Raw genomic sequence first — 57,671 nt, forward strand, 5'->3', positions numbered from 1 at the left:
AGGGCACCACGGACACCGACTACTACAGCGGCGACGTGCTGGGCCCGACGGCGGCGCAGGTCGACTGGGTCCGCGAGCACCGGCCGGACGACGAGACGCTGGACGCCGCGGACGCCGCGGCGTCGGGCAAGGCGCCCGCGCCCACCCAGCGGCAGCACGAGCTGCGGCCGGAGGAGGGCCCCGGTGCCGCCGAGCGGTCCGCGGGCGCGGCCTCGGTCGGCTCGGTGCGGGTCCTGGCGAGCGACGCGGCCGGCTCCGGCCGTCCGGGGGTGACGGCATGACCCCCGCCGTCCTGGAGATCTCGACCGGCGAGACCGTCCTGTTCTGGGTGGTCGCGCCGCTCATGGTGCTCGCCGCGCTGGGCCTGCTGTTCGTCAAGCGGGCCGTGCACGCGGCGATGTGCCTCGTGTTCGTCATGGTCAGCATGGCGATCCTGTACATCGCGCAGGAGGCGCCGTTCCTCGGCGTCGTGCAGGTGGTCGTGTACACGGGCGCCGTGATGATGCTGTTCCTGTTCGTGCTGATGCTCGTCGGCGTGGACGCGTCCGACTCGCTCACGGAGACCATCCGCGGGCAGCGCTGGATGGGCCTGCTCATCGGGATCGGCCTCGCGGTGATCCTGGGCGGCGTCGTGGCGCGCGCCGCGTTCCCGCCCGCCGTCGGGCTGGCCGGGGGAGACCCGGGCGGTGTCGCCAACCCGCAGGCCCTGGCCCGCGTGCTGTTCGGCGACTACGTGCTGGCCATGGAGGCCGTGGGCGTCCTGCTGGTCACGGCGGCCGTCGGCGCGCTCGTGCTCACGCACCGCCGTCGGCTCACCCCCAAGCAGGACCAGCGGGCGGTCGCGGACGCACGCATCCGGGCGCTGCCCGAGGGCGTCGTGCTCACGCCGCTGCCGTCGCCGGGCGTCTACGCCACCTCCAACGCCATGGACACGCCGGCGCTCGGGCCCGACGGCGAGCAGGTGCCGCAGTCGGTCTCGCGGGTGCTGCGCATCCGCGGCCAGGAGAAGGCGGCCCCGCACGCGCCGGGCACCGAGCTGGTCGACGTCCGTACCCGTGACGCCGGCACGTCCGAGGCCCGGACCACCGAGGGAGAGGCCTGATGGACATCACCAACTACGTGGTCCTGGCCGCCGTGCTCTTCGCCGTCGGGGCCACGACCGTGCTGCTGCGCCGCAACGCGATCGTCGTGTTCATGGGCGTCGAGCTCATGCTCAACGCGACCAACCTCGCCTTCGTCACCTTCGCGAGGATGCACGGTGACCTGACCGGCCAGGTGCTCGCCTTCTTCGTCATGGTCGTCGCCGCCGCCGAGGTCGTCGTCGGCCTCGCCATCATCGTGACGATCTTCCGCACCCGCCGCTCGGCCTCGGTCGACGACGTCAACCTGCTCCGGGGGTAGAGAGTGAACGACGTGATCGGGCTTGCCCCCTGGCTGATCGGCTCCCCGCTGATCGGCGCGGCGATCCTGCTGCTGTGGCCCGTGGTGCTGGGCAGGAGGTCCATCGACCGCTGGGGCCACTGGCTCGGGGTCGCGGCCTCGGCCGCCTCCGGGGTCGTGGCCTTCATCCTGATGTTCCGCATGATCGGCACCCCCGCCGAGGGTCGCTCCGTGGACCACCACCTGTGGACCTGGCTGTCCGCGGGCGGGCTGGACGTGGACCTCGGCCTCCGGCTGGACCCCCTGTCCCTGACCTTCGTGATGCTCGTGACCTTCGTGGGCACGCTCATCCACGTGTACTCCGTGGCCTACATGGACCACGACCCGCACCGGCGCCGGTTCTTCGCGTACCTGAACCTGTTCGTGGCGGCGATGCTCACGCTCGTCCTGGCCGACTCCTACCTCCTGCTCTTCGTGGGCTGGGAGGGCGTGGGTCTCGCGTCCTACCTGCTCATCGGGTTCTGGGACACAGGGCGGCCCTCCGCCCGCGAGAACGCGGTGGCGGCCAAGAAGGCGTTCGTCATGAACCGCATCGGCGACATGGGGCTCATCGCGGCGATGGCGCTGCTGTTCGCCCACGCGGGCGCCCTGGACTTCGGCACCGCGCTGTCCGACGACTCCGTCGGCTCGATGTCCCAGGCCACGGCCACCGCGATCGGGCTCTGCCTGCTCCTGGCGGCGTGCGGCAAGTCGGCGCAGTTCCCGCTGCAGGCCTGGCTGGGTGACGCCATGGCCGGCCCGACGCCGGTCTCCGCGCTCATCCACGCCGCCACGATGGTTACCGCCGGCGTCTACCTCATGGTGCGCTCCGGCGCGATCCTCGAGGCGGCCCCGACGGCGCAGCTCGTCGTGGTGCTGGTCGGCGCGGTGACCCTCCTGTTCGGGGCGGTCGTCGGCTGCGCCAAGGACGACATCAAGAAGGCGCTGGCCGCCTCCACGATGTCGCAGATCGGCTACATGATGCTCGCCGCGGGCCTCGGCCCGGCCGGGTACGCGTTCGCGATCTTCCACCTGCTCACGCACGGCTTCTTCAAGGCGGGGCTGTTCCTCGGCGCCGGCTCCGTGATGCACGCGATGGGCGACCAGACCGACATGCGGCGCTTCGGCGGGCTGTCGCGGTTCCTGCCCATCACCTGGATCACGATGGGCCTGGGCTGGCTGGCGATCCTCGGGATCCCGCCGTTCTCCGGCTTCTGGAGCAAGGACGGCATCATCGAGGCCGCGTTCATCCCGGTCGAGGGGCAGCCGTGGCGGGCCTGGGTGTTCGGCACGGTCGCGGTGCTCGGCGCGGCGATCACCGCCTTCTACATGACGCGCCTGTTCTTCATGACGTTCGGCGGACGCCGTCCGCGCTGGACCGAGGGCCAGCACCCGCACGAGGGCTCGCCGCTCATGTGGTGGCCCCTGGTGTTCCTCGGCGTCGGCTCCGCCGCGCTGGGCCTCGTGCTCGGCATCGGCGGCACGTTCACCACCTGGCTGGAGCCCGTGGTCGGGCACGCCGAGCACCACGAGCCCGTGCTGCCGGTCTGGCTCATCATCACCGCCACCCTCGTGGTCGTGGTGCTCGGGGCGCTGCTCGCGTTCCGGATGTACGCGGTCCAGCTCGTCCCCGAGGAGGCGCCGCGCGGCTCCGCGCTGACGCGGGCCGCCCGCAAGGACCTGTACCAGGACGCCGCCAACGAGACGCTCGTCGTGCGGCCCGCCTACGGCCTGGCCCGCGTGGTCCAGGTGGGCGACCGCGACGTCGTCGACCGGGGCTGGGGCGTGCTGCCGCAGGCGGTGTCGTGGTTCGGCGGCGTGTTCCGCAAGGCGCAGACCGGGTACGTCCGCTCGTACGCGGCGGGCATGGCGGGCGGCGTCCTCGTGATCGCCGTCGTCGCCTGGCTCGTCGTGGGCCTCGGTGGTGCCCAGTGATCGGAGGAGAGATGTTTCCCTGGCTGACCGCCCTCATCGCCTGGCCGCTGGTCGGCGCGGCCGTGGTGGGGCTGGGCGCGCTCGGTCGCTCCCGGACCGGCTCCGCGAACGCCCGCACGGGCTTCGCCCGGCCGGCGGCGCTCGCGTTCTCGCTGGTGGAGGTGGCCCTGCTCGTCGGCGCGTTCCTCGCCTTCGACACGGGCGCCGCCGGCGAGCACCAGCTCGCCGAGACCCACGCGTGGATCCCGCAGATCGGCACCTCGTACGCCGTGGCCGTCGACGGCGTCGGCCTGCTCCTGGTGGCGCTGGCCGTGGTGCTGGTGCCGCTGGTGCTGCTGGCCGCCTGGAACGAGCAGGGCCGCGACGAGGTGCGCCTGCGCCGGTTCGTCGGGCTGGTGCTGCTGCTCCAGGCGTTCATGGTGGCCGTGTTCGCCGCCCGCGACGTCTTCCTGTTCTACGTGCTGTTCGAGGCCATGCTGATCCCCGCGTACTTCCTCATCGGTGGGTTCGGGCAGGGTGCCGGACGCCGCCAGGCGGCCGTGAAGTTCCTGATGTTCAGCCTGGGCGGCGGGCTGATCATGCTCGCCGCGGTGATCGCCCTGTACTTCCTCGCGGTCGGCGCGGGCGTCGACCCGAGCAAGGCGTTCCTCGTGGACGAGCTGGTCGGCGTGAACCTCGGCACCATCGCCGAGCGCCTCATGTTCATCGGGTTCTTCATCGCCTTCGCGATCAAGGCCCCGATGGTCCCGGTGCACAGCTGGCTGCCCGACGTCGCGGGGAACGCCACCCCCGGCACGTCCACCCTGCTGATCTGCGTGCTGGACAAGGTCGGCACCTTCGGGATGCTGACGCTCTGCCTGCCGCTCTTCCCGGAGGCGTCCCGCTGGGCGGCGCCGTTCGTGATCGCGCTCGCCGTGATCTCGGTGCTGTACGGCGCGATCATGGCGATCATGCAGACCGACCTGCTGCGGCTCGTCGGCTGGACCTCGGTGAGCCACTTCGGCTTCATCATCCTGGGCATCTTCACCTTCACGCCGCTGGGCACCGCCGGGTCGAGCTTCATGATGCTCAACCACGGCCTCGCCACCGGCGCGCTGTTCCTGGTGGCCGGGTTCCTCGTGTCCCGGCACCCGGAGCGGTCGCAGCGCATCACGGACTACCGCGGCCTGCGGTCGGTCACGCCGGTGCTCGCCGGCACGTTCCTCGTGGCGGGCCTGGCGACGCTGTCGCTGCCCGGCCTGGCCACGTTCGTCAGCGAGATCATGGTGCTGATCGGGGCGTTCTCCGGGGCTCCCGCCGGCTCGGCCGCCTGGACCGTCGCGGCGATCCCGGGCGTGGTGCTCGCCGCGGTCTACGTGCTGCTGACCTACCAGAAGATCTTCACCGGGGCGCCGGCCGAGGGCCTGGAGGCCCTGCCCGACCTCAAGGCGCGTGAGCGCATCGTCGCGGCCCCGCTGGTGGCCGGACTCCTGGTGCTCGGCCTGGTGCCGGGCCTCGCCCTGACCTATGTGGACGCGCCGGCCCAGCAGTCGGCCGCCCTGACAGCGGTGGATGAGCCGGCGGATGCCGCGCAGATGGGGAGCGACAAGTGAACGAGTTCGTGGCACCCGAGATCGACTGGCTCGCCCTCGCCCCGCTGATCGTGGTGCTGGGCGCGGGTGTGGTCGGCGTGCTCCTCGAGGCCTTCGTCCCGGCCCGGGCGCGCCGCGTGACCCAGATCGTGCTCACCCTGGCCGCCCTGGCCGGCAGCCTCGCGTTCGTGGCGGTGCTGTGGCCGCAGATCGTGGCGCAGCCCGTCCAGGTGGTCGGCGGCACCGTGACGCTGACGCCGTTCGCGCTGGGCGCGCAGGGCATCATCGCGGTGCTCGCGTTCCTGGGCGTGCTCGTGGTGGCCGACCGCACCGCCACCGGCCAGGACGCCTTCGCGCCCACGGCCGCGGCGGTGCCCGGCACCTCGTACGAGGACCTGGCGCGGCGGTCCGGCCTGGAGCAGACCGAGATCTACCCGCTGCTGCTGTTCGCGGCGGGCGGCATGATGCTCTTCGCCGCCACCGACGACCTGATCGTCATGTTCATCGCGCTGGAGGTGCTGTCGCTCCCGCTGTACGTGCTGTGCGCCACGGCCCGTCGGCGCCGGCTGCTCTCGCAGGAGGCCGCGGCGAAGTACTTCCTGCTCGGTGCGTTCGCCTCGGCGCTGTTCATCTTCGGCGTGGCGCTGATCTACGGGTTCGCGGGCACGGTGCGGCTCCTGGAGATCGCCCAGGCGGTGCAGCAGGGCGGCCTGCCCCTGGAGGGCATGACCGGGCTGCTCGTGGCCGGCGTGCTGCTGGTGACGGTCGGCCTGCTGTTCAAGGTGGGCGCCGTGCCGTTCCACGCCTGGACGCCCGACGTCTACACCGGCGCGCCCACGCCCATCACCGGGTTCATGGCCGCCTGCACCAAGGCGGCGGCCGTCGCGGCGCTGGTCGAGGTGCTGTACCGCATCTCGATCGGCGTGCAGGCCGTCAGCCCGGAGACGATGCGGCAGCTCCAGGTGGTCATCGTGGTGGTGGCCGTCCTCACCATGGCCGTCGGCACGGTGGTCGGGTCCGTGCAGACCGACGTGAAGCGCCTGCTGGCGTACTCGTCGATCGCCCACGCGGGCTTCCTGCTGGTGGGCATCGCGGGCTTCAGCTCGCAGGTCCAGTCCTCCACGCTCTTCTACCTGCTGGCCTACGGCATCGCCACGATCGGCGCGTTCGCGGTGGTCACGCTGGTCCGGGAGCGCCGGGTCACGGCCGGGGGCGGCGAGGACAACGGTCCGGTCGAGGACGACGGCGTCGTGCTCGGCGAGGCCACGGAGATCGCGCAGTGGGCCGGCCTGGGGCGCAAGGCCCCGTGGCTCACCGCCGCGTTCGCCCTGTTCCTGCTGTCGATGGCGGGCATCCCGCTCACCGCCGGCTTCATCGCCAAGTTCGGCGCGTTCTCCGGGGCGACGTCGGGCGGCCTGTGGTGGCTCGCGGTCCTCGGCGTCATCGCGTCGGTGGTCGCCGTCGCGTTCTACCTGCGGCTGCTGGTGGTCATGGTGTTCCAGCCCGCCCCGATCACGCCGGGGGTCGAGCCCGCCGAGGGCGAGGTCCTGACGGGCGCGGCTGGTGCGGGCGAGGGCAGCGAGGGCGCGTCCGGCGGCGTCGCCACCGCGACCAGGGCGCAGGTCACAGCCGCGCAGCGGGTCGTGGTGACGGTGGTGCGGTCCCGGGGTCCGGCCGCCGTGGCGATCGCCGTCTGCGCGCTCGCGACGGTGATTCTCGGCGTTTTCCCCTCTCTGGTTCTTAATCTGGCGGCAGAGGCAAGTAAGTTCGTGCCGTGACCTCCGTACCGCTGCCGCCCCAGACGACGACGGGTACGTCGGCGTCCGCACTGCCGGCCGCTCCGACTGACCTGCCCGACCCGACCGCGCTCGGCCTGCCGATCACGGACCCGGAGCTGGCGTCCCGTCTCGCGGATCGCCTGACGGTGGTCGACGACGTGCTGTCGGACGCCGTCTCCAGCGCCGACAAGCTGGCGGACGGCGCCTCGCGGCACCTCGTCGACGCGGGCGGCAAGCGGTTCCGGCCGCTGCTCACACTGCTCACGGGTGAGCTCGGCGACGGCGCGGCCCCCGGCGTCGTCGACGCCGCCGTGGTGGTCGAGCTGACGCAGGTCGCCTCGCTGTACCACGACGACGTCATGGACTCGGCGCCGATGCGCCGGGGCGCGCCGGCGGCGCACATGGTGTGGGGCAACTCGGTCGCGATCCTCGTGGGCGACATGCTCTTCGCCCGGGCCTCGGCCCGGGTGGCGGAGCTGGGTCCCGAGGCCGTGATCCTGCAGTCCCGCACGTTCGAGCGGATGTGCATGGGGCAGCTGCACGAGACCATGGGCCCGGACGACGGCGAGGACGAGGTGGCCCACTACCTCCAGGTGCTGTCGGACAAGACGGCGTCGCTGCTGTCGACGTCGGCCCGCCTGGGGGCCATGCTCTCCGGCGCGCCGAAGGAGCAGGTCGAGGCCGTGGGCGCGTTCGGCGAGAAGGTCGGCGTCGCGTTCCAGCTCGCCGACGACGTGCTCGACGTCGCGTCGTCGGGGGAGACCTCGGGCAAGACGCCCGGCACCGACCTGCGGGAGCACGTCCCGACCATGCCTGTGCTGCTGCTGCGCCGGCACGTCGCGTCGGGCTCCGCCACCGACGACGACAAGGACCTGCTCGCGACGCTCGACGGCGACCTGTCGTCCGACGAGGTGCTGACGGCCGCCCTGCAGCGCCTGCGGGCGCACACCGTGCTCGCCGACACCCGGGAGCTGGCCGTGCGCTGGGCGCGCGAGGCGGCCGCGGAGCTCGCGCCGCTGCCGGACGGGCCGGTCAAGGAGTCGCTGGAGCAGTTCGCGCAGGCCTTGGCGGACCGGGCGGTCTGAGCCGCCACTCGAATCTACTCTAACAATGTTAGAGTAGATTCATGTACGCGGCAGAGGTGGACCACACGCTGACCCTCCCGTTGGAGGACGCGCTGGACGGCCTTGCCCGATTGCCCGAAGGTCAGTGGTTCGAGCGCAAGTCCGGTCGTGTCGACCCGAGAGATCTGGCTGTACCGCTCGTCGCCCTGGCGAACGCCGAGGGTGGTTGTGTAGTCGTCGGCTTCCACGGTGGTGTGGTTGATGGCGTGCCGCGCGCGCGGGTCAACGCCCTTCGCCAGGCGGCTCAGGACTTCACCCGGCCGGTCGTCCGCGCGCGCATCGAGGAGATCGAGCTGGCGAGTGGCGGCTGCGTCCTGATCCTGCGAGTCGATCCGGGAGAGGCGGTCCACGAGACCGTCAAGGGGGACGTGTACCTGCGCGTGGGCGACGAGTCGCGGCGGCTGGGCTTCGCGCAACGTCAGGAGCTCGAGTTCGACCGGGGTTCGGCGCCGTTCGACGGGACGCGAGCGCATGTGGGGATCGGGGACCTCGACCCTGAACAGGTGGAGGCGTACCAGCTCGCCATCGGGTCGGCGACCCCGAACGGCATGTTGCGTGCGCGGGGTCTGCTGACCGGGGACGGCGATCCGACGGTCGCTGCCTATCTCCTGTTCGCGGAATCGCCTCAGGCGCTTTACCCCAATGCGCACGTTCGCGTGCTGCGATACACCGACGTGGAGCGGGGCTCGGGGTCGAGGCTCACGCTCGACGATGACGCGGACGTGCGGTGCGAGGGGTCCATCCCGCAGCAGATCGATCGGGCCGCTCATGAGATTGAGCGGTTGCTTCCTCGCCGAAGGGCGCTGGCCAGCTCCGGCCGGTTCGCGGCGTCGGGGATCGTCCCGCGCGATGCCTGGCTCGAAGGACTGGTCAATGCGGTGCTGCACCGGTCGTACAGCATGATCGGCGACCACGTGCGCGTCGAGATCTTCCCCGACCGTGTGGAGATCTCAAGTCCTGGGCGTTTTCCCGGGATCGTCAACCCGGATCAGCCGCTCGACATCAGCCGGTACGCCCGCAACCCCCGCATCGCGCGGGTGTGCTCGGACCTCGGCATCGCTCAGGAGCTCGGCGAGGGGATCCGGCGGATGTTCGACGAGATGCGCAGTCGTGGCCTGACCGATCCGATGTACACGCAGACGCAGGGCGGAGTGCGGTTGATCCTCTCGGCGCTCGACATGTTGCCCCCGGAGATCTCTGATCAGCTCTCCCGGGGGGCGCGGCGCGTGCTCGAGGTGCTCCGCACGGCCGGGCGTCCTTTGGGCACAGGACAGGTCGCGGAGGTCGCGGAACTTGCCCGCCCGACCACCATTCGCCATCTGCAGAAGCTGCAGGAGCTTGGAGCTGTCGTGTGGGAGGGGCAGTCGTCCAAGGACCCACGAGCCGTGTGGCGCGTCCGCTGAAGATTCACCCGCACCGGGAGACCTCCTCACGTTCCGGTTGTCGGGGGCAACGGCTAGGCTGCCGCCACCGCCGTTGATCAAGACTTGAGGAAGACCTGTGCCCGGATTGAAGGTGCCGACGCGCTCGGCCGTCTCCGGCGGCGTCGTCGCCGTCTTCGCAGGGGCGCTGATCCTGCTCTCCGTGCTGCAGCAGGGCGAGTCCACCGCCGAGGTCAACCTCGACGACTCCGGCGTCTGGGTCACCAAGACGTCAGCGGGGCTGCTCGGACGGTTCAACGACGAGGCGCAGGCGTTGGACGGCACGCTGCTGTCCGGCTCCTCGACGTTCGACGTGCAGCAGGCCGAGTACCGGGTGCTGATGACGGACGCCGGCACCGCCACGGCAAGCCCCGTCGACCCGGCGCAGCTCGTCCTGGGCGGCACCATGACCGCGCCCGCCGGCGCGGTCATCGCGTCCGGCGGGCACACCGCGGCGGTGCTGGACCCGGAGGACGGCCGGCTGTGGGTGCTCCCGTTCGAGGCCGCCGTCCAGTTCAGCGCGACCGACCTGGAGCCGACGGCGGTGCTCGGGCCGGGCGCCCGGATCGCCGTCGCGACGGACGGCACGGTCTTCGGCGCCGCACCCGCCAAGGGCCGGCTCGCCACCGTGCTGACGACCGGCTCGGGCACCGTGGACACGGTGACGGACGCAGAGCTGCCGGTCGACAAGGACGCCGAGATCGAGGTGACCGCCGTCGGTGACCGGCCGGTGGTCCTGGACCGCAGCGCGGGCACGCTGGTGCTGCCCGGCGGCGCCGTCGTGGAGCTGGCCGACGGGGCAGAGGCCCGGCTCCAGCAGCCGTCGGCAGAGGCCGACGTCGTCGTCGTGGCGACGACGAAGGGCCTGGTCACCCAGCCGCTCCGTGGCGGCAGCTCCACCACCCGGGTGGGGCAGGGCACCCCGGCGGCGCCCGTGCAGCTCGGCGGCTGCACGTTCGGCGCCTGGTCGGGCACCGGGCGCGTGGTCCGGGACTGCGAGGGTACGGACCTCGACGTGGACGAGCTGCTCGAGGGTGCGGACGGCGAGCTCGCCTACCGGGTCAACCGCCAGGTGATCGTGCTGAACGACGTCGCGTCGGGCACGCTGTGGATGGCCGCGGACGACTTCGAGAAGGTCGACGACTGGGATCTGAAGATGCCCGAGGACGCCGAGGGCGAGAAGACCGAGTCGGAGACCACCACGCCCGAGATGGTGGACCAGTTCGTCGCGCAGCGGGACAAGCCCAACCGGCCGCCCACGCCGAAGGACGACTCGATCGGGGTCCGGCCGGGCCGGACCACCGTGCTCGACGTGCTGGGCAACGACCTCGACCCCGACGGCGACGTGATGACGGCGTCGATCAAGGAGCCCGCCGGCAAGGTGGCCGGCGCGGGGGCCTCGGACATCTCGGTGGACCGTGTGCTGGACGGCGCGGCGCTCCAGGCGAACGTGCCGGAGACGGCGACGGGCAGCACCACCTTCACCTACACCGTGGACGACGGCCGTGGCGGCACCGCCGACGCGAAGGTGCAGGTGCGCGTGGTGCCGCTGAGCGAGAACGAGGCGCCCGCACCGAAGGGCGAACCGGTGCTGCGTGTCGCGCAGGGCGGGGACGCGTCGATCAAGGTGCTCCCGTTCTGGCGTGACCCTGAGGGCGACGACCTCGTGCTGTCGAGCGCCGCCACCGCGGACCCGATGGACGAGGTGCGGTTCCGCCCGGACGGCACCGTCGAGTTCCGCGACGGCGGCACCACGACGGGCCGCAAGATCGTCGACCTCACGGTGTCGGACGGGCTGGACCAGGTGGGCGAGGGCAGGCTGCTCGTCGACGTGATCGCCACGCAGGAGCCGCCGGTCGCCGTGGCCGACCACGTGACCGTCCTGGCCGGCGACCCGGTCACGGTCCAGCCGCTGCGCAACGACTCCGACCCGAACGGCGACCGGCTGCGACTGGTCAGCGTCTCCGAGCAGGAGCCGGCCACGATCACGGAGAACTACGCCGCGGGGACCTTCCGGTTCGTGAGCCAGGAGCCGGGCAGCTACGACATCACCTACCAGGTCAGCGACGGCCCGGGCTCGACCATGGGCCTGGTGCGGGTCGACGTGCTCCCGCCGCCCGACGCCGCGGGCCCGCCCGTGGTCGTGGCCGACACCGTGCTGCTCCCGGCGGGCGGCTCGGCGCGCGTGGACGTCCTCGCGAACGACTCCGACCCGGGCGGCGGCGTGCTGGTCGCGTCCTCGGTGCAGGCCGAGGCGGGCGTCACCGCCGTCGTGCTGGACCACCACGTGCTGCGGGTCGCCGAGACCGAGCGCCTGGACCGGCCCGTGACACTGCGGTACACCGCTTCCAACGGCACGGAGACCGCCGTCGGCCAGGTGCGGGTGGTGCCGATCGCCGCGCCGACCGAGCTGCGCCCGCCCGAGGCCGCGGTGGACGAGGCGACCGTGCACACGGGCGACATCGTGACCGTCCCGGTGCTGAAGAACGACTCCCACCCGGACGGGCTGGAAATGAAGCTCACGCCCGAGCTGGTGGAGGAGCCGGACGTCGGCGAGGCCTTCGTGTCCGAGGACACGGTGCGGTTCCGCGCCGGCTCCGAGGCCGGCACGGCGCACCTGGTCTACGAGGTGCGGGACAGCAACGGCCAGAAGGACTCCGCGCAGGTCACGATCAACGTCACCGACACCCTGGAGAACGCGGCGCCGCAGCCGCCGGACACCACGGCGCGCGTGCTCGCGGGCGCGGTCACGCGGATCCCGCTGCCGCTCGACGGCAGCGACCCGGACGGCGACTACGTGACGCTCGGCGGCCTGTCGGCTCCGCCGTCGCAGGGCACCGCCCGGGTCGTCGACGGGTTCCTCGAGTACGAGGCGTCTCGGGACGCGGCGGGTGCGGACGAGTTCCGGTACGCCGTGACGGACACGCGCGGCGCCACCGCCGAGGGCACGGTCGCGGTGGGCGTCGCGCAGCCGCCGGGGGTCAACCAGCCGCCCACCGCGGGCGACGACGAGACGCTCGTCCGGCCCGGCCGCGACGTCGCGGTGGACGCCCTGGCCAACGACTCCGACCCGGACGGCGACCAGGTGGGCCTGGTGCCGAGGTCGTTCGAGGGTGCGGAGGGGCTCGACCCGGAGGTCGTCGACGACCAGGTCGTCGTCACGACGCCCCGGGACGAGGGGACCCAGACCTTCTACTACGGCATCGAGGACACGTACGCGGCCCGCGCCACCGGCGCGATCACGGTCCAGGTCGCCAAGGACGCGCCCCTGCTGCGCCCCGTGGCCCGCGACGACGTGGTCCCGCCCACCGACGTCACCTCCGACACCGTGACCGTGGACGTGCTGGGCAACGACACCGACCCCGACGGGGTCGCGAGCGACCTGACGGTCGCCGTCGTCGGCGACGACGGCGAGCAGCCCGACGGCGTCACGCTCGGCGAGGGCGGCGCGGTGACGGTGGCGCTCACCGAGGACCCGCAGGTGCTCACCTACACCGTGACCGACCTGGACGGGCTGACGGCGAAGGCGTTCGTGCGGGTGCCGCGGGACGGTTCGCTGCCGCACCTGAGGCAGCCGGTCAAGGCGCTGCGGACGTTCGCCGGCGAGACGCTGGAGATCGACATCGCCGACCACGTCGAGGTGGCCGACGGGCACGAGCCGCGGTTCACGGTCGAGGAGAAGGTGTCCGCCGTCGAGGGCGCCCGTGAGGTCACCGGCCCGACCACGCTCACGTTCACGTCGGACGAGGACTACGTGGGCCCGGCCTCGGTCACCTTCGAGGTGACCGACGGCGACGGCCCCGACGACCCGGAGGGCCGGACCGCCGTGCTCACCCTCCCGATCGACGTGCGGGCCAGCCGCAACCAGCCGCCCGAGATCAAGGGGACGGCGCTGCTCGAGGTCGCCGCGGGCGAGGAGGCGGCGCTGGACCTGTCGCGCGTCGCGGTGGACCCGGAGGGCGACCCGCTGACCGTCGCGATCACCGGCGGGGCCGAGGGCATCACCTTCGGCACCGAGGGTTCGACGGTCCTCGCGCAGGCCCAGGCCGCCGTGCCCAAGGGCACCCGGGTCACCGTCCCGTTCACGGTGTCCGACAGCGGGCACCCGCCCGTCGCCGGGGACCTCGCCGTCACGGTCGTGGCCTCGACCCGGCCGCTCGCGCGCGCCAACCCGGACGAGGTGCGCGACGCGCACCAGGGCGAGGCCGCCACGGTGGACGTGCTGGCCAACGACGCCAACCCGTTCCCGCAGGAGCCGCTCCAGGTGGTCGGCGCCGTGGTCGAGACGGGCGAGGGCTTCGCCGAGGCGACGGGCGACATGGTCGTGGTGACGCCGTCGGACGACTTCGTGGGCGCGATGGTGGTGCGGTACCGGGTGGCGGACGCGACCGCGGACGTGAGCCGTGAGGTGGAGGGGACGGTCCGGCTGACCGTGCTGGGCCGGCCGGAGGCGCCCCGCGCCCCGCAGGTCGAGGAGGTGCGGTCCGGCACCGTCGTGCTGGCGTGGGACCCGCCGTCGGACAACGGCGCCGAGATCACCGGGTACACCGCCCGGTCCGGCAAGGGCGACGTCACCGAGTGCCGGTCGACGACGTGCACCGTCACCGGCCTCAAGAACGACGTGGTCTACAACTTCACCGTCACGGCCACCAACGAGGTGGGGGAGTCCGACCCGTCCGGGCCGTCCGAGGACGCCCGGCCGGACGAGAAGCCCGACAAGCCGGAGCCGCCGTCGCTGACGTTCGGCGACTCGTCGCTCGCGGTCTCGTGGAAGAACCGGGCGTACACCGACCGGTCCCCGATCGAGTGCGTGAACCTGGAGATCAGCCCGGCCCCGGCCGACGGCGTGATCCAGAAGTCCTGCGTCACCGGCACCCGGATCGTGTGGGACGGCCTGGCCAACGGCACCGCCTACACGGTGACGGTGCAGGCCGTGAACGCCGCGCCGGACCCCTCGGACTGGAGCGACGCCTCCGCGCCGGAGACGCCCGCCGCGCCGCCGGCCCAGCCCGCGGCCCCGACCGCGCAGCGGGTGGACAACGCCCTCGGCGGGCAGATCACGGTCGCGTGGACCGAGCCGGCGAACAACGGCGACGCGGTGGAGAAGTACTACCTGGACGTCTTCGAGGACGGGGCCAAGGTCGAGACCCAGACGGTGACGGGGACCTCGCGCGTCGTCTCGGGGCTGTCCGCCGAGGCGTCGTACACGTTCGCGGTCACCGCGGAGAACAAGGCGGGGAAGTCCCCGGCCAGCGACCGGTCGGCCGCGCAGGTGCCGTACGGGCAGCCGCTGGTCCCGGGCACGCCGACGGCGGCGCTCGGCTCCACCACGAGCGGCCAGGCCGACGTGCGCTGGAGCGGCATCGCGTCGGACGCGTTCCGCGGGCCGGGGCACCGGTACGAGGTGCTGGCGAACGGCGGCGGCACGCCGGCGAACGCCGGGACCGCGACGTCGTACACCTTCAGGAACCTCGCCAACGGCACGGCGTACCGGTTCCAGGTGCGCGCCTGCAACCAGTACACGTGCTCGGCCTGGACCGCGAGCTCCGGCGCCGTGACCCCGTACACGACACCGGGCGCACCGGGCGTGAGCTGGACGCTGCGCTCGTCCTCCGAGGGCCGGTTCACCGTGTCGCCCCCGGGCAGCGACGGCGGCCGGGCCGTGGAGTCGATCCGGTACCGCGTCAACGGCGGCGGCTGGCAGAGCATGTCCGCGTCCGGCGGCAACGTCGACGTCGGGCCGGCGTACAACACCAGCTACAGCCTGGAGGCGCAGGCCTGCAACGCGGCCGGGTGCGGCACCACGGCGTCGGGCAGCGGGCGGACCAACTCGAACCCGGCCAACCGCTCGTTCACCATCTCCAAGGGTGCCGACGGGTCGACGTCGTCCGGCTGCCGTCAGGGCGCGGCATGCCGGTGGATCAACATGAGCATCACCGGGTGGGAGCCGAACACGGCGTTCACCATGCGGTGCCTGTCCACCGAGCACGACTCCGCGGGCCAGGTCTACTTCCCCCGGTACGAGCAGGGCAACTGGTGGGGTCAGGCCTGGGGCGTGCCGCTGCGGACGGACGGCAACGGCAACTGGTCGGGGCAGACCGACTGCATGCACGGCTACACGGGTGAGTACACGTGGATCGAGACGCAGGAGCTGGGGGAGTCGAACCACCTGCTTTGGTAAATCGATGGAATCACGCCGACACGGTCGCGACACTCCGGCCGCTTACCAGACGAACTCCTACAATCTGGACGGGCGGCATGGGTAGTCCTGCCCACTGAAATTCCACGACGATTCACCCAACCCCCCGGTAGTGTGCTCCCGTTGCGCCTGTGTGTGCCGTCCGGGCGGGCAATTTTTCGGTGGCGTGAGGAAAGAGGAGGACGCATGAGCTTTGTCTCACGCGTGTACGAGAACCGCAGATCGGCAGCATCGGTCGGTGTGGTGACCCTCTTCGGCGCGGGGCTCCTGGGCTTCGCGCTCCTCTACGACGGTGAGGCGACGGCCGACGTCGAGCTCAACGACTCGGGCGTGTGGGTGACCCAGACCGCCTCGGGCAAGCTCGGCCGGTTCAACTACGAGGCCAAGGCCCTCGACGGCACGCTGCTCGCCAACTCCGCGAGCTTCGACGTGGAGCAGGACGCCCAGCGCGTGCTCCTGGACAGCTCGGGCGACTCGTCCGCGAGCCCCGTCGAGCCGGCGCAGCTCACCCTGCGCGGCACCATGAAGTTCCCTGCCGGAGCGCAGGTCGCCGCGGGCGGCGCCACCACCGCGGTGTACGACGACGAGTCCGGCAAAGCCTGGGTCCTGCCCTTCGACGGGGCGGTCGCGTTCGACGAGAAGAAGCTCAAGCCCACGGTCAAGGCCGGCCAGGGCGGCACGCTCGCGGTGGCCAAGGACGGCACCGTGTTCCTGGCCGTGCCGGCCGACGGCAAGCTCTACACGATCCCGACCAGCTCCCAGGGCGTCGCCCAGGACCCCGAGGAGTCCTCGCTCGCGCTGAGCGCCGACGCCAAGATCCAGGTCTCGGCGGTCGGCGACCAGCCCGTGGTGCTGAACCAGTCCACGGGCAACCTGATCCTGCCCGGGGGCGACTCGGTCGAGATCGAGGACGGCTCCCAGGGCATGCTGCAGCAGCCGTCCGCCGAGGCGGACAACGTGGTGCTGGCCACCACGAAGGGCCTGGTCTCCCAGCCGCTCGGGGGCGGCGACGCGACCACGCGCACGGCGCAGGGCGGGCCGTCGGCCCCCGTGCAGCTCAGCGGGTGCGTCTACGGCGCCTGGAACTCGGGTCAGGTCATCCGGGACTGCGAGGGCACGGACAACGACGTCGACCAGGTGCTCGAGGGCGTGAACGCCGGCATCAGCCTCGTCTACCGCGTGAACCGCAACATCATCGTCCTGAACGACGTCGCGAACGGCTCGCTGTGGATGGCCGCCGACCAGTTCGAGAAGGTCGACGACTGGGACCTCAAGATGCCCGAGGACGCCGAGGGCGAGAAGACCGAGTCGGAGCAGACCACGCCGGAGCAGGTCGACCAGTTCGTGGCCGAGCGCAACAAGGCCAACCGCCCGCCGGTCGCAAAGGACGACTCGTTCGGCGTGCGGCCGGGCCGCACCACGGTGCTCAACGTGCTCGGCAACGACGTGGACCCGGACGGCGACGTGATGGTCGTGAAGCTCAAGGGCGAGGTCGACGGCGCGGTCGGCGTCGACCGGGTGCTCGACGGCGCGGCCCTCCAGGCGAACGTGCCGGCGGACGCGACCGGGACCACCAGCTTCACGTACGAGGTGAACGACGGCCGCGAGGGCGGCGTCGACGAGGCGTCCGTGGACGTCAAGGTGGTGCCGCTGGAGGAGAACAACGCGCCGATCCAGTCGGGCGAGCCCGTGCTGCGGGTGGGTCAGGACGGCATGGCGACCATCAAGGTGCTGCCGTACTTCAAGGACCCGGACGGCGACGACATGTTCCTGTCGAACGCCAGCACGGCCGACCCCCTGGACGAGGTGCGGTTCCGCCCGGACGGCACCATCGAGTTCCGCGACGGCGGCACGACCACCGGGCGCAAGATCGTGGACATCACGGTCTCCGACGCCTTCGGGCTGCCCTTCCAGGGCCGGCTGCTGGTCGACGTCATCGCCACCAACGTGCCGCCGGTCGCGGTGCAGGACCACGTGACCGTGCTGACCGGCGAGCCCGCGACGGTGCGACCGATGGCCAACGACTTCGACCCCAACGGCGACAAGCTGCGCCTGACGGCGGTCGCCGACAAGCCGGGCCTGACGATCACGCCGAACTACGGCGCCGGCACCTTCCGCGTCGCGAGCGACTCGCCCGGCTCGTACGACGTGACCTACCAGATCACCGACGGCCCCGAGCCGACCATGGGCCTGGTGCGCGTGGACGTCGTGGACCCGCCGGACGAGGCGGGCCCGCCCGTCGCGGTCTCCGACCAGGTGCTGCTGCCGACCGGCGGCTCGGCGCTGGTGGACGTGCTCGCCAACGACACCGACCCCGCGGGCGGCGTGCTCGTGGTGCAGGGCGTCTCCGTCCCGGACGACGCCCCGGTCAAGGTCGCGGTGCTCAACCACCAGATCCTGAAGGTCTCGGAGGTCAAGCGCCTGGACGGGCCGGTGACGGTCACGTACACCGTCGCGAACGGCTCGGGGACCACGACGGGCCAGGTGCGCGTGGTGCCGATCCCGGCGCCGGCGCAGCTGCGTCCGCCGGAGGCGGGTCCGGACGAGGCGACCGTGCACGTGGGCGACGTGGTGACCATCCCGGTGCTGAAGAACGACACGCACCCGGACGGCCTGGAGCTGACGCTGACCGACGAGCTGCAGGAGTCGCCGCCGGCCGCGGCGGGCGAGGCGTTCGTCTCGGAGGACACGGTGCGGTTCCGGGCCGGCCAGGAGGCCGGGACGTACCACGCCGTCTACGAGGTGAAGGACTCCAACGGGCAGAAGGACTCCGCCCAGGTGACCATCGTCGTCAAGGACGACCCGGAGAACGCGGCCCCGCAGCTCCCGGACATCACGGCGCGCGTGCTGGCCGGCGGGACCACCCGGATCCCGCTGAACCTGGACGGCACCGACCCCGACGGCGACTACGTCACCCTGAGCTCGATCTCCGCGGCGCCGTCGCAGGGCACCGCCACGATCGTGGACGGGTTCATCGACTACACCGCGGCCGAGGACAGCACCGGCCTGGACACCTTCACCTACCAGGTGACGGACACCCGCGGCGCGGTGGGCGAGGGCCTGGTGCGCGTGGGCGTCACCCCGCCGCCCGCCACCAACCAGCCGCCGCAGGCCACCGACGACGAGACGACGGTGCGGCCGGGCCGCACGGTGGCCGTGCGGGCGCTGGAGAACGACACAGACCCCGACGGCGACGAGATCGGCCTCGTGGAGAGCGCGTTCGAGGGCACCGAGGACATGGACCCCAAGGTCGTCGAGGACGACGTGGTGGTCACCGCGCCGGACGAGGAGGGTTCCTACTCCTTCTACTACGGCATCCAGGACAGCTTCCGGGCCCGCGCCAGCGGCGCCGTCACGGTGAACGTGGACAAGAACGCGCCGTTGCTGCGGCCGATCGCCCACGACGACGTGGTGACCGCGGACGACGTCGAGGGCTCCTCGTCGGTGACCGTGGACGTCAAGGCGAACGACGTGGACCCGGACGGCGTGGCCGCCGACCTCGAGCTGACGGTCGACCCGGACCTGGAGGGCGTGCAGCTCACCGAGGAGGGCTCGCTGGAGGTGCAGCTCACCGAGAGCGCCCAGGTGATCACCTACACCGTGACCGACATGGACGGCCTGGAGGCCAAGGCGTTCGTGCGGGTGCCGGGCGACCAGGCGCGGCCGCACGTCAAGCCGGGCCTGGAGCCGCTCAAGGCGACCAGCGGCGAGCCGCTGACGATCGACATCGCGGAGTACGTGGTGGTGCGCGACGGGACGAAGCCGCGGATCACCGAGGAGAAGACGGTCAAGGCGCTGGAGGGCAAGGTCGAGGTCGACGACGCGGACACGCTCGTCTACACCTCCGCCGAGGACTTCGCGGGCGCGGCGTCGGTCAGCTTCGAGGTGACCGACGGCGACGGGCCGGACGACCCCGAGGGTCTGACGGCGGTGCTGACGCTGCCGATCGACGTGACCCCGTCCAAGAACATGCCGCCCAAGATCACGGGCCGGCCCGTGCTGCAGGTCGCGGCCGGCGAGGAGAGCTCGGTCGACCTGTCGCGGTACGTCAAGGACCCGGACAAGGACCCGCTGACCTTTGACGTCAAGGGTGTCGAGGGCATCTCGCCGTCGGTCTCCGGTAACACGGTCTCGGCGCAGGTCGACCCGTCGGTGTCGAAGGGCACCGCGCAGGAGCTCGCGATGACGGTGTCCGACGGCAAGAACCCGGCCGTCGAGGCCGTGCTGACCGTCGAGGTCGTGGCCTCGACCCGGCCGCTCGTCCAGACCACGCAGGACGTGGTGCTCGACGCCCACCAGGGCGAGGCGACCACGATCCCGGTGCTGGACAACGACACCAACCCGTTCCCGGACAAGGAGCTGACGCTGTCGGGCGTGCCCACGGTCGAGACGGGCATCGGCACCACCGAGTACCGCGGCAACCAGCTCGTGGTGACGCCGGACGAGGACTTCACGGGCGTCATGACCGTGCGCTACCGCGTGCAGGACGCGACCGGCGACCCCGACCGCGAGGTCGACGGCATCGCCAAGCTGACCGTGCTGGGCCGGCCCGAGGCGCCCCGCGCTCCGCGGGTCGAGGAGGTGCGCTCCGAGACGGTCGTGCTGAGCTGGGACCAGCCCAACAACAACGGCGCGGACATCACCGGCTACACGCTGCGCACGCAGAACGGTCAGGAGCACGCCTGTGCCACGACCACCTGCACGTTCGACGGGCTCGCGAACAACGTGAAGTACACGTTCACGGTGACCGCGACCAACGACGTGGGCGAGTCCGAGCCGTCCCCGGCGTCGCGCGAGGCCCGTCCGGACGAGAAGCCGGACCAGCCCGAGCCCCCGACGCTCGAGTTCGGTGACCAGAGCCTGATCGTGAAGTGGAAGAACAAGGCCTACACGGACCGCTCGCCGATCGAGTGCGTCAACCTGGAGATCAGCCCGGCCCCCGCCGACGGCGTGACGCAGAAGACCTGCCAGCCCGGCACCACCACCACGTGGACCGGTCTGAACAACGGCACGGCGTACACGGTCCGGGTGCAGGCCAAGAACCAGGCGCCGGACCCGTCGGAGTGGTCCGAGCCGTCGGCTCCGGAGACCCCGGCCGCGCCCCCGGCGCAGCCGGCCGCGCCCACCGCGCAGCGGACGAACACCGCTGTGGGCGGCCAGATCGACGTGTCGTGGACGGCCCCGGCCAACAACGGTGACGCGGTGAAGAAGTACTACCTCGACGTCTACCAGGACGGGAACAAGGTCAAGACGCTCACGACGTCCGGTACCTCGCAGGCCGTCCAGGACCTGAACCCGGAGTCCTCCTACACGTTCACGGTCCAGGCCGAGAACAAGGCGGGCAAGTCCCCGGTCAGCGCGCAGTCCGCCGCGGAGCCGGCGTACGGCATCCCGACCGTCCCGGCGGGCGTGACCGCGAGCAACCCGGGCGACGGAAGCGCGACCGTGAGCTGGAACGCGATCCCGAGCTCCAACTTCCGCGGTCCGGCGCACCGGTACGAGGTCTCGGCCAACGGCCAGGGCAACCCGAGCGCGGGCGACGCGACGTCGTACCGGTACGGGGGCCTGAACAACGGGACCACGTACACGTTCCAGGTGCGGGCGTGCAACCAGTACGTCTGTGGTGACTGGTCGGCGGCGTCCAACGGGGTGATCCCCTTCGGCCCGGTGCCGAAGCCGACCATCTCCGCGAACGGCGGGGACCAGAAGGTCACGTTCACCTGGGACGCGACCGGGCAGAACGGGCGCCCCACCACGGTCCGCGTGACCGGTGCGATCAGCAGCACGGCCAAGAGCGGCTCCCAGACGGCCTCCGCCGGCTACAGCGACTCCAAGGAGGCGTGCGTCACGGTGACCGACTCGGAGGGGCAGACCAACAGTGCCTGCGACACCGGCACGTCGGACCCCCGGCCGAACCCGCAGGCGTGGGTGACGAAGGGCTCGGGCGTCGACAACGACGAGTGCGGCGACCCCTCGTGCGCCTACATGGTCGTCAACTGGCAGGACTTCCCGACCGGTAACCACAGCGTCGAGTGCTACTCCGGCACCAACCCGGACGAGTCCGGCTGGCACAACATCCTGACGCCCGACCGCGCCTACACCATCAACTTCGGGTCGGCCACCAGCAGCCGCCAGCTCGGCTGCTTCTACGGGTACCCGGGGACGCAGGTGGCCGTCCGGATCGACGGCACCCTCTACGAGGCCAGGAACTGGTAGAACCGACCCTGCCCGGCCGCCGCGCACGCGGCGGCCGGGCACGCCATGATCGACACAACTTTTCACCCGACGGACGAGCAGTAACGAGCAGTAGGGAAACACGAGATGACCACGATGACCCCCGAGCAGGCGGCCTGGTTCGCCCAGACCTTCGACCGGCTCGTCGGCAACGTCGGGCAGGCGGTCCTGGGCAAGGCGCCGGTCGTGCGCCTCGCGCTCACGTGCATGCTCGCTGAGGGCCACCTGTTGCTGGAGGACGCCCCGGGCACGGGCAAGACCATGCTCGCGCGCTCCATCGCGGCGTCGGTCCAGGGCTCGCACAACCGCATCCAGTTCACGCCGGACCTGCTCCCGTCGGACGTCACCGGCGTGACGATCTACGACCAGAAGACCGGGAAGTTCGACTTCCACCCGGGCCCGATCTTCGCGTCGATCGTGCTGGCGGACGAGATCAACCGTGCCTCGCCGAAGACCCAGTCCGCGCTCCTGGAGGTCATGGAGGAGGGCCGCGTCACCGTCGACGGCGTCGCGCACACCACCGGCCGCCCGTTCATGGTGCTCGCCACCCAGAACCCTATCGAGCAGGCCGGTACCTACCGCCTGCCCGAGGCCCAGCTCGACCGCTTCCTCATGAAGACGTCGGTGGGCTACCCGGACCACGCCTCCACGGTGGAGATCCTGTCGGGCGCCGCGCTGAAGGACCGCAGCCAGGTGCTGCAGCCCATCATCACGACCAAGGCCGTCACCGAGATGGCCGACCTCGCCGCGACGGTGCACACCGACACCGCGGTGCTGGAGTACGTGTCGCGCCTCGCCGAGGAGACCCGCAACGCCCACGAGGTGCGCGTCGGCGTCTCGGTCCGTGGCGCGCTCGCCCTGGTGCGCTGCGCCAAGGTGTGGGCCGCCGCGCACGGCCGCAACTACGTGCTGCCCGACGACATCAAGGAGCTGGCCCAGCCGGTCTGGGGCCACCGCTTCGTGCTGGACCCGGAGGCCGAGTTCGCGGGCGCCCGCCCCGACGTCGTGCTGGCCCGGATCATGGCCGACGTCGCCGCGCCGCAGGAGCGGGCCTCGGCATGACGACCTCGGGCATCTCGGCGGGCAGCGCGGCCGGACCTGCCTACGGCAAGCGCCAGGACAAGCCGACCGGTCTTGCCGGCGTCGTCGCGGCCGGTCGCGCGCAGGCGCAGCGCGGCCGTCGCGGCTGGGTGACCTTCGCCGCCGCCGCCCGGACGCGGGCGGGGGCGCTCGGTCGTGCGCTCGCGCCGGTCCGCCGGACGTTCAGCACGTTCGGCATCGCGGTGACGCTGGTGGCGGCCGGTGCCTGGATCGCCGGGCTGACGCTCGGCTGGCTCGAGCTGCTGGTGGCCGCGATCGTGCTCACGGTGACGCTGCTGTGCGCCATCGTGTTCGTGCTCGGCCGGTTCAAGTACGACGTCGTGCTCGACCTGGCGCAGGCTCGCGTGACCGTCGGCGACCGCGCCGTCGGGCGCCTCGACGTCCGCAACTCGTCGAGCCGCCCGCTGCTGCCGTCGGTGATGGAGCTGCCGGTCGGCACGGGCACGGCGGCGTTCCCCGTGCCGCGGCTGAAGGGCGGCGGCACGCACGAGGAGATCTTCACGATCCCGACCCGGCGCCGCAGCGTGATCACGGTCGGTCCGGTCAAGTCCGTGCGCGCCGACCCCCTGGGCCTGCTGCGCCGCGAGATGACGTGGACCAACGAGCAGGAGGTCTTCGTGCACCCGCGCGTCAAGAACCTCACGGGCTCCTCCACGGGCTTCCTCAAGGACCTCGAGGGCCGGGTCACCAACGACATCACCAACTCGGACGTGAACTTCCATGCCCTGCGCGACTACGTGCCCGGCGACGACCGCCGGCACATCCACTGGAAGTCGACGGCCCGCACCGGCCAGGTCATGGTGCGGCAGTTCGAGGAGACCCGGCGCTCGCACCTCGCGGTGCTGCTGTCCACGCGTGCCGAGGACTATGCGAACGAGGAGGAGTTCGAGCTCGCCGTGAGCGTGTGCGGCTCCCTGGGCCTGCAGGCCATCAAGGAGGACCGCGGTGTGACGGTGCTCGTCAACGAGGCCACGCTGCACGGTGACCACCGCACCCGCCTGATGGACGACCTCTCCCGGATCGAGATGGTGTCCCGCAAGTCCAAGCTGGTGGACCTCGCCCGCGCGGCGAGCATGGCCGCCGCCGACTTCTCGGTGATCTCGTTCATCGTCGGCAGCATGGTCACGCCCACCGAGCTGCGTGCGGCGTCGGCCCGCGTGCCCGTGGGCGTGCAGGTCATGGCCATCCAGTGCGTGCCGGGGGCCTCCCTCGGCCGGCACTCCATCGCGGAGCTCGGCGTGCTCACCCTGGGCCGCCTCGGTGACCTGCCCCTTGCGCTGAAGAAGATGAGCGACGGATGAGCGACGAGAACACCCGCGGCAACCTCCCGGCGGGCGCGCACGCGCAGGGCAGCCAGCCGGCCTACGGCACCGGACCCGGGTACCGGACCGGCACCGGCCGGGGCACCACCCGACGCAAGGAGGCGGAGCAGCCGCGCGCGCTGACCAGGTTCGCCCTGGTCGACCTCGCCGCGCTGGCCGTGATGCTCGGCGCCGTCGCCGTGGGCTTCGGCCCGGTCTGGGGCTCGCTCGGCTACCTGCTGCCCACGGCCGGCGGTGCCCTCGTGGGCCTGGCCGTGGCCTGGGTGGGCGCCTGGCGGCGCTTCCCCGCCGTCGTGGTGACGGCGCTGGCCGTGCTGGCCTACGTGCTGTTCGGCGGAGCGCTGGCCCTGCCGCACACGACAATCGCCGGCGTGGTGCCGACCCTGGACACGCTGCGCGAGCTGATGCTCGGCTCCGTGCAGGGCTGGAAGCAGTTCATCACCACCGTGCCCCCCATGCGGTCGTTCCCCGACCTCGGGGTGGTCCCGTTCCTGCTCATGCTGGTCGTCGCGCTCGTCGCGGGCACCATCGCCTGGCGCGCCAGGCACGCGGTCTGGGCCGTCGTGCCGGTCATCGTCGGCCTGGTCGGCGTGATCCTGCTGGGCACGGTCGACGCCGCCATGCCGATCGTGCAGGGCCTCGTGATCGCCATCACCGCCCTCCTCTGGGGCGCGGTGCGCGTGATGGAGGCGCGCGTCGGCACGCACTCGATCACCACGGAGGCCAGCCGCGAGGCCACGCGCCGGCTGCGCTGGCACCGGGTGCGCACGGGCGCCACCATCCTGGGCGCCGCGGCGCTGGTCGCGGGCTTCACCGCCCCGATCCTCATGCCGGAGCAGCCGCGAACGGTGCTCCGCGAGACGGTCGTCCCGCCCTTCGACATCCACCAGTTCACCAGCCCGCTCGTGGCGTTCCGGCACTACGCCAAGGACGCCCGCGAGGACGAGCTGTTCACCGTCAGCGAGCTGCCCGAGGGCGCCCGCGTCCGCCTCGCGACCCTCGACGAGTACGACGGCGTGGTCTTCGACGCAGCCGGCGACGGCGGCGAGACCGGCGTCTACACGCGGGTCGGCGAGGAGATCGCGACGGCCTCCGACGACACGCCGACGCCGATCGAGGTCACGGTCGCGGGGTACAACGGCGTCTGGGTCCCCGAGATCGGCAACCTCACCGGCGTGGAGTGGCTCGGCGCGAACGCCGAGGCCCAGACGGACGGCACGTACTACAACTCGACGACCAGCACCGCGCTCACCACCGCCGGCATCACGTCGGGCGACACGTACCGGCTGAACATGCTGCTGCCCGCGACGCCGGACGAGGACGCCCTGAAGAAGGGCGAGATCCGCGACGCGGACATGCCCGAGACCGAGCCGAGCGCGCTGCCCGCGGGCCTGCCCGGCAAGACGGCGCAGTTCACGGGCGACAAGACCGACCCCGTGGAGAAGCTCTTCCTGCTCCGCGACGCGCTCCAGAACTCCGGCTTCCTGTCCAGCGGGCTCGACGGCCAGCCGCCGTCGCGGCCCGGTCACTCCGCCGACCGCGTCGACACGCTGATCGAGCAGGAGGAGATGGTGGGTGACGACGAGCAGTTCGCCGTCGCGCTCGCCCTCATGGCGCGCCAGGCGGGCATCCCGGCCCGCGTGGTCATGGGCTTCTACCCCGACAAGGACAGCGACTTCGAGGAGGGCAAGCCCTGGACCGTGCTCGGCAGTGACGTCCACGCCTGGGTCGAGGTGCCCTTCAAGGAGTACGGCTGGGTGCCGATCGACACGGTCCCGGACGAGAACCCGCAGATCCAGCCCGAGCCCAAGAGCGAGCAGGTGCCGAAGCCCCCGGTGCTGCAGGACCCGGAGCCGCCGGACGAGCCGGACAAGGCGAAGGCCGGCAGCGTCGAGGACGACGAGAAGGACGACACCGAGAACGACCCGTTCGACTGGGGCCTGCTCGGACTCATCCTGCTCGCGGTCGGCATCCCGCTCCTGGTGATCGCCGGACCGATCATCGCGATCCTCGCCTACAAGGCCCGGCGCCGGACGGCCCGGCGCACCGCCGACCTGCCCGCCGACCGCATCAGCGGTGGCTGGCACGAGGTCGTCGACGTCGTGACCGACATCGGGACGAGCGTGCCCCGCGGCGCGACACGCCGGGAGAGTGCCGGCGTGATCGCCGGTGCGCACCAGGTCCCGTCGACGCTCACGCTCGCGCACCGCGCGGACGCCTCGGTCTTCGGCCGCGGTGAGCCCACCCAGGCGGACGTCGAGTCCTTCTGGGCCGAGGTGGACGAGCTGGTGGGCGGGCTACGCTCCAACCTGAGCACGCGACGGAGGGTCGGCGCGGCGTTGTCGCTGCGCTCCGTCTGGGCGCGTGTGGGCGGTGGTCGCGGGATCCTCGCGGCCCTCGGGGGACTCGGGTCCCGGCGGACGAAGGAGAACCGATGACGGACGTGGTCTGCGCTGGCTGCGGGTCGACCCAGCGGGCGGGCGCACCCTTCTGCGCCGCGTGCGGACGGGAGTTCCCGCGGACGGGACGGCCCGTCGTGGAGCAGGCCCAGGTGCCGCAGGGGCAGGTGCAGCAGGCGGCCGCCGCCGCGCGCCACGGCTCGGGTTCGGTGCCGCTGGTGGAGAGCCGGCCGCCGATCACCACCGAGGTCGAGGTGTACACGGCGACGCAGATCCCCACGGCCGGCACCGTGCCGCCGCCGCTGGTCGCGCCCTACGCGGGCGTCGGCAAGCGCTTCGTCGCCTGGCTCATCGACGGTGTGATCGCCGGTGTGCTGATCGGCATCGCGGCAGCCATCGGCCTCTCGTTCATCGACATCCCCCCGGCGCTGACGGTGGTGTCGCAGGAACAGGCGGCCGAGATCGCCGCCCAGGCGGTGCGGGTCTACCTCATCGCGGGCCTGGTCGGTTTCTGCTTCCAGCTCTCCATGTGGATCTGGGAGTCCCGGACCGGACGCACCATCGGCAACTCGGCGATGGGCCTGCGCACGCTCTCCGCCGAGGACCGCAGCCCGATCGGGTTCGTCCGCGAGCTGCTGCGTGTGCTCGTGCTCGCGGCGGGTTCCCTGGTGGCGGGCTTCGGCCAGATCGTGGTGCTGCTCAGCCCCTTGTGGGACAAGGGCGACAAGGTGCAGGGCTGGCAGGACAAGGCCGCGCGGTCGGTCGTGGTCGACGTCCGCGCCCCGCAGATCGCGCTGACCACCGGGCTCGCCCCGGTGGGTCCGGGGCCCCGCGCCCCGGGCCGGCCCGCGATGCGGACGGCGGCGCCGGCAGCCCCGGCACCGGGCCAGTACGCCTCCGCGCAGCTGCCCCCGCTGTCTCCCGCGGCCCCGCAGGCCCCGGCCCAGCCGTCCGTGGCGGCCCCGGACCCGTGGTCGTTCCCGCAGGCACCTGCCCAGGGCGCACCGGCTCCGGCCGGCGACGGCCTCATCACGGGCATCCCCGGCAGCGGGGCCGGGGCGCCGCCCGCCCAGCAGCAGCCGGTGCAGCAGCCTGCGCAGCAGCACTACCAGCAGCCCGCCGAGCAGCAGCAGCCGGTCCAGCAGCCCGTGCAGCAGCAGCCCGAGTCGGCCTGGCCGGCGCGGACCTGGCCGGAGCAGGCGGCGCCCCCGGCGCAGCAGGCTCCGGCCACGCTGCCGCCGCAGCAGCACCCGGAGTCCCGCCCGACCCGCAGGGTGACCCTCCCGCAGGACGGCGCGGCCGCGGCCCAGCCCGCCCCGGTGTCGCAGCCGACCCTGCCGCCGCAGTCCGACGGGTTCTCGGACTCCACTCGGATGCAGGCCCCCGTCCTGGAGCCGGCCGCGGTCGTGACCGTGGCCCTCGAGCTCGAGTCCGGTGAGCGCCGGGTCATCGACGGGCCCGCCCTGGTGGGCCGCAACCCGCAGGCGAGCGGGGGCGCGGGGTACATCCTCGTGCGCGTCGACGACCCGACCCGGTCGGTGTCCAAGAACCACGCCGAGCTCGGCGTCGACTCCGCGGGGCTGTGGCTGACCGACCGTGGGTCCACCAACGGCACCGTGGTCTCGGCGCCGGGCCGCTCGCCCCAGGTCGCGGAGCCGGGCGCGCGGGTCCGTGTGCCGGTGGGCTCGACCATCCACGTCGGGGACCGTCGTCTGGTCGTGCACCCCGCCGAGTCCCGGGCATGACCGAACAGGAGCAGGGGCTGACGACGATCTGGGGTGCGGCATCGCACCAGGGTCGTCGTCGGTCTCTCAACGAGGACGGGTACCTGGCCACCGGCCGGGTGTTCTTCGTGGCCGACGGCATGGGCGGGCACGAGGCGGGCGAGGTGGCGAGCTCCGAGGCGCTGGCCGCGCTCAGCGGTCTGGCCGACGTCGAGCGGGTGGAGCCGGCCCTGGTCGAGGCTTTCCTCGACGTGGCACAGCAGCGGGTCCGGGCCATCGAGACGGAATCGGGCAACGCGCCGGGCACGACGCTCACGGGGGTCCTGGTCGACGAGCGCGAGGACGTGCCGTACTGGCTCTTCGTGAACGTCGGCGACTCGCGCACGTACATGCTGTCAGGCGGTGTGCTGTCGCAGGTGAGCGTCGACCACTCCGAGGTGCAGGAGCTCGTGGACGCGGGCACGATCACCATGGACGAGGCCCGCAGGCACCCCCGGCGGAACGTCATCACGCGCGCCCTCGGAGCCCAGCAGGACGTCCGGGCCGACTTCCGGTACATCCCGGTGACGCTCCACGACCGGGTGCTGATCTGCTCGGACGGCCTCACGGGGGAGCTGACCGACGCGCAGATCACCACGATCCTGCTGGAGCAGCCCGACCCGGAGCGCGCCGCCGGGCACCTGGTCAACGCTGCGATCCAGGCCGGCGGCCGGGACAACATCACCGTGGTCGTGGTCGACGTGACCGGGGTGGACGACCAGACCATAGGGTCGTCGACAGCACCACGGGCGGGGGCGGAGCCTGACGAGGACACCCTGCCGCGAGAAGAGCACGCAGCAAGAAGCCAGGGGGTCTGAGATGACGGTGCACTACAGCGAGGGATCCGCACGGGCGGTGGTCCGGAACGGCACGGTCGTCGTGCTGCCCGGCCCTGCTCCCGCCGGCGTCGTCGACGCGCTCTGGACCGCGCTCGACGCACCCGACGGCGGGGTCGCGGCGACCCTCGGTGTGCTGGCCGCGGGCGGCCTCGCGGAGACGCCGCCGTTCGCCGTGGTCTCGCTCTCCGGCGGCGAGCCGGCCACGGCGGCGCACGTCGCCGTCCGCGGGACCGGCGTCAAGGTCGTGGTGAGCGCCGAGGGTGCCGGTGGTCCGGTCGAGGTGACCGGGGCCGGCGTCGTCACCTGGTCGGAGCGGGTGGTGGACGGCCCGACGTCGTTCGCCGTCACCACCGACGAGGCGCCCGCCGACGAGGAGTACCCGGTGCAGGCCGCGGTGGTCCGGGCGAGCGCCCTGCGGCGCACGCTGGTCGAGGTCGCCCCGGCGCCCGACGTCCCGGCGGTCCCGGTCGAGGTCCCGGCGGCGAACGCCGGGCCGGCTCCCGCGCCCGTGCGCGGCGTGCCGATCTTCGGGCTCGGCGGCGGCCAGCCGTCCGGCGAGACGATCGTGCCCGGCGCGCTCGACGTGCCCACGCTCGGCGCGGAGCCCGACGGCAGGCCCGACGCGACGCCTGAGCCCGCCCCGCTGCTCGGCCTGGGCACCGTGGCCGCCCCGGAGGCGCCGCGCACCGAGGTCGACGAGGCCACGCAGTTCGGTGCCGACGACGACTACGGCCACCTCTTCGGCGACACCGTGATGCGCCGGGTCGAGGACGCCGCGGTGCGGCAGGGCGAGGACGACGAGGCCGAGGAGGAGGCGGCGGCGGAGCCGGTGCCCGCCCCGCCGCCCGTGGTGTCGTCCCCGCCGGTGCCGGAACCGCCGCAGCAGCCGGAGCCGGCCGGCGACGCCCTGATCTCCGGGGTGCCGGGGGGCTGGACCCCGCCGAGCACGCTGAGCCCGTCAGAGCCGCCGCCGGGCGTGACCCCGGGTGCCGCGCAGCGGGCGGCCTCGGTGGGGGACTCCCCGGCCGACCCCGCGCCCCTGGACGACCACGACGGCCAGACCATGATGTCCTCCGACATCGCCGCGCTCCGCAAGGCAGCCGGCGCCGTCGTGCCCAAGTTCTCGGCGGGCATCCTGCCGGGCGGCCCGCAGATCCTGGGCCTGCTGTGCCCGGACGGGCACCCCAACCCGCCCACGAACGACCGCTGCCGCACCTGCGGCGCCGAGCTCGGCGGCGACGCGGAGCAGGTGCCGCGCCCGTCCCTCGGGCAGATGCTCGTCACGGGCGGCGTGCAGCCCGGCATCGGGGGCCCGCAGGTGGTCGAGCTGGACCGCCCGGTCGTCGTGGGCCGGCGTCCGCGCACCAACAACGCGTCGGCGGACCGCACGCCGCGCCTGGTCACCGTGGCGAGCCCGGACCAGGACATCTCGCGGTCGCACGTCGAGATCACCCTCGAGGAGTGGCACGTGCTGGTCGCGGACCTCGCGACCACCAACGGGACGACCCTCCTGCGCCCGGGGCAGCAGCCCCGGCGGCTGCACCCGAACGAGAAGGTGATCGTGGTCGAGGGCGACGTCGTGGACCTGGGCGACGGGGCGACCCTGACGTTCGAGGGCATCTGGTGAGGGCCTCGACGGACGAGTACCCCTCCACCATCGAAGAAGGAGTGTTGTGAGCAGCAAGCGTGCGCCTTCCGCGCCGCCCCAGATCGCCGGGTTCGAGTACAAGAAGCTGATCGGCTCGGGCGGTTTCTCGGACGTGTTCCTGTACGAGCAGCAGCGACCCAAGCGGCTGGTCGCCGTCAAGGTGCTCCTCAAGGAGCACGCGAGCGACGCCCAGCGGGTGGCGTTCGACTCCGAGGCCGACCTGATGGCGGTCCTGGGCAACCACCCCTCGATCGTGACGATGTACGAGGCGAGCGTCGCCGACGACGGCCGCCCGTACCTGGCCATGGAGTACTGCTCGCGCCCCAACCTGGGCGCGCGGTACCGGTCGGAGCGTTTCTCGCTTGCCGAGGCGCTCCGCACCACGATCCAGATCGCCGGCGCGGTGGAGACCGCCCACCGGCTCGGCATCCTGCACCGCGACCTGAAGCCCGCCAACATCCTGGTGACGCAGTTCGGGCACCCCGCGCTCACCGACTTCGGCATCTCGTCGACGGTCGACCAGGCCTCCGCGGCAGAGGGCATGTCCATCCCGTGGTCCCCGCCGGAGTCGTTCGGCGACCCGCCCGTGGCGGGCAAGACGACGGACGTCTGGGCCCTGGCCGCCACCTGCTACACGCTGCTGGCCGGGCGTACCCCGTTCGAGGTACCGGGCGGCTCCAACACGTCGGCCGACCTGGTCGCGCGGATCGAGCAGGCGCCGCTGCCGCCGATCGGGCGCAACGACGTGCCGCCGTCGCTGGAGCAGGTGCTCCGCATCGCGATGGCCAAGCACCCCTCGTCGCGGTACCCGTCGGTGCTGGCGTTCGCCCGCGCGCTGCAGCAGGTCCAGGTGGGCCTGGCGCGCGACATGACCCCGATCGACCTCCTCGACGAGACCGGTGCGGTCGCGGAGGAGGAAGAGGACGACGACGGTACGCGGCTGAAGAACGTCACGGCCATCGACCCGGGTCAGCGGCCCGTTCCCGGGCCGGCGTCCGGTGGCAGCCCGGCGACGTCGTCGGGCAGCTTCGCGCCGGCCACGCAGGGCACGTCCGGCTGGGCGCCCCAGGCGGGGACCGCCACGGGGGCGCGCACGACCGTGCCCGCCCTCGACGTGCCGGTGGCCTCGGTCGGCTGGGAGGCCCCGCCGGTCGAGGAGACGGTGCACCGGACGCGGGGGCCCGAGGCGCCCGCGGACCTGCCGCAGGAGGCCGAGCCGGAGAAGTCGTCGCCGTGGGGGACCGTGGCGCTGATCGCCGGTGCCGTGGTGCTGGTGGCCGTCCTCGTCGTGGGCTGGATCGCGCTGAAGCCCGGCGCCGGGGAGCCCGAGACGGAGCAGACCGTGGCGGTGGAGGGCGCCCCGCCGCCCGAGCCCGCCAGCGGCTACGTGCCCCCGGTCCGCGAGCTGGAGGGCAAGGCGCAGGGCAACGAGGCCGTCTTCACCTGGAAGCCGCCTAAATCCCAGGAGGAGGGCGACGAGTACGGGTACCGTGTGCTGTCGGCCACTGAGGAGAATCGCTACGAGCCCTCCGTCGGCACCACCGTGACTGTGACCCGGCTCGAGGGCGAGAGGACCTGTCTCGAGGTCGTCGTGGTCCGTTCCGGCAAGGCATCGGTGCAGCCGGAGCAGGCGTGCGTCGAGCTGGACTGACCGATTCCGGTCGATCGGCCGGCTGACAGGGGGAGAAGAGGGAACGACGTGGGTGATCTCGCGCTCGAATTCTGCGGTGAGTGGTTCGATCCTGCGCAGGCGGAGGACGGGTTCGACGTGGGCCGCGAGGGCGACCTCGCGATCGACGACAACCCGTACCTGCACCGACGCTTCCTGCGGCTGACGCAGGAGGACGGGATCTGGTGGCTCTCGAACGTGGGCTCCCTGATCTCCGCGACGGTGTGCGACGCGGGCGGCGGAGTGCAGTCGTGGCTCCCGCCCGGGCACCGCCTGCCCGTCGTCTTCCCCACCACCTCCATCGTCTTCACGGCCGGTCCGACCACGTACGAGCTCACCGCCCAGCTCACGGACGCCCCGTACCACGAGGTGCGCTCCGAGGACCCCGACACCGGCGCCACCACCATCGGCGCCATCAGCTTCACCACCAGCCAGAAGCAGCTCATCGTGGTGCTCGCCGAGCCCATGCTGCGCCGCGAGGGCACCGGCCTGAGCGAGATCCCGTCCTCCGCGGACGCGGCACGCCGCCTGGGCTGGGCCACCACCCGGTTCAACCGCAAGCTCGACAACGTCTGCGAGAAGCTCGACCGGATCGGCGTGAAGGGCCTTCGCGGCGGCCCCGGGCTGCTCGCCACCAACCGGCGCGCGCGGCTCGTCGAGTACGCCGTCGCCTCCCGTCTGGTGACCCCCGCAGACCTTCCACTTCTCGACCTGAAGGACGACGCCTGACGTGCGTATCAAGCTGACGCTGAACAGACCCGACGAGTCCGGCGTGAACGTCGCGGTCACCGCCGACGCCACCGCGACGGTGCGCGACGTGGCCGAGGCCCTCTTCTCGGGCGACCCGACCCGCAACGGTGCGGTCGCCCCCGAGAACCTCACCCTGCAGGTGCTCGCCGACGGGTCGACGAGCTTCACCGGCGGGCGGGTGCTGACCCCCACGAACGACCTGGTCCAGGCGGGCCTGCGGTCCGGTTCCGTGGTCTCGATCGTGCGCGTCTCCGAGCAGTTCGTGAACGCCGGGCAGGACCGCGGCACCGCGGTCGCGCAGATGCGCGTCCTGGACGGCCCCGACGCCGGGCGGGAGTTCCCGCTGCCGGTGGGCACCACCTACATCGGGCGTGACCGGGGCATGGACGTCCGGCTCTCGGACGGGCAGGTCTCCAAGCGGCACGCCCGCGTGGTCGTGGGCGAGTCCATCGAGGTGCACGACCTGGCCTCTGCGAACGGCCTGGTCATGGGCGGCAAGCGGATGACGCGCGCCGTGCTGACGTCGTCGGACACCGTGACGCTCGGTGAGACCACGCTCTCCGTGGTGGCCCTGCACCGGTCCACGAGCCTGGCGCCGACCAGCCCGGTCGTCGAGTTCAACCGGTCCCCGCGGGTCGTCACGCGCTTCGGCGAGATCAAGATCAAGGCGCCCAAGCCGCCGCGCCCGCCGCAGCCGCAGCGCCTGCCGTGGCTCATGATGCTCGCGCCGATGGCGATGGGCGCGGTGATGTACACGTTCACGCGCAACCCGATCTCGCTGCTGTTCATGTTCATGAGCCCGGTGATGATGCTCGGGATGTGGATGGACCGGAAGATCTACGGCAAGAAGCAGTTCAAGGAGGCCTCCGAGCAGTTCGAGCAGGCCGTCGTCGCCACGTCGGAGCGCATCGACCGCACGCACGCCGTCGAGCGGGCCGTGCGGCTCGCGGAGCTGCCGTCGCTCGCCGAGTCGCTCGACGCGGTGCGCCGCCTGGGCGGGCTCATGTGGACCCACCGCCCCGAGCACCGCGGGTTCCTCACCGTCCGGTTCGGGCTCGGCTCGGGTCCCGCCCGCACCATCTTCGACGAGCCCCGTGAGAACGACGCGATCCCCGAGCACTGGCAGCGCGTGCTGGACCTGCAGGAGCAGTGCCTCACCATCCACGACGTCCCGATGGGCGCCGGGTTCCGCTACGGCGGCAACGTCGGCATCGCCGGGCCGAGCGGCGTGGTCGAGCCGGTCGGCCGGTCCGTCCTGCTGCAGCTCGTCACGCTCCACTCGCCCGCGGAGCTGGTCGTCACGGCCCTCACGTCCGCGCGCTCGCGGGAGGACTGGGAGTGGCTCGAGTGGCTGCCCCACACCGGCTCGCCGCACAGCCCGCTCGGCGCGTCGGACCACCTGGCCGACGACCCGGCGTCCGGCGCCTCCCTGCTGACCCGGCTCGAGGAGCTCGTCGAGGCCCGCGGCGTCAGCCTCGACGAGCCCGCGCCGCTGGTGGGCGAGCTCGACGCCGAGAAGGACCGCAAGGACGCGCCGCCCAAGCCGGTGCTGCCGTCCGTCGTCGTGCTGATCGAGGACGACGCCCCGGTCGAGCGGGCGCGCCTCGTCCGCCTGGTCGAGCACGGGGCTGCTGCCGGCGTCCACGTGGTCTGGATCGCCCCGACCGTCGAGCAGCTCCCCGCCGCCTGCCGCACCTTCGTGCTGCTGGACCCGAACGCCAGCGACAACGGCGCGATGACGGGCGAGGTGCACTACGGGCAGCTCGCCTACCCGGTGCGCTGCGACGTCGCGGACCTCAACACCGCGCGCGAGGTGGCCCGCATCCTGTCGCCGGTGATCGACATCGGCGCGCCGACCGACGACGAGTCCGACCTGCCGCGGGCCGTCTCCTACCTGGCCCTGGCCGGTACCGAGCTCGGCAAGGACTCGACCGGCGTCATCGAGCGGTGGCGGGAGAACCTCTCCCTCACGCCGCGCGACGGCTCGCCGCCGGTGCGGCGCAAGACCCCCACGAACCTGCGGGCGCTCGTCGGGCACGACGGCGTGGAGCCGTTCCACCTGGACCTGCGCACGCAGGGCCCGCACGCGCTCGTGGGCGGTACCACCGGTGCGGGAAAGTCGGAGTTCCTGCAGTCCTGGGTGCTCGGCATGGCGGCCGCGCACAGTCCGGACCGCGTGACCTTCCTGTTCGTGGACTACAAGGGCGGTGCCGCGTTCGCCGACTGCGTCAACCTGCCCCACACCGTCGGCCTGGTGACGGACCTGTCGCCGCACCTGGTGCGGCGCGCGCTGTCCTCGCTGCGCGCGGAGCTGCACTACCGCGAGCACCTGCTGAACCGGAAGAAGGCCAAGGACCTGGCGTCCCTGGAGCGCACGGGCGACCCCGAGGCGCCGCCGAGCCTCATCATCGTGGTCGACGAGTTCGCGGCCCTGGTCGGCGAGGTCCCGGAGTTCGTGGACGGCGTCGTCGACGTCGCCCAGCGTGGCCGGTCGCTCGGCCTGCACCTGATCCTCGCGACGCAGCGCCCCGCCGGTGTCATCAAGGACAACCTCCGCGCCAACACGAACCTGCGCATCGCCCTGCGCATGGCCGACGAGCACGACTCCAAGGACGTGCTCGGCGACGAGATGGCGGCACACTTCTCGCCGTCGATCCCGGGTCGTGGCGCCGCCAAGACCGGCCCCGGCCGGCTCACCACGTTCCAGACCGGCTACGCCGGCGGCTGGACCACGGACGAGCCCGAGCGGTCGTCGCTCGACATCGAGGAGATGGACTTCGGCACCGGACGGCGCTGGGAGCTCCCGGCCCCCGAGGTGATCGAGGAGCACGACCCGGGCCCCAACGACATCGCGCGCGTGGTCAGCACGATCCGCCGCGCGGCGGGCGAGGCGGGCGTGCCCACGCCCCGCAAGCCGTGGCTGCCCGAGCTCGCGCCCACGTACGACCTGGCCCTGCTGCCCAACCGGCGCACGGACTCCCAGCTCGTGCTCGGCGTGCTGGACAACCCGCCGCAGCAGACCCAGCCGACCGTGCACTACGAGCCCGACAGCGACGGCAACCTCGCGATCTACGGCACCGGTGGTACGGGCAAGAGCACCACGCTGCGCACCATCGCGGTGTCCGCAGGCCTGACGCACCGCGGCGGTCCCGTGCAGGTCTACGGCATCGACTGCGGCTCCGGTGGTCTGTCGATGCTGGAGAACCTGCCCCACGTGGGCGCCGTCATCGCCGGCGACGACGAGGAGCGCGTGGGCCGCCTCATGCGCCGCCTGCGCGACACGCTGGACCAGCGGGCCGACCGCTACGCCGCCGTGCGCGCCTCGACGATCGAGGAGTACCGCCGGCTGGCGAACAAGCCCGACGAGCCGCGCATCATCGTGCTCGTCGACGGCATCGGCGCGTTCCGTGAGGCCTACGAGAACATCACCGCCCGCGGGTTCTCGATCTTCGGCACCTTCACGCAGCTCGCGACCGACGGCCGACCCGTCGGCATCCACCTCGTCATGAGCGGCGACCGTGCCGTGTCCGTGCCCCCGTCGCTCGCCTCCACGGTGCAGAAGCGGATCGTGCACCGCATGGCGAAGGAGGACGACTACGTGATGCTGAACGTCCCCAAGGACGTGCTCACGCCCGCCTCGGCTCCCGGCCGGGCCATCATGTACGGCCAGGAGGCGCAGATCGCCGTGCTCGGCGGCGACTCCAACGGCGCCGTGCAGTCGCGCGAGCTGGCCCGCCTGGAGCAGACCATGCGCTCGGTCGGCGGGGTGCCCCAGGCGCCCGGCGTCGAGCGCCTGCCCGAGTCGTTCACGCTGGAGCAGCTGCCGCAGCGGGCGGCGGACCTGGCGACGATCGGCCTGCGGGACCTGGACATCGCGCCGATCGGCCTGCCCATGCGTGGCCCGCTCATGCTCGCGGGCCCGCCCGGCTCGGGGCGCACGACGGCGTTCGTGACGCTGGCTACCGCCCTGCGCAGGGCTGGGTCGGGACGCCTCGTGTACCTGTCGTCCCGGCGGTCGAGCTTGTCCGCCATGGACCTCTGGGACATGGCGGCGCCCAGCCCCGAGGAGATCGTCGAGACGCTCAAGGACCTCACCGCGGCCCTCGAGAGCGATCGGTTGGCCCCGGGTACTCTCACCGTGATGATCGAGAACTACACCGAGCTCACGGGCACGCCCGCGGAGAAGCCGATGGAGGCGTTCGTCAAGCTCGCGTCCCGCAAGGACCAGCTCGTCATCGGTGAGTCGGAGTCGTCCACCTGGAGCAAGGCGTTCACGCTCGCCGGCCCGTTCAAGTCCGGTCGTAACGGCCTCCTGCTCACACCGGGCGACACCGACGGCGACACGCTCATGAACACCCCGCTCGGCCGCATCCGCCGCAAGGACTTCCCGCCGGGGCGCGGGTTCCTCGTGACCGCCGGCCGCGCCACCAAGATCCACGTCGCCCTGCCGGGGTGACGGGGGGATGGGGAGTCCTCCCCATTCCACCGCGTCACGGGCCATGGAATAGTTCGTGACGTCGCAGAAACGGAGGTTGTCCGCGAGGGCAGCCACAGGAAAAGGAGCTTGACATGGTCGCAGAGGGTGGCAACGTTTTCGGTCTTGATGTCGAGGCAGTCCGGAGCCTCGCCAACACGCTCCGTACCCAGGCCGAGGGCGTCCGTCAGGTCGTGACGACGATCACGAGCCAGATGGCCCAGACCCAGTGGAACGGTCAGGACGCCGTGCAGTTCCAGGAGGAGTGGGACGGCACCCACGCCGCCAAGCTCCAGGAGATCGCCGCGGCGCTCGAGACCTACGGCACCACGGCCGACAACAACGCCAACATGCAGGACGAGACCTCGAGCGCGTACTGATCGAGCTCGAGCCTCTTCCGGAGGCCTTGCCCCGACAGGGGCCGGTATCAAGGGGTGCGGGACCGACTACGGCCCGCACCCCTTGACTTCGTCATGACATAAGCGGTCCAGCAGTACCCATGCGAAGCCCTACGCCGTCATCGGCGGGACGTGAGGAGAACCAAGTGAGCGGGGGAATGGTCGGCGCCGACATCGAGGCGCTGCGTCTGCTTGCGGACAAGTTTGACGAGGGCAGTGACAAGCTCGAGACCATCGTCACGACCGTCGAGTCGGTCGTCCCGCAGCAGGACGGCTGGAGCGGGCCGGACGCCGAGGGCTTCCGTCAGGAGTGGACCGGCAACCACCTGGTGCGGCTCCGCGAGACGGCCGCCGCGCTGAGCGAGGTCGCCGGCAAGGTGCGGTCCAACGCCGACGCGCAGGAGGAGACGTCGAACGACTACTCCGGCATCGGCGGAGGCCCCGGCGGCACCGACGTCGCGGGGGCGTCCGACAGCGGCTTCAACTGGGACGGTCTCGGCCTGGCCGGGATGCTCGGGGCCAAGGGGGTCGGGTTCGGCCTGGCCGCCTGGAAGGCGATCAAGACGGGATCCGCACTGACGAGTCTGGTGTCGGCGACACGCCTCGGGGACGCGGCAAAGATCGCCGACGCGACGGCGGACGTCTACCGTGGCGCAGGCGGTCTCGTCGGGCGCACGGCGGCCGGTCTCGGCCTCGCCGAGGACTTCGGGCTCATCGGCAAGATGAGCGGCTGGGTCGGTCTGGCGAGCTCCGCCGGCACCATTGCGCGCGTGGCGGGCACCGCCGGTGGCGTGTTCGGCGTCGTCGGCGGTCTCAACCAGATGTTCAACACCCAGTACGACGGCGTCCGGGGCGGCGTCGACCGGGTCATGGGCGGCCTGTCGGTCGTCGGTGGCGCGGGCGGTATCGCGATCGCCCTCGGTGGCGCGGCGATGCTCGGTCCTGTGGGCGTGGGCATCGCCGTCGGAGCCGGCGTGGTTGCCGGTGCCTGGGCGCTGGGCAACCTGGTGTACGACAACTGGGACTCGATCTCGGGCGCCGTCAGCGGCGCCGCGGATTGGGTGGGCGGCGGGATCAGCGCCGGCTGGAACGCGGCGGGCGATGCCGTCGGTAACATGGCCGACGCGGCAGGGGATGCCGTATCCGACGTAGGCGACGCGGTCGGCGACGGCCTTTCGGCCGCCGGCGACTTCGTAGGAGGGCTGTTCAGTTGAGCGGGCAGACGATGAACTTCACCAAGGCGGACTACGAGGCGGCCATCGCCGTGCTCGGGCGTGCCGAGGACGGGAAGCCGGTCGGGATCGTGAACCTGACCGACGAGCAGGTCATGGTGCTCGACGGCGTCCAGGCCGTCCAGCCCACGCCGCTCCCGTGGCTCGACGCGCAGGGCGACGTCGACAAGGAGCTGGTCGGCAAGGTGGCGCTCCGCGCGCTCCTCGGCCAGGGCTACGTGGTGCCCGCCAGCCGCGGTGAGGGCCAGGAGGTGGGGATCGACGCGATCCCCGAGCTCACCGGCACGCTGGTGCTGCGCCGGACGGCCCAGGCGATCATCTCCGCGGAGCGCGTCACGACCCTCGGCCGGCACTGGGTGTTCTGCTACGTGCACGAGGGTTACGGGATCCTGGAGGAGGAGGTCGCCACCAGTGGCCACCACACCTTCTCGGTGTACCCCGAGGCCTTCCTCGGTGAGCGGCTGGAGCAGTACCTCGACCCGACGTCCGCCGCGATCATGGCCGGCAAGCCGCGCACGTTCACGGTGCCGGAGTTCGAGGCCGCCGCGCCGAACCTCCCCGAGCTCGCCGAGGCGCTGACCGTCACCGTGGTGGCGGTCGCCAAGGCCGGCGTCGAGACGCTCCGTAACGTGACCGTCTACTCGGGCCCGCGCGGTGTCTTCACGGTGCAGGGTGACCTGCGGGACGGCGTGGACGACCGCCTGGTGCTCACCGAGGTGGGGGCGGGCGTCGTCCGTGGCCTCCCCGGGAAGCTGCTCGCCGCATGAGTGCTGCGGGAACGACTTCGGCCACCGGGGACCGCGTCCCCCGCAAGGCCCGCAGGATCGCCGCCGAGCTCCCCGAGCTCGGCGGCATCCGCCATGTCGAGGCCAACCCGCCGTCGCCCACCGCGTGGTGGGTCGCCGTCGGAGTCGCCGTGCTCTTCACGGTGGTCATCTCCCTCGGTACCGGCGGCATCGTCGGTGCGGTCGTGCTGATCCCGGCCTGGGCGGTGATCGGCTGGATCGTCCTCGGGTACATGGGGTCGGAGAAGGTGGTCGTGCTCGACCGCGGGCTGCTCATCGGCTCGTTCGCGCCAGGCCTCAAGCCGCGCGTCGTGCCGTTCGACCGGTTCGAGGTCGACTCGATCACCGCGGTGCGCCCGGGCTTCAAGCTCGCCGACATGCTCCCCGGCCGCACGCTTCTGATCACCGGCCGCACCGCGGTGTGGGCCTGGAACGGGGTGGCCTTCGTGGCCGCGCTGGGGCCCGTCGCGCAGCGGAGCTACGTCGATGCCGCCGGTACGTTCCGCGCGGAGGATCCCGAGCGACGCGAGCGGCTCGTGTGGTGGTTCGGCACCTGGCGGCAGCCCGACCGGCTGGTGGGCGCGCTGGAGTCCGCCCTGGTGGACCTGGGACAGCCCGTGGCCGGACTCTCGCAGCAGGTGCTGCCGCTGGTGCAGATCAGCGGCCGGCCCGCCGACGCCGCCACGCAGGTGCCCCGGCTGGTAGCGGCGCTGGAACGCGCGTAGTGGGCGACGAGAGCAGGGTCATCAGGTGGAGCCTCGGGATCGGCCTCGGGCTCTTCGGCGTGGTCGTCTTCGCCAAGTCGTTCGACCTCATCACCGTCGCGGTGATCGCCGGCCTGCTGGGCCTGCTGGCGCTGGGCTTCGCGGGATACGGAGCGCTGGACCAGGCGGCCGAGCGCGCCAACCTCCGCCGCCGTGCCGCCAAGGTCCAGCGGGAGCGCGAGCAGGGTCGCTGAGCCCGGAACGCGAGGATTCTCACAGGAACCCCACGTCCACCCCCTGAGCCGGGGGTGAGGCGCGCCTTACCCGGTCGGTAGAATCGGTAGCGGCCTTCGCTTCCCTTGTCCTCGACCGGAAGGCGCCCCTTCGTGAGCACCACCCGACCCTTGCGCGTCGCCGTCGTCGGCGCCGGCCCCGCCGGCATCTACGCGAGCGACATCCTGTCCAAGTCCGACCTCGACGTCAGCATCGACCTGTTCGAGCGCCTTCCGGCGCCGTTCGGCCTGGTGCGGTACGGCGTCGCCCCGGACCACCCGCGCATCAAGCAGATCATCGTCGCGCTCCACAAGGTGCTGAGCCGCGGAGACATCCGCCTGCTGGCCAACGTCGACTACGGCGTGGACCTGAAGCTCGAGGACCTGCGTCAGTTCTACGACGCGGTCATCTTCTCCACCGGGTCCATCAAGGACGCCGAGCTGGACGTGCCGGGCATCGACCTCGACGGCTCCTACGGCGCCGCGGACTTCGTGTCCTGGTACGACGGCCACCCCGACGTGCCGCGCACCTGGCCGCTGGAGGCGGAGCAGGTGGCCGTGATCGGCGCCGGCAACGTCGCGCTCGACGTGGCCCGGATCCTCGCCAAGCACGCGGACGACCTGCTGCCCACCGAGATCCCGGCCAACGTGCACGAGATCCTGAAGACCTCCCCGGTCACCGACGTGCACGTGTTCGCGCGCCGCGGCCCGGCGCAGGTCAAGTTCTCGCCGCTGGAGCTGCGCGAGCTGGGCCACGTCCCGGACGTCGACATCGTCGTGTACCCGGAGGACTTCGACTTCGACGAGGGCTCCGAGGCGGCGATCAACTCGTCGAACCAGACCAAGCAGGTCGTCAAGACCCTGGTGGACTGGACGCTCAAGGACCCGGCGCAGAACACGGCGTCGCGCCGGCTGCACCTGCACTTCCTGCACGCCCCGGCCGAGGTGCTCGGCGAGGACGGCAAGGTCGTCGGGTTCCGCACCGAGCGCACCGCGCTGCAGGGCGACGGCACCGTCCAGGGCACCGGCGAGTTCGTCGACTGGCCGGTCCAGGCCGTCTACCGGGCCGTAGGCTACTTCGGCTCCTCCCTGCCGGAGATCCCGTACGACGACGTCAAGGGCGTCATCACGAACCGGGAGGGCCGCGTCGTCGACATCGACGGCAACCAGGTGCCCGGCGTGTACGCCACGGGCTGGATCAAGCGTGGCCCGGTGGGCCTCATCGGCCACACCAAGTCGGACGCGTCGGAGACCATCCGCCACCTCGTCGAGGACGTCACAGGCGTGGCCGACGGCGAGGCGCCCGGCGACCTGACGGGCGGCCGTACCGCGCCGCAGGGCACGCCGGAGGCCATCACCGAGTTCCTCACGGGCAAGGGCGTCCACTTCATCGAGTGGTCCGGCTGGGAGCTCCTGGACGCGCACGAGCGGGCGCTCGGCGAGGCCGCGGGCCGGGAGCGGATCAAGGTCGTCCCGCGCGACGAGATGGTGAGCATCAGCCGCAAGTCGTAGGCGGTTCCCCGTTGCCACCCAGCGAACGTGCCCGGAAGACTCAGGTCTTCCGGGCACGATCGTTCCCGAGGGCGGTAGGCCCGGGGAACCCCGGAACGGGCTGGCGCGTTCGGGTGGGAGGAAAGGAGTGCGATGCACAGGCACTACAACGGGCTGAAGACCGCTGCGCTGTTCGGTGGCATGTGGGCCGTGATCCTCGGGCTGTGGGCGCTGTTCGGCAGGAGCTCGGGCACGCTGTGGATCTTCGTGCTGATCGGCCTGGCGACCACCGCCTACGGGTACTGGAACTCCGACAAGCTGGCCATCCGCGCGATGCACGCGTACCCCGTGACCGAGCTGCAGGCCCCGGAGATGCACCGCATCGTGCGTGAGCTCTCCACGGCGGCCCGCCAGCCGATGCCACGGCTGTACATCTCGCCCACCAAGGCACCGAACGCCTTCGCCACCGGGCGCAACCCGCAGAACGCCGCCGTGTGCTGCACGGAGGGCATCCTGGAGCTGCTGAACGAGCGCGAGCTGCGGGGTGTGCTGGGCCACGAGCTGATGCACGTCTACAACCGCGACATCCTGACCTCGTCGGTGGCGTCCGCGCTGGCAGGTGTCATCACGGCCCTGGCGCAGTTCCTGCTGTTCTTCGGCGGCGGCGACCGCCGCGAGGGCGGCAACCCGCTCGCGGCGCTCGCCATGGCGCTCCTCGCCCCGATCGCGGCCATGCTCATCCAGATGTCGATCTCCCGCACCCGCGAGTACGACGCCGACGAGGACGGCGCCCGGCTCACCGGCGACCCGCTGGCCCTGGCCTCCGCGCTCCGGAAGCTGGAGCAGGGCACGCAGCGCGCGCCGCTGCCGCAGGACCGCGACCTGACCAACGTCTCGCACCTGATGATCGCCAACCCGTTCCGCGGCGCCGGCATCGGGCGCCTGTTCGCCACGCACCCGCCGATGCCGGACCGCATCCGCCGGCTCGAGGCGATGGCGGGCGGCCCCGCGGATGGCTACAACCCGGGCGGCCCGACGTCGGGCCCGGACTGGGGCACCCCGCCCGGGATGCTCTGAGACCACCCGCCCGCCGCCCGCGCGGCCGCCGACCTCACCCGCGCAAAGCGTTCGTCGGGGTCGGCGGGGGCGGATACGGTGAGCAGATTCCGACCGGGCGTGCAGGGGCGCCCGGGTTGTTACGCAGAAGGAGCACCACATGGCCGACTCGTCGTTCGACATCGTCAGCAAGGTCGACCGCCAGGAGGTCGACAACGCGCTGAACCAGGCCGCGAAGGAGATCTCGCAGCGGTACGACTTCAAGAACGTCGGCGCATCAATCACCTGGAGCGGCGAGAGCATCCTCATCGTCGCCAACTCGTCGGAGCGGGTGCTCGCGGCCCTCGACGTCTTCGAGACCAAGCTCGTCAAGCGCGGCATCTCGCTCAAGTCGCTCGACCTCGGCGAGCGCGAGCCCAAGCCGTCCGGCAAGGAGTACCGCCTCGGGGCGACCCTCAAGGAGGGCCTGGCCGGGGAGTCCGCGAAGAAGGTCACCAAGATCATCCGCGAAGAGGGCCCGAAGGGCGTCAAGACGCAGATCACCGGTGACGAGGTCCGCGTGACCAGCAAGTCGCGCGACCAGCTCCAGGAGGTGCAGAGCCTGCTGAAGGGCTCGGACCTGGACTTCGCGCTGCAGTTCACGAACTACCGCTGACGGATCGTCCGTCGGTCGGGCGTCGCGGGGGGGGGGGGGGGGGGGCGGCGGCGCCGGGCCCCCCCCCCGCCCGCTCTGTCACGAGGTCTCCGCGGCCCCGGCCGCGGCTGCGAGCTCCACGGCCAGCTCCATGCAGCGCAGACGGGCCGGGGAGAAGTCGTAGGGCATCTTCCCGAAGGCCTCGACGGCGCTCATGGACCTTTCCCTGCTGCCCGCGATCTGGCCGGCGTCCCAGGAGGCGAAGAGCGCGTCGTCGTCCCGGTCCAGGCCGGCATCCTCCATGGCGGCCTCCAGCTCTTGTTCGAAGGCGTACCGCTCCGCTGCCACCTGGGCCACCCGGGGGTCGTCCACAGCGACCGTGTCGTCGAGCGCCTCCTCGGCGGCGTCGACACGGTCTGACTCCTCCCGCAGCTCCGGACGGGTGGCCAGAGCGATGAAACGGGTGGCCTGCAGGGCCGCGCCGAGCGGGCCGAAGATCCGCTCGGTGACCAGCAGGGTGTCCAGGTCGGCCTGGCGCAGGGAGCCCTCCGGCAGGTTCGTGAGGCGGCCGGCGACGACGTCGGAGAGCAGGCCGGCTCGGCTGCCCTGGGTGCGCATACGCCGCACGGCGGTCCGCTGCCGGCGCAGCTCTGCTTCCTGGGCGACGAGGGTCTCGTCCAGGCGTTCCAGGACGGCCGCGATGTCGTCGTCCTCCGAAGCGGCAGGAGCGGGGTCGGCAAAGGCGGCACGGATGTCGTCGAGGGCGATCCCGGCGTCCGCCATCCTGCGGATCCACAGCAGTCGGATCATGTCCTCGTAGCCGTAGCGGCGACGGTCGTCACCGCCCCGCTCCGGCTCGGGGAGCAGGCCGATCTCGTGGTAGTGCCGGATCGCGCGCGGCGTCGTGCCGGCGAAGGCCGCCGCGTCACCGATCTTGACCTGGCGCGGCGAGACGAAGGACGGATGCATGGGTGGAGCCTTCCTCAGCGGGGCGGGACGTGGGTCCACCGGACCACATCCCGCTACGGGAGGTGCAACTCCAGGGACCACCTCATCGGTGGTGCAGCGCCTGCCACTCCCGTGGCGTGACCTCGTACGCCGCCCGGAACCGTGTGGCGAAGTGGGACGGACTGGTGAAGCCCCACCGGCGGGCGACGGCCGCGATGCCGCCCCGTGCGGGGGCGGACCGGGCCAGGTCGTCCGCCGCACCGGCGAGCCGTTCGTGGATGATCCACTGCTCGAGGCTGAGCCCTGCCCGCGCGCACACCTTGTAGAGGTGCCTGACGGAGACGTGGTGCGCGGCGGCGATCGACTCCGCGTCCAGGGCCGGGTCCCCGAGACGGCGCCGGACGAAGGACTGGGCACGGAGGAGCAGGGTGTCCTCGAGCGCCTCGCGCCCGACGCGGCCGTCGCCCGCGACGCTGGCGACGAGGGCGCGGGCGAGCGACAGGGTGGCGGAGCCGAGGGCGCCCGAGGCCGGTCCGTCGACGAGACCGGCGACGCGCCGTGTCTCCGTCAGATGGTTGACGAACAGCGGCGTCAGCGGGCTCTCGCCGATGTGCTCCAGGGCCTGGCGCACGAGGTCGTGCGGGATGCCGAGCGCCGTGATCGCCACCTTCGCCGTGAGCGTGCGGGTGTCGTCGATGTGGTGGACGTAGGGCGCGGTGAGGTCCGTGGCCCAGAGCCGGGAGGGCCCGACGGACTGGTCGCGGCCCAGGTGGCTGTGCGTCCCGGCGCCGCGCAGGCCGTAGGTCAGGAGGACGGACGGTGGTTCCTCGTCGGGAGCTCCGCGCGTACGCCGGCGCAACGTGTGCGCCGAGCACTCGGCGTCGAACAGGCTGACGGCGCCGATCTGCCACGCGCTCATCGTGAGGCGCACACGGTCGTCCGGGCAGTCCGAGGTGAAGGTGGTGGCCCGGGCCGCGCCGGTCATGGACTCCACGACCATGTCGAACCGGTCCTCCGGCGACACCGTCGCGCTGTCGAGGACGTGCACGGGACACCTCCCGGGATCTGGCTGAAGGTGGCGAGGCGCTGTGCCTCCCCGACGACAATGACTCGACCGACGTCGAAGCGCAAGGCCCGCGTGGCGGTGGGGCCGTGCACGGACACGCAAGCGTCGTGCAGTCAGGCGGAACCCTGGGGCGCCGGCCTGTGCGAGCCTTCTCCAGCGGGGGCGCGACAGGGAGGCTGGGCATGACCACCACACCGTCGGACCTGGTCGGCCGGGAGGACGAGCAGCACCGTCTCGCGGCGCTCGTCGGCCGCGCACGCAACGGCGGCCCCGGGGCGGTCGTCGTCCTGGGCGAGCCGGGCCTGGGCAAGACCGCGCTGCTCGGGGACGTCGCCGCGCGCGCGGGGCACGCCAGGGTGCTGCGGATCGACGGCTACGAGTCGGAGGCGACCATCCCGTACGCCGGCCTGCACCGGCTGATCCTGTCGCTGCGCGAGTTCCTGGTGGAGCTGCCACCACATCACCGGGACGCACTCGACGTCGCCGTGGGACGGACCGCGGGTGCGCCGCCCGACCGGTTCCTCGTCGGCCTCGGGGCGCTCGAGCTGCTCGGTGCGGCCGCCGCGGACCGGCCGACGTTGTGCCTCGTCGACGACGCCCACCTCGTGGACGCCGAGAGCCTCGACGTGCTGGCGTTCGTCGCCCGGCGGCTCATGGTGGAGCGGCTCGCCCTGCTGTGCGCCGGCAGGGACGAGGGCGACCTCGTCACCCGCCTGCGCGGCATGGACGCCGTCACCCTGAGGGGCCTCGCCACGGACTCGGCGGTGCGCCTGCTCACCCGCTTCGTGCGCGGGCCGATCGACCCGGTGGTCGCGGTCCAGGTCGCACGCGCGACCGAGGGCAACCCGCTCGCGCTGATCGAGCTCTCCCGTGGCCTCTCCCCGGCACAGCTGACCGACCTCGGGCTCAGCGTCACGCCGGTCGCCGTCGGCCGGCGCCTGGAGCGCCACTACGCGGGACGGGTCGACGAGCTCGATGCCGACGCGCGCACGTGGCTGCTCCTGGCGGCGGCGGACTCGACCCGGCAGACGTCCCTCGTCATGGCGGCCGCGGACGCGTCCGGCCTGGACCCGGGCGCACCGGACCGGGCGGAGACGGCCGGCCTCGTCGAGATAGGGGACAAGGTCCGGTTCCGCCACCCCCTCGTCGGCTCGGCGGTCTACGGTTCGGCCGACGGCGCCGCCCGGCGCAGGGCGCACCGCACGCTCGCCGGCGCCGCCGCGATCCTGGGGCTCATCGAGCTGGAGGCGTGGCACGCGTCCAGGGCGGCCATCGGGACGGACGATGCCGTCGCGGCACAGCTCGAACAGGTTGCCGACATGGCGGCCCGCCGCGGTGGCCTGGCCTCGCGAGCCAGGATGCTCGTCCGCGCCGCCGAGCTCACGAGCCCGGGGCCGCTCCGCGACACGCGCCAGGCCGGCGCGGCGGAGGCCGCACTCGCCGTCGGCGCCGGGACCGTCGCGGCGAACGCCCTCGACGCCGTCGATCTCGGTGGGGCGGAACCCGTGACGCGGGGCCGGGTGATCATGGCGCGAGCCTCCCTGGCCGCCTTCACCGGCAGCGGCCGGGACTACGTGCGGGCGAGCGCCGACCTGGTGGCCGCCGCGGACCTGTTCCACGGCCATGACGCGGCGCTGGAGCAGCGGGCCCTGGTCGGTGCGGTCGAGCTGTGCATGAACGCGGACCGGCTCGTCGAGGGCATCACCACGGCCGAGCTCGGGCAGCGGCTCCACCGGGGCACGGCGGTCGCGGGCGGCCCGGCGTCGGTCGTGCTCGCGGGGCTGAGCGCGACGATCCGGCTCCCGTACGACGAGGCCGTCCCGCCCGCGCGGGCCGCGCTGGAGACGATCCGGGCGCTTCCCGATGCCGAGCTGATCCGCTCCGGAATCTCCGTCGCCGCGCTCGGCACGTTCCTCTGGGACACGTCCGGCCGGGAGCTGCTCCTGCGCGCGATGCGGGCCGCCCGGGACGTGGGCGCGCTGCAGGTCGTGGACCTGCTGCTCAAGGTCATGTCGCTGAACGAGCTGAGCTGCGGCACCGTCCGGCTCGCCACCCGGTACACGGAGCTGCTGGGCGAGGTACGCCGCGCCATGGGGCACGACACCGCGCCGGTGCTCAACCCGGTCGTCCTGGCGTGGACCGGGTCCCCGCGCGGCCACGTGCTCGCCCTGGCGGACGCCGCCAAGGCCGCCGGCCGAGGCGGTATCAGCGCGCTGACCGAGGCCGCCGTCGCCGTGCGCGACCTGGCCGACGGGCACTACCACGCGGCCTACGACCGGCTGCGACCTCTGATCGCGTCGCCGTTCCTGCAGGTGACGCCGACGCAGTGGGCCGACTACGTCGAGGCCGCCGTCCGGTCCGGACGTCCGGACGAGGCGTCGCCGTACGCGGCCGCGCTCGGCGAACGTGCGGCCGCGAACGGTTCACCCTGGTGCCGAGGTGTCGCCGAACGGGCACTCGGCCTGGTGACGTCCGGCCCGGAGGCCGAGAAACATTTCTCCGCGGCCCTCGACGCACTCGAGCCGACCCCCGCTCTGACGGACCGTGCCCGCGCCCACCTCGTGTACGGCGAGTGGCTGCGCCGCGCACGCCGCCGAGCGGACGCCGGCGTGCAGCTGCGGGAGGCGATCCGGCTGTTCGAGCAGGCGGGCGCGCACATCTTCGTGCCGCGCGCCACGGCCGAGCTGGAGGCCGCCGGGTCGCAGGCGGAGACGGCCGCGACGTCCCCGCACCGGCTGCTGACGGTCCAGGAGCTGACGGTCGCGGAGAAGGCGGCGGCCGGGCACACCAACGCCGAGATCGCCTCGAACCTGTTCATCAGCGCCAACACCGTCGACTACCACCTACGCAAGGTGTTCCAGAAGCTCGGTATCTCCTCGCGTCGGCAGCTCGCCGACCGGCTCCGCGACCCGCGCTCCTGAACGACTACGTGCGTCACGTGGTCCGGCCCGTGGGGGTCCGAGACCAGGCTGGTCAGGACCGACGCAGCACCTCCTGAGCACTCCGAGAGGAAACACCGATGAGCACCCCGGACACCATCGTCCTGATCCATGGCTTCTGGGTCACGCCCCGATCGTGGGAGCACTGGAAGGCCCGCTACGAGGCCAAGGGCTACACGGTCCACACCCCCGGTTACCCGGGCTTCGACGTCGAGGTGGAAGCGCTGCGCGCCGACCCGAAGCCGATCGCCGACCTCTCCATCGAGTCGATCGTCGGTCACCTCGAGACGTTCTTGGACACCCTGGACACCAAGCCGATCCTGATGGGCCACTCCGCGGGCGGGTCGTTCATGCAGGTCGTCATGGACCACGGGTACGGCTGCGCGGGCGTCGCGCTCAACTCGGCCCCCACCGAGGGGATCCGTGTGACGCCCTGGACCCAGCTCCACTCCGTCTTCCCCGCACTGAAGAACCCGCTGAACCACCACCGCGCCGTCGGGCTCGACCCGCAGCAGTGGAAGTACGCGTTCACCAACACCTACACGGACGAGGAGTCGCTGGCGTTCTACGAGCGGTACCACGTGCCGGCGTCCGGCCGCGTGCTGTTCGACTCCGTGCTGGCGAACTACCAGCCCGGCCACCAGGGGGCCTGGGTGGACTTCGCCAACCCCGACCGGGCGCCGCTGCTGTTCCTGTCCGGCTCGGAGGACCACATCATGCCGGAGGCGGTCCAGGCCTCCAACGCGAAGCACTACAAGGGCGCGGGCACCGTCACCGAGCACGAGACGTACGACGGCCGCCCGCATCTCATGGTCGCCGGCCCGGGGTGGGAGGAGATCGCCGACCGTGCGCTCGACTGGGCGCTCGCTCGCGCGTCCTGGACCGCGACGACCGTCCTCTGAGCATGTCGGTCCTCACCCTCACCCATGTCGGTGGGCCGACCACCCTTCTCGAGGTGGAGGGTTGGCGCATCCTCACCGACCCGACCTTCGACGCCCCCGGCCGGACCTACCGGTTCGGCTGGGGGACGTCGTCCCGCAAGATCACCGGCCCTGCGGTCCCGGCGTCCGAGATCGGGCCGGTCGACGCCGTGCTGCTCACCCACGACCACCACGCCGACAACCTCGACGACACGGGCCGCGACCTCCTGCCCACCGCGGGCGCGGTGATCACCACCGCGTCGGGCGCGGCACGGCTCGGGCACGGCACGCGTGGCCTCGGGCCGTGGGACACGACCCGACTGCTCGCGCCCGGCCGCCCGACGATCACGGTCACCGCGACACCCGCCCGGCACGGCCCGCGCGGCAGCCACTTCGTCGTGGGCGACGTCGTCGGCTTCGCCCTGACCTGGGAGGGGCAGGAGCACGGCTCGGTGTGGATCTCGGGCGACACGGTCCTGTACGACGGCGTCCGCGACGTCGCGCGCCGTCTCACCGTCGGCAGCGCGATCCTGCATCTCGGACGGGTCGGGTTCCCGGTCACCGGCCCGCTCGCCTACACGATGGGCGCCCGGGACGCCGTCGAGCTCGTCCAGCTGATCCGGCCCGCCTCGGTGGTCCCCGTGCACTACGAGGGCTGGTCCCATTTCCGCCAGGGCCGGGACGAGCTCGTCACGGCGCTCCGCGACGAGCCGGAGGTCGCCGAGCGGTTCCGGTGGGCGACGCCGGGGGAGCCGCTCGGTCTCACGGTGTAGCGCACGCGGTACGGCCGTCCGGGCCTGGTCGCCGTCCGGACCGTGGTCCGGACGGCGACCGGGGTCGGTCAGCCGACGTGCACCGGCTCCGCGACCCGGTCGGCCTCGCCGGAGCCCGACGCCGCGGCCGGCGCCGCGTGCGTGAGCGAGAGCCCCTGGCCGCGCCGCCGGAACAGCAGCGCGGACAGCACCGCGCCGACGGCGAAGAACCCGGCGCCCCACCAGTACGCGGTCGAGTAGCTGGCGATGGCCGCCTGTGCGCCGACCTCCGCGGTCACCGGCGCGTGGGCGGCGAGGTAGTCGGCCGCCGCGGTGGCGGCCAGCGTGTTGAGCAGCGCGGTGCCGATGGAGCCACCGACCTGCTGGCTCGTGTTCACCATGGCCGAGGCGACGCCGGCGAACTCCCGGTCCACGCCCAGCGTGGCGGTCTGCATCGAGGCGGGCATGATCGTGCCCATCGCGAACCCGATGACCATCAGGCCAGGCATGACATGGGCGGCGTACGTGCTCGAGGCGTCCAGGAACGTGAGGTCGATCATGCCGATCGCCCCCAGGGTCATGCCGATCGGCACCAGGAGCTTGGGCCCGAACCGGGGCACGAGCAGGTTGGTGCCGAGCTGTGCGGCGAGCACCAGCATCGCGATCATCGGCAGGAACGCCAGGCCGGTCTGGATCGGCGTGTACCCGAGCGTGAGCTGCAGGTAGTAGGTGACGAACAGGAAGATGCCGAACATCCCCGCGCCCGCGATCAGCACCGAGAGGTACGCCGCGCCGCGGTTGCGGTCGAGCACGATCGACAACGGCAGCAGCGGGTGCGCGGCGCGCCTCTGCCAGCCGACGAACGCGACCAGCAGCACGCCGGCCGCGGTGAGCAGGCCCCACGTCAGGGGCGCGTCCCAGCCACCGGTCTCGGCGTTCGAGAAGCCGTACACGAGGCCGAACAGCGCGCCCGAGACGAGCAGCGTGCCGGGCACGTCGAGCCGCGGCCGGGCGCCGCTGCGCGCGAGGCGCGGGATGAAGACGGACGCGCCGACCAGAGCGACCGCGGCGATGACCACGTTGATGTAGAGGTTCCAGCGCCAGTCGAGCGACTCCGTCAGCACACCGCCCAGCAGCAGCCCGACTGCGCCGCCGGCCCCGGCGATGGCGCCGAAGACGCCGAACGCGCGGGCGCGTTCCCGGGGGACGGTGAAGGTGGTGGTCAGGACGGCGAGGGCCGTGGGCGCCAGGAGCGCGCCGAACGCGCCCTGCAGCGCGCGGGCGGCCACGAGCAGCTCGAAGGATCCGGCGGCGCCGCCCAGGGCCGAGGCGAGGGCGAACCCGATGAGACCGATGACGAAGGTGCGCTTGCGGCCGATGAGGTCGGAGAGGCGGCCGCCGAGCAGGAGGAGGCTCGCGAACGTGAGGGAGTACGCGGTGATGACCCACTGGCGCTGACCGTCGGAGAAACCGAGGTCGGCCTGGGCCGAGGGGAGAGCGATGTTCACGACGGTCGCGTCGAGCACGACCATCAGCTGGGCGAGCCCGACCACGACGAGCGTGATCCAGCGACGACGGTCCGTCGCGGGGGTTGAAGTCTGGGACATGGTTCGCAGCATATACGGAACTGATGAGTTCCGGATACAGTTGGTTCAGTATTAACCGCGGGTAAGGTCGGACAGTGCAGAGAGGAGGACGACGGCGATGACGCATGTCGACGAGGCCGAGGCGAAGCCCCGGCTCGGACGCAAGAGGGACCACACCCGCGACCCCGAGATCCTGGACGCCGCGCTCGACGTGCTGTCCGAGTCGGGCTACGACGGCATGACCATCGACATGGTGGCCACCCGCGCCAAGGCCGGGAAGGCGACCGTCTACCGCCGGTGGTCGTCCAAGGCCGAGCTGGTGCTCGACGCCGTCGCGTGCATGAAGTCGAACGAGTTCGACCTCGACGGCCTGCCGGACACCGGCACGCTCCGCGGGGACCTCGTCGCGATGATCAGGACGCCGAGCATCCGTGCCGCCGAGCGCAAGCTCAAGGTGATGGCCGGGATCGTGTCCATGATCGCCCGCAGCCCTGAGCTCGCCAGCGCGGCGCGCGAGGCGCTGGTCGAGCCGCGGGCCTCGGTCAACCGCGTCCTCTTCCAGCGTGCGATCGACCGCGGCGAGATCCCGGCCGACGCCGACATCGAGCACCTCTGCATGATCGGACCGGCGATGGTCGCGTACCGCCTGCTCATGCTGGGCAAGCCCGTCGACCGTGAGTTCCTGATCTCGAACATCGACAAGGTCATCCTGCCCGCCGCCGGCATCCGGGCCGAGCGATGACCGGCCTGCCCCGGCTCGTCGCCACCGACCTCGACGGCACCCTCCTGCGGAGCGACGGCAAGGTCTCCGACCGCACCCGCCAGGTCCTCGCCGACCTCGACGCCGCGGGCGTCGAGGTGGTCTTCGTCACCGCCCGCCCGCCGCGCTGGCTCGACCACCTCGCCGACACCGTGGGCGGCCACGGCCGTGTCATCTGCATCGGCGGGGCGTGCGTCCTGGACCTCGCCTCCGGCGAGACGCTCGAGACCTGCGGTTTCGACGACGACGCCGTCCGCGCCGTCGTGACCGGCATCCGTACCGCGCTGCCGCACGCCGCGCTCGCCTTCGAGCGGCCTGACGGCGTCACGTTCGACCCGGCCTACCCGAAGCGCGAGCCGGCGCTGGACCCTGGCCTGTGGTCGGTGCCGGTGGAGGACACGCTCGGCGCTCGCGGCCCGGTGTCCAAGATCCTCGCGCTCGACCCCGCGCGCATACCGCCGCCGGGCATCCTCCTGGACCCGCCGGAGGACATCCGGCTGGCGCAGGAGCAGTTCTTCACGGCCGTGCGCGCCGCGGTGGGGGAGCACGCGCACCTGGCGTACTCCGGCGCCGTCGGCCTGGCGGAGCTCATGCCGCCCGGTGTGGACAAGGCCGCCGCGCTGGCCCGCTGGTGCACGCGCCTCGGCGTCGACGCCGCCGACGTCTGGGCTTTCGGCGACATGCCCAACGACCTGCCGATGCTCACCTGGGCGGGCCGCGGCATCGCGGTGGCCAACGCCCACGCCGACGTGCTGGCCTGCGCGGACGCCGTCGTCGGGCACCACGACGCCGACGGTGTCGCCGAGGAGCTGGCGACCCTGCTGGACGGAGTGCTCCGGCCGCGCCGGTGAGCATGGCTCAGCCGGTCGTGGTGCCGTCCGTGCCGTCGGCCGTGCGCTGGATCCGCTCGGCGATCCGGCGGATTCGTCCGAGGCGGGCGTCCCACGTCCTGCCGACCTCCACGAGCTGCCCGACCGCGCGGGCGAGCTGTGCCTGGTCGACGCGGTACAGCTTCTCCCGGCCCGCCGTGGTGCCGTGCACCAGACCGGCCCTGTCGAGCACGCCGAGGTGCTTCGCCACGGCCTGCCGGGTCACGGGCAGCTGATCGCTCAGGCTCGTCGCCGTCCCGTGGCCGTCGCTCAGCAGCAGGTCGAGCATCCGCCGACGGGTCGGGTCCCCGATCGCCGACCACAGGTCGTCGTCCACCGTGACACTCATCTGTCTGCTCCCACCGCCCCGGCGTAGGCCCTGAGCCTGGGCAGGAAGAAGTCCCAGCCGGAGCTGTGGTCGGCGTGCTCGGCGGCCGCCTTCGCGTCGTCCCAGCCGCGCTCGCGGAAGCCGCTCTCGGTGAAGCGCAGGAGGGTGCCGTCGCCCGAGGGCACCAGCTCGAAGACGACCAGGTTGGAGTTGCCCTGGGCGGCCACCTCGCCCTCCTCGTGGGTCCAGCGGAACGAGAAGTGCGTGTACGGCACCGCGTCCGCGACCGTGAGCTGAACCTTCCTGCCGTCCTGCGTGACGTCTCCGAAGCCGATCCACCCCGGTCTCCCGGGCACGGGGTCGAACTCCGCCTCGTCGGACCACCACTCCCGCACGTGCTCGGGGTTGCTCACCACGTCGAAGACGATCCGGGGTGAGGCCTCGATGTAGATCTCCCGCTCGATCGTGCCGTACTCCATCACGGACCACCTTTCGTCATGTCTGGTTGCCGGAAGCGCACGTCTCAATGCCAGTTGCTGATCTGGACGTCGTGCGGCGCGGGTTCGCCCGTGCCGGTCTCGACGAAGCGCTTGAGGCTCATCAGGAAGGTGGCCCACTTCGTGCTGCAGTGGTTCATGAACTCCACCTGTTCCCTCCAGCCCGTGTGTCTGAACAGTACGATCGTGAACCCTTCCTCCTCCTTGAGGTCGAAGTGGATGTGCGTGCCGATCCACTCCTCGGGGCCGCCGGTGACGAGCCAGTCCACCGACCCCGCAGGGTCGAGCTCCGTGACCTCGAGCTCGAAGGCGCCGAGTCGCTTCCCGGCGTCGTCGTGGAACGTCGTCGTCAGTGTGCCGCCGACCTTGCTCAAGCCGGTCGTGTCCGTCGTCCACCAGCCGGCGACGCCCTCGGACGTCGCGACCGCCTCGTACACCTTCTCCAGCGGCGCCAGCGCGCCGACCCGGTGCAGGATGTCGACCATCTCAGTTCCTCCAGTGTCGGATAGTGCAACCTTCGGTTGCATGTGACACTACGGCGTCGTGGCGGAATGTGCAACCATCGGTTGCACATTGGGTTGGTACGCGCGACGTTTCGGCGGTGGGCTCAGCACTCCTCGTCCAGCAGAGGGCTCAGGTGGCGCGTGCCCAGGGCGCGCGTCGCCTGGTGGGCACCCGCCCGGAGGCACTCCGCCGTCCCCGCCCCGGCGAGGTGCGCCGCGAAGAAGCCGGCGAAGAACGCGTCGCCGGCGCCGTTGGTGTCCAGCACCTCGGTGGGCTCCGCCGGCGTCTCGAACCAGCCCTCCGCCGTGCGCGCCACGGCCCCGCGGGCGCCGAGCGTGCACACCACGGTGCTCGCGCCCCGCTCCAGCAGCGCCGTCATGAGGGCGCGGTGGTCGTCCGTGCCGTCGTCGTTCAGGAAGACGTACGAGCACGCGTCGGCGAACGGCCGGTGGAACTCGGCCACGCCGTCGTAGTCGTGCAGGTCGGTCCAGAGCGTGGCCCCGCTCGCCACGGCGGCCGGCAGCAGTCCCTGCCCGACGGCGCTCAGGTCCAGGACCACGTGCTCCGCGTCGGCCACGCGCGCGACCGCCGCGGGGTCGGGTGCGGCCGACGGCGCGGGGACGGCGAGGTAGATCGAGAGGCGCTCGCCGGCGTCGGTCATGAGGTTCAGGTGCTGCTCGGACGGCCCGGGCACGCGTCGCGCGAGCACCTCGGCGCCCCGCGCGTGCGCGAGCGCACCCAGGACCAGGTCGCCCTCCGGATCCGTCCCGACGTCGGCGACGAGCGTGCTCGGCACGCCGAGGTCAGCCAGGTGCAGGGCCTTGCCGGCGCTCGTCCCGCCCAGCGTGCGGACCGACCCGCGGGCGAACAGGGTGTGCGGCCGTGGGTCGGGCAGGTGGTCGAGCCGGACCATCGTGTTCCAGGTCGCGGGCCCGGCCACCACGGTGCGAGGAGAACTCATGCGCACACCCTGCCATCGGGCCGGTCCGGATCAGCCGAGGAGGAGAACGTGGGTGTCGGCGATCGCGGCCGGCTCGGCCATCATGTCGACCGCCGCGATCTGCCCGTCGTGCACGACCACCGCGAACAGGCCGCGCGGAGTGCCGCCCGGCGCGTACGCGAACCCGACGGAGCCGTCGATGAGGGCGGGCACGGCCCCGCCCGCCCGGCCGCGGAACGCCTCGGCCACGGCCGCAGCCCCCCGCACCTCGCGGGCCAGCAGGGGCGCGCCCCGGTCCGCGGCCTCGGCCGCCGACGCGACGGCGGCCTGGTCGGCACGCAGCACCACGTCCGGCGCGAGGAGCGCCAGCAGGCCCGCCAGGTCGCCCGTGCGGGAGGCCAGGAGGAAGGCCTCGACCACCTGCCGGTCCGTCTTTCCCGGGGTGGCGGCGCGCGGGCCGACGTCGTCCCCCGTGTCCTCCCCGGCGGCTCCCTGCGCCCCGGGCCCTGACTGCACCCGGCGCCGTCCCCGGCTCGCGAGCTGCCGGGCCGCCGCGACGGACCGGCCCAGCACGGGCGCGATCTGCTCGTACGGCACGGCGAACAGGTCGTGCAGCACGAACGCCAGGCGCTCGGCGGGATCGAGGCTCTCCAGCACCACCTGCATCGCCACCCCGACGACGTCGGCCAGCTCGGCCTCGCGCACCGGGTCGGGGGACTCGTCGTCCAGGATCTCCGGCGCGGTGTCGTCGGGCCGGCCGGTCGGCAGCGGGTCCTCGCGGCGCGTCGACCGCGAGCGGAGCATGTCGAGGCAGATCCGGCCGGTGACCGTGGTCAGCCAGGCGGCCAGGTTGTCGATCCCCTCGTCGCCGGTCCGGTTCAGGCGCAGCCAGGCCTCCTGCAGCGCGTCGTCGGCGTCGTCGGGGTTGCCGAGCATCCGGTAGGCCACCGCTCGCAGGCGGGGCCGGTGCTGCTCGAAGGCGAGGGCAAGTTCGTCGGGGGTCATCTGTCACATCCTCGGTCTCGGGGCCGTCGAGGGTGTGACGGCGCGCAGGGCGCCGGTGTGACAGGCCGGGACCCCGGCCACCACGAGAGGACCGCGATGACCACCGAGACCACCGCCCAGGACCCGACCCAGCACCTCGACCTCGCGGCGTCCGGCACGCCCCACCTGCGGACCGTGACGGCTCGCGCCAAGAACCCGGCGCTCCTCGTGCCGGGCGGCGTCAAGGCGCTGGCCGAGCTGGGGAAGCTCGCCCACGGGCAGGGCGTCTCCGCGGCCACGCTCGAGCTGGTGCACCTGCGCGTCAGCCAGATCAACGGCTGCGGCTGGTGCATCGAGTAC

41 protein-coding genes (2 of these 41 running past the window's edge) are annotated in these 57,671 nt (G+C 72.4%); 33 read left to right on the plus strand and 8 right to left on the minus strand.

Annotated elements, in window-relative coordinates; all coding sequences use genetic code 11:
• From nuoI to ACIPN7_RS04480, 27 genes are all read left to right on the plus strand, one after another.
• Positions 1-281 carry the end of an NADH-quinone oxidoreductase subunit NuoI gene (nuoI, locus tag ACIPN7_RS04350; protein WP_400538331.1) on the plus strand. 559 nt of this gene lie to the left of the window's left edge, so only the last 281 of its 840 coding nucleotides appear in the window; the start codon falls outside the window, past its left edge; its stop codon occupies positions 279-281.
• Positions 278-1,102: an NADH-quinone oxidoreductase subunit J gene (locus ACIPN7_RS04355; RefSeq protein WP_400538334.1), complete on the plus strand. Its 825-nt coding sequence runs from the start codon at positions 278-280 to the stop codon at positions 1,100-1,102. Before nuoI ends, ACIPN7_RS04355 begins: the two co-directional genes overlap by 4 nt.
• Positions 1,102-1,401, plus strand: a complete 300-nt coding sequence (gene nuoK, locus ACIPN7_RS04360; protein ID WP_285100873.1) for an NADH-quinone oxidoreductase subunit NuoK — start codon at positions 1,102-1,104, stop codon at positions 1,399-1,401. The genes ACIPN7_RS04355 and nuoK overlap by 1 nt, the downstream gene beginning before the upstream one ends.
• Positions 1,402-1,413: 12 nt before the next feature.
• A complete protein-coding gene (gene nuoL, locus ACIPN7_RS04365) occupies positions 1,414-3,354 on the plus strand; it encodes an NADH-quinone oxidoreductase subunit L (RefSeq protein ID WP_400538336.1) in 1,941 nt (646 codons plus the stop codon).
• An 11-nt stretch (positions 3,355-3,365) separates the two neighbouring features.
• Positions 3,366-4,946, plus strand: coding sequence for an NADH-quinone oxidoreductase subunit M (locus ACIPN7_RS04370; protein WP_400538338.1), 1,581 nt, complete (start codon positions 3,366-3,368; stop codon positions 4,944-4,946).
• A complete protein-coding gene (gene nuoN / locus ACIPN7_RS04375) occupies positions 4,943-6,703 on the plus strand; it encodes an NADH-quinone oxidoreductase subunit NuoN (protein WP_400538341.1) in 1,761 nt (586 codons plus the stop codon). The genes ACIPN7_RS04370 and nuoN overlap by 4 nt, the downstream gene beginning before the upstream one ends.
• A complete protein-coding gene (locus ACIPN7_RS04380; protein ID WP_400538343.1) occupies positions 6,700-7,788 on the plus strand; it encodes a polyprenyl synthetase family protein in 1,089 nt (362 codons plus the stop codon). Before nuoN ends, ACIPN7_RS04380 begins: the two co-directional genes overlap by 4 nt.
• Positions 7,789-7,829: 41 nt before the next feature.
• Positions 7,830-9,230 carry an ATP-binding protein gene (locus ACIPN7_RS04385; RefSeq protein ID WP_400538346.1) on the plus strand — a complete coding sequence of 467 codons (1,401 nt, stop codon included), beginning with the start codon at positions 7,830-7,832 and terminating at the stop codon, positions 9,228-9,230.
• 97 nt (positions 9,231-9,327) lie between these two features.
• The gene (locus ACIPN7_RS04390) at positions 9,328-15,429 is read left to right on the plus strand and encodes an Ig-like domain-containing protein (RefSeq protein ID WP_400538349.1); all 6,102 of its coding nucleotides are present in this window, start codon (positions 9,328-9,330) and stop codon (positions 15,427-15,429) included.
• A gap of 204 nt (positions 15,430-15,633) precedes the next feature.
• Entirely contained in the window at positions 15,634-21,663 is a 6,030-nt protein-coding gene (locus ACIPN7_RS04395) for an Ig-like domain-containing protein (RefSeq protein WP_400538351.1), read from the plus strand.
• A gap of 105 nt (positions 21,664-21,768) precedes the next feature.
• A complete protein-coding gene (locus ACIPN7_RS04400) occupies positions 21,769-22,743 on the plus strand; it encodes an AAA family ATPase (protein ID WP_377235383.1) in 975 nt (324 codons plus the stop codon).
• On the plus strand, positions 22,740-24,083 hold the full coding sequence (locus tag ACIPN7_RS04405; protein ID WP_400538354.1) for a DUF58 domain-containing protein: 1,344 nt from the start codon (positions 22,740-22,742) through the stop codon (positions 24,081-24,083). The genes ACIPN7_RS04400 and ACIPN7_RS04405 overlap by 4 nt, the downstream gene beginning before the upstream one ends.
• Positions 24,080-26,542 carry a DUF3488 and transglutaminase-like domain-containing protein gene (locus ACIPN7_RS04410; RefSeq protein WP_400538356.1) on the plus strand — a complete coding sequence of 821 codons (2,463 nt, stop codon included), beginning with the start codon at positions 24,080-24,082 and terminating at the stop codon, positions 26,540-26,542. The genes ACIPN7_RS04405 and ACIPN7_RS04410 overlap by 4 nt, the downstream gene beginning before the upstream one ends.
• Positions 26,539-28,248 (plus strand): RDD family protein, encoded by a 1,710-nt coding sequence (locus tag ACIPN7_RS04415; RefSeq protein WP_400538358.1) that lies wholly within the window; start codon positions 26,539-26,541, stop codon positions 28,246-28,248. The genes ACIPN7_RS04410 and ACIPN7_RS04415 overlap by 4 nt, the downstream gene beginning before the upstream one ends.
• A complete protein-coding gene (locus tag ACIPN7_RS04420; RefSeq protein ID WP_400538360.1) occupies positions 28,245-29,084 on the plus strand; it encodes a PP2C family protein-serine/threonine phosphatase in 840 nt (279 codons plus the stop codon). The genes ACIPN7_RS04415 and ACIPN7_RS04420 overlap by 4 nt, the downstream gene beginning before the upstream one ends.
• A 1-nt stretch (position 29,085) precedes the next feature.
• On the plus strand, positions 29,086-30,732 hold the full coding sequence (locus ACIPN7_RS04425) for an FHA domain-containing protein (protein ID WP_400538363.1): 1,647 nt from the start codon (positions 29,086-29,088) through the stop codon (positions 30,730-30,732).
• A gap of 46 nt (positions 30,733-30,778) precedes the next feature.
• A complete protein-coding gene (locus ACIPN7_RS04430) occupies positions 30,779-32,404 on the plus strand; it encodes a protein kinase (protein WP_400538365.1) in 1,626 nt (541 codons plus the stop codon).
• 48 nt (positions 32,405-32,452) lie between these two features.
• Positions 32,453-33,151 carry a hypothetical protein gene (locus ACIPN7_RS04435; RefSeq protein WP_400538368.1) on the plus strand — a complete coding sequence of 233 codons (699 nt, stop codon included), beginning with the start codon at positions 32,453-32,455 and terminating at the stop codon, positions 33,149-33,151.
• A 1-nt stretch (position 33,152) separates the two neighbouring features.
• Positions 33,153-37,628: an FtsK/SpoIIIE domain-containing protein gene (locus ACIPN7_RS04440; protein ID WP_400538370.1), complete on the plus strand. Its 4,476-nt coding sequence runs from the start codon at positions 33,153-33,155 to the stop codon at positions 37,626-37,628.
• A gap of 113 nt (positions 37,629-37,741) precedes the next feature.
• Entirely contained in the window at positions 37,742-38,026 is a 285-nt protein-coding gene (locus tag ACIPN7_RS04445; protein ID WP_377217161.1) for a WXG100 family type VII secretion target, read from the plus strand.
• A gap of 164 nt (positions 38,027-38,190) precedes the next feature.
• Positions 38,191-39,258 (plus strand): WXG100 family type VII secretion target, encoded by a 1,068-nt coding sequence (locus ACIPN7_RS04450; protein ID WP_400538372.1) that lies wholly within the window; start codon positions 38,191-38,193, stop codon positions 39,256-39,258.
• Positions 39,255-40,043: a hypothetical protein gene (locus tag ACIPN7_RS04455; protein ID WP_400538374.1), complete on the plus strand. Its 789-nt coding sequence runs from the start codon at positions 39,255-39,257 to the stop codon at positions 40,041-40,043. The genes ACIPN7_RS04450 and ACIPN7_RS04455 overlap by 4 nt, the downstream gene beginning before the upstream one ends.
• On the plus strand, positions 40,040-40,786 hold the full coding sequence (locus ACIPN7_RS04460; RefSeq protein WP_400538376.1) for a hypothetical protein: 747 nt from the start codon (positions 40,040-40,042) through the stop codon (positions 40,784-40,786). The genes ACIPN7_RS04455 and ACIPN7_RS04460 overlap by 4 nt, the downstream gene beginning before the upstream one ends.
• Positions 40,786-41,019: a hypothetical protein gene (locus ACIPN7_RS04465; RefSeq protein ID WP_400538378.1), complete on the plus strand. Its 234-nt coding sequence runs from the start codon at positions 40,786-40,788 to the stop codon at positions 41,017-41,019. The genes ACIPN7_RS04460 and ACIPN7_RS04465 overlap by 1 nt, the downstream gene beginning before the upstream one ends.
• Positions 41,020-41,151: 132 nt before the next feature.
• The gene (locus tag ACIPN7_RS04470; protein WP_400538380.1) at positions 41,152-42,549 is read left to right on the plus strand and encodes an FAD-dependent oxidoreductase; all 1,398 of its coding nucleotides are present in this window, start codon (positions 41,152-41,154) and stop codon (positions 42,547-42,549) included.
• Positions 42,550-42,681: 132 nt separating this feature from the next.
• A complete protein-coding gene (htpX, locus tag ACIPN7_RS04475) occupies positions 42,682-43,605 on the plus strand; it encodes a zinc metalloprotease HtpX (RefSeq protein WP_400538383.1) in 924 nt (307 codons plus the stop codon).
• 139 nt (positions 43,606-43,744) lie between these two features.
• Positions 43,745-44,239: a YajQ family cyclic di-GMP-binding protein gene (locus tag ACIPN7_RS04480; protein ID WP_285100904.1), complete on the plus strand. Its 495-nt coding sequence runs from the start codon at positions 43,745-43,747 to the stop codon at positions 44,237-44,239.
• A gap of 78 nt (positions 44,240-44,317) precedes the next feature.
• Here the strand turns inward: ACIPN7_RS04480 and ACIPN7_RS04485 are convergent, their stop codons facing one another.
• Together ACIPN7_RS04485 and ACIPN7_RS04490 are read right to left on the minus strand one after the other, a co-directional pair.
• A complete protein-coding gene (locus ACIPN7_RS04485) occupies positions 44,318-45,187 on the minus strand; it encodes a MerR family transcriptional regulator (protein ID WP_400538385.1) in 870 nt (289 codons plus the stop codon).
• Between the two features lie 82 nt (positions 45,188-45,269).
• Positions 45,270-46,214 (minus strand): helix-turn-helix domain-containing protein, encoded by a 945-nt coding sequence (locus ACIPN7_RS04490; protein ID WP_400538387.1) that lies wholly within the window; start codon positions 46,212-46,214, stop codon positions 45,270-45,272.
• 200 nt (positions 46,215-46,414) lie between these two features.
• Between ACIPN7_RS04490 and ACIPN7_RS04495 the strand changes: the two genes are divergently transcribed.
• The 3 genes from ACIPN7_RS04495 (at position 46,415) to ACIPN7_RS04505 (ending at position 50,864) form a co-directional block, all read left to right on the plus strand.
• Positions 46,415-49,153 (plus strand): AAA family ATPase, encoded by a 2,739-nt coding sequence (locus ACIPN7_RS04495; RefSeq protein WP_400538389.1) that lies wholly within the window; start codon positions 46,415-46,417, stop codon positions 49,151-49,153.
• Positions 49,154-49,251: 98 nt separating this feature from the next.
• Entirely contained in the window at positions 49,252-50,073 is an 822-nt protein-coding gene (locus tag ACIPN7_RS04500; protein WP_400538392.1) for an alpha/beta hydrolase, read from the plus strand.
• A gap of 2 nt (positions 50,074-50,075) precedes the next feature.
• Complete coding sequence (locus tag ACIPN7_RS04505; RefSeq protein ID WP_400538394.1) at positions 50,076-50,864, plus strand: MBL fold metallo-hydrolase; 789 nt, start codon at positions 50,076-50,078, stop codon at positions 50,862-50,864.
• Positions 50,865-50,932: 68 nt separating this feature from the next.
• Here ACIPN7_RS04505 and ACIPN7_RS04510 read toward each other — a convergent pair whose 3' ends face one another.
• Entirely contained in the window at positions 50,933-52,450 is a 1,518-nt protein-coding gene (locus ACIPN7_RS04510) for an MFS transporter (RefSeq protein ID WP_400538397.1), read from the minus strand.
• 97 nt (positions 52,451-52,547) lie between these two features.
• On the opposite strand from ACIPN7_RS04510, the gene ACIPN7_RS04515 reads away from it, so the two are divergent.
• Together ACIPN7_RS04515 and ACIPN7_RS04520 are read left to right on the plus strand one after the other, a co-directional pair.
• Positions 52,548-53,171: a TetR/AcrR family transcriptional regulator gene (locus ACIPN7_RS04515; protein WP_400538399.1), complete on the plus strand. Its 624-nt coding sequence runs from the start codon at positions 52,548-52,550 to the stop codon at positions 53,169-53,171.
• Entirely contained in the window at positions 53,168-54,040 is an 873-nt protein-coding gene (locus tag ACIPN7_RS04520; RefSeq protein ID WP_400538402.1) for an HAD family hydrolase, read from the plus strand. The genes ACIPN7_RS04515 and ACIPN7_RS04520 overlap by 4 nt, the downstream gene beginning before the upstream one ends.
• 7 nt (positions 54,041-54,047) lie before the next feature.
• Here ACIPN7_RS04520 and ACIPN7_RS04525 read toward each other — a convergent pair whose 3' ends face one another.
• The 5 genes from ACIPN7_RS04525 to ACIPN7_RS04545 all read right to left on the minus strand — a co-directional run bounded on the left by ACIPN7_RS04525 (position 54,048) and on the right by ACIPN7_RS04545 (position 57,332).
• Entirely contained in the window at positions 54,048-54,407 is a 360-nt protein-coding gene (locus ACIPN7_RS04525) for an ArsR/SmtB family transcription factor (protein WP_400538404.1), read from the minus strand.
• A complete protein-coding gene (locus ACIPN7_RS04530) occupies positions 54,404-54,865 on the minus strand; it encodes an SRPBCC domain-containing protein (protein ID WP_400538406.1) in 462 nt (153 codons plus the stop codon). The genes ACIPN7_RS04525 and ACIPN7_RS04530 overlap by 4 nt, the downstream gene beginning before the upstream one ends.
• A 44-nt stretch (positions 54,866-54,909) precedes the next feature.
• The gene (locus tag ACIPN7_RS04535; protein WP_400538408.1) at positions 54,910-55,368 is read right to left on the minus strand and encodes an SRPBCC domain-containing protein; all 459 of its coding nucleotides are present in this window, start codon (positions 55,366-55,368) and stop codon (positions 54,910-54,912) included.
• A gap of 122 nt (positions 55,369-55,490) precedes the next feature.
• Positions 55,491-56,348 carry a carbohydrate kinase family protein gene (locus tag ACIPN7_RS04540; protein ID WP_400538411.1) on the minus strand — a complete coding sequence of 286 codons (858 nt, stop codon included), beginning with the start codon at positions 56,346-56,348 and terminating at the stop codon, positions 55,491-55,493.
• Between the two features lie 30 nt (positions 56,349-56,378).
• Complete coding sequence (locus ACIPN7_RS04545; protein WP_400538413.1) at positions 56,379-57,332, minus strand: sigma-70 family RNA polymerase sigma factor; 954 nt, start codon at positions 57,330-57,332, stop codon at positions 56,379-56,381.
• Positions 57,333-57,428: 96 nt separating this feature from the next.
• Between ACIPN7_RS04545 and ACIPN7_RS04550 the strand changes: the two genes are divergently transcribed.
• Positions 57,429-57,671, plus strand: the 5' end (the start) of a protein-coding gene (locus tag ACIPN7_RS04550) for a carboxymuconolactone decarboxylase family protein (RefSeq protein WP_400538416.1). Its footprint extends 288 nt past the window's final position; only the first 243 of its 531 coding nucleotides appear in the window; it begins with the start codon at positions 57,429-57,431; its stop codon lies beyond the right edge, outside the window.

Source organism: Promicromonospora sp. NPDC090134 (assembly GCF_044746965.1).
Classification (GTDB): domain Bacteria; phylum Actinomycetota; class Actinomycetes; order Actinomycetales; family Cellulomonadaceae; genus Promicromonospora.

Excerpts from the sequence above, each read along its gene's own strand:
- ACIPN7_RS04355 (WP_400538334.1), top strand. The coding sequence starts at position 278 with ATGACCCCCGCCGTCCTGGAGATCTCGACCGGCGAGACCGTCCTGTTC.
- nuoK (WP_285100873.1), top strand. The coding sequence starts at position 1,102 with ATGGACATCACCAACTACGTGGTCCTGGCCGCCGTGCTCTTCGCCGTC.
- ACIPN7_RS04370 (WP_400538338.1), top strand. The coding sequence starts at position 3,366 with ATGTTTCCCTGGCTGACCGCCCTCATCGCCTGGCCGCTGGTCGGCGCG.
- ACIPN7_RS04385 (WP_400538346.1), top strand. The coding sequence starts at position 7,830 with ATGTACGCGGCAGAGGTGGACCACACGCTGACCCTCCCGTTGGAGGAC.
- ACIPN7_RS04395 (WP_400538351.1), top strand. The coding sequence starts at position 15,634 with ATGAGCTTTGTCTCACGCGTGTACGAGAACCGCAGATCGGCAGCATCG.
- ACIPN7_RS04400 (WP_377235383.1), top strand. The coding sequence starts at position 21,769 with ATGACCACGATGACCCCCGAGCAGGCGGCCTGGTTCGCCCAGACCTTC.
- ACIPN7_RS04405 (WP_400538354.1), top strand. The coding sequence starts at position 22,740 with ATGACGACCTCGGGCATCTCGGCGGGCAGCGCGGCCGGACCTGCCTAC.
- ACIPN7_RS04410 (WP_400538356.1), top strand. The coding sequence starts at position 24,080 with ATGAGCGACGAGAACACCCGCGGCAACCTCCCGGCGGGCGCGCACGCG.
- ACIPN7_RS04415 (WP_400538358.1), top strand. The coding sequence starts at position 26,539 with ATGACGGACGTGGTCTGCGCTGGCTGCGGGTCGACCCAGCGGGCGGGC.
- ACIPN7_RS04420 (WP_400538360.1), top strand. The coding sequence starts at position 28,245 with ATGACCGAACAGGAGCAGGGGCTGACGACGATCTGGGGTGCGGCATCG.
- ACIPN7_RS04425 (WP_400538363.1), top strand. The coding sequence starts at position 29,086 with ATGACGGTGCACTACAGCGAGGGATCCGCACGGGCGGTGGTCCGGAAC.
- ACIPN7_RS04445 (WP_377217161.1), top strand. The coding sequence starts at position 37,742 with ATGGTCGCAGAGGGTGGCAACGTTTTCGGTCTTGATGTCGAGGCAGTC.
- ACIPN7_RS04460 (WP_400538376.1), top strand. The coding sequence starts at position 40,040 with ATGAGTGCTGCGGGAACGACTTCGGCCACCGGGGACCGCGTCCCCCGC.
- htpX (WP_400538383.1), top strand. The coding sequence starts at position 42,682 with ATGCACAGGCACTACAACGGGCTGAAGACCGCTGCGCTGTTCGGTGGC.
- ACIPN7_RS04480 (WP_285100904.1), top strand. The coding sequence starts at position 43,745 with ATGGCCGACTCGTCGTTCGACATCGTCAGCAAGGTCGACCGCCAGGAG.
- ACIPN7_RS04485 (WP_400538385.1), bottom strand. The coding sequence starts at position 45,187 with ATGCATCCGTCCTTCGTCTCGCCGCGCCAGGTCAAGATCGGTGACGCG.
- ACIPN7_RS04495 (WP_400538389.1), top strand. The coding sequence starts at position 46,415 with ATGACCACCACACCGTCGGACCTGGTCGGCCGGGAGGACGAGCAGCAC.
- ACIPN7_RS04500 (WP_400538392.1), top strand. The coding sequence starts at position 49,252 with ATGAGCACCCCGGACACCATCGTCCTGATCCATGGCTTCTGGGTCACG.
- ACIPN7_RS04505 (WP_400538394.1), top strand. The coding sequence starts at position 50,076 with ATGTCGGTCCTCACCCTCACCCATGTCGGTGGGCCGACCACCCTTCTC.
- ACIPN7_RS04510 (WP_400538397.1), bottom strand. The coding sequence starts at position 52,450 with ATGTCCCAGACTTCAACCCCCGCGACGGACCGTCGTCGCTGGATCACG.
- ACIPN7_RS04515 (WP_400538399.1), top strand. The coding sequence starts at position 52,548 with ATGACGCATGTCGACGAGGCCGAGGCGAAGCCCCGGCTCGGACGCAAG.
- ACIPN7_RS04520 (WP_400538402.1), top strand. The coding sequence starts at position 53,168 with ATGACCGGCCTGCCCCGGCTCGTCGCCACCGACCTCGACGGCACCCTC.
- ACIPN7_RS04525 (WP_400538404.1), bottom strand. The coding sequence starts at position 54,407 with ATGAGTGTCACGGTGGACGACGACCTGTGGTCGGCGATCGGGGACCCG.
- ACIPN7_RS04530 (WP_400538406.1), bottom strand. The coding sequence starts at position 54,865 with ATGGAGTACGGCACGATCGAGCGGGAGATCTACATCGAGGCCTCACCC.
- ACIPN7_RS04535 (WP_400538408.1), bottom strand. The coding sequence starts at position 55,368 with ATGGTCGACATCCTGCACCGGGTCGGCGCGCTGGCGCCGCTGGAGAAG.
- ACIPN7_RS04540 (WP_400538411.1), bottom strand. The coding sequence starts at position 56,348 with ATGAGTTCTCCTCGCACCGTGGTGGCCGGGCCCGCGACCTGGAACACG.
- ACIPN7_RS04545 (WP_400538413.1), bottom strand. The coding sequence starts at position 57,332 with ATGACCCCCGACGAACTTGCCCTCGCCTTCGAGCAGCACCGGCCCCGC.